At 69.8% G+C, this 45,900-nt stretch carries 30 protein-coding genes and 2 pseudogenes; 9 read left to right on the top strand and 23 right to left on the bottom strand.

Annotated elements, in window-relative coordinates:
* The first annotated feature begins 461 nt into the window (after positions 1-461).
* The gene (locus ACFUN8_RS20080; RefSeq protein ID WP_383639136.1) at positions 462-3,329 is read left to right on the top strand and encodes an XRE family transcriptional regulator; all 2,868 of its coding nucleotides are present in this window, start codon (positions 462-464) and stop codon (positions 3,327-3,329) included.
* 25 nt (positions 3,330-3,354) lie between these two features.
* On the opposite strand, the gene ACFUN8_RS20075 is transcribed toward ACFUN8_RS20080, so the two are convergent.
* The 8 genes from ACFUN8_RS20075 to ACFUN8_RS20040 form a co-directional block, all read right to left on the bottom strand.
* Entirely contained in the window at positions 3,355-5,112 is a 1,758-nt protein-coding gene (locus tag ACFUN8_RS20075) for an amino acid adenylation domain-containing protein (RefSeq protein ID WP_383639133.1), read from the bottom strand.
* Positions 5,109-7,448, bottom strand: a complete 2,340-nt coding sequence (locus tag ACFUN8_RS20070; RefSeq protein WP_383639130.1) for a lantibiotic dehydratase — start codon at positions 7,446-7,448, stop codon at positions 5,109-5,111. Before ACFUN8_RS20070 ends, ACFUN8_RS20075 begins: the two co-directional genes overlap by 4 nt.
* Positions 7,441-8,676, bottom strand: coding sequence for a cytochrome P450 (locus ACFUN8_RS20065; RefSeq protein WP_383639127.1), 1,236 nt, complete (start codon positions 8,674-8,676; stop codon positions 7,441-7,443). Before ACFUN8_RS20065 ends, ACFUN8_RS20070 begins: the two co-directional genes overlap by 8 nt.
* Positions 8,673-10,415 (bottom strand): acyl-CoA dehydrogenase family protein, encoded by a 1,743-nt coding sequence (locus ACFUN8_RS20060; protein WP_383639124.1) that lies wholly within the window; start codon positions 10,413-10,415, stop codon positions 8,673-8,675. The genes ACFUN8_RS20065 and ACFUN8_RS20060 overlap by 4 nt, the downstream gene beginning before the upstream one ends.
* The gene (locus ACFUN8_RS20055) at positions 10,412-14,107 is read right to left on the bottom strand and encodes a type I polyketide synthase (RefSeq protein WP_383639121.1); all 3,696 of its coding nucleotides are present in this window, start codon (positions 14,105-14,107) and stop codon (positions 10,412-10,414) included. The genes ACFUN8_RS20060 and ACFUN8_RS20055 overlap by 4 nt, the downstream gene beginning before the upstream one ends.
* On the bottom strand, positions 14,104-19,059 hold the full coding sequence (locus ACFUN8_RS20050; protein WP_383639118.1) for an amino acid adenylation domain-containing protein: 4,956 nt from the start codon (positions 19,057-19,059) through the stop codon (positions 14,104-14,106). The genes ACFUN8_RS20055 and ACFUN8_RS20050 overlap by 4 nt, the downstream gene beginning before the upstream one ends.
* Positions 19,060-19,093: 34 nt before the next feature.
* Complete coding sequence (locus ACFUN8_RS20045) at positions 19,094-20,365, bottom strand: MFS transporter (protein WP_383639115.1); 1,272 nt, start codon at positions 20,363-20,365, stop codon at positions 19,094-19,096.
* A 795-nt stretch (positions 20,366-21,160) separates the two neighbouring features.
* Entirely contained in the window at positions 21,161-21,619 is a 459-nt protein-coding gene (locus tag ACFUN8_RS20040) for a hypothetical protein (protein WP_383639148.1), read from the bottom strand.
* Between ACFUN8_RS20040 and ACFUN8_RS20035 the strand changes: the two are divergent.
* Positions 21,563-21,754 (top strand): annotated as a pseudogene (locus ACFUN8_RS20035) (IS5/IS1182 family transposase); the annotation flags it as partial. The gene ACFUN8_RS20040 and the pseudogene ACFUN8_RS20035 sit on opposite strands and share 57 nt — an antisense overlap.
* A gap of 92 nt (positions 21,755-21,846) precedes the next feature.
* Here ACFUN8_RS20035 and ACFUN8_RS20030 read toward each other — a convergent pair.
* The 3 genes from ACFUN8_RS20030 to ACFUN8_RS20020 form a co-directional block, all read right to left on the bottom strand.
* Positions 21,847-22,392 carry an acetate--CoA ligase family protein gene (locus ACFUN8_RS20030; protein WP_383639112.1) on the bottom strand — a complete coding sequence of 182 codons (546 nt, stop codon included), beginning with the start codon at positions 22,390-22,392 and terminating at the stop codon, positions 21,847-21,849.
* A gap of 66 nt (positions 22,393-22,458) precedes the next feature.
* The gene (locus ACFUN8_RS20025) at positions 22,459-22,884 is read right to left on the bottom strand and encodes a tail fiber domain-containing protein (protein ID WP_383639109.1); all 426 of its coding nucleotides are present in this window, start codon (positions 22,882-22,884) and stop codon (positions 22,459-22,461) included.
* 23 nt (positions 22,885-22,907) lie between these two features.
* Positions 22,908-23,222, bottom strand: a complete 315-nt coding sequence (locus ACFUN8_RS20020; protein ID WP_383639106.1) for a hypothetical protein — start codon at positions 23,220-23,222, stop codon at positions 22,908-22,910.
* A 305-nt stretch (positions 23,223-23,527) separates the two neighbouring features.
* Between ACFUN8_RS20020 and ACFUN8_RS20015 the strand changes: the two genes are divergently transcribed.
* Complete coding sequence (locus ACFUN8_RS20015; RefSeq protein ID WP_383639145.1) at positions 23,528-24,931, top strand: glycoside hydrolase family 76 protein; 1,404 nt, start codon at positions 23,528-23,530, stop codon at positions 24,929-24,931.
* 128 nt (positions 24,932-25,059) lie between these two features.
* On the opposite strand, the gene ACFUN8_RS20010 is transcribed toward ACFUN8_RS20015, so the two are convergent.
* The 5 genes from ACFUN8_RS20010 to ACFUN8_RS19990 all read right to left on the bottom strand — a co-directional run bounded on the left by ACFUN8_RS20010 (position 25,060) and on the right by ACFUN8_RS19990 (position 33,037).
* Positions 25,060-25,620, bottom strand: a complete 561-nt coding sequence (locus ACFUN8_RS20010; protein WP_383639103.1) for a hypothetical protein — start codon at positions 25,618-25,620, stop codon at positions 25,060-25,062.
* 173 nt (positions 25,621-25,793) lie between these two features.
* Entirely contained in the window at positions 25,794-27,380 is a 1,587-nt protein-coding gene (locus tag ACFUN8_RS20005; protein WP_383639100.1) for a hypothetical protein, read from the bottom strand.
* 210 nt (positions 27,381-27,590) lie between these two features.
* Entirely contained in the window at positions 27,591-30,263 is a 2,673-nt protein-coding gene (locus ACFUN8_RS20000; RefSeq protein ID WP_383639097.1) for a hypothetical protein, read from the bottom strand.
* A gap of 561 nt (positions 30,264-30,824) precedes the next feature.
* A complete protein-coding gene (locus ACFUN8_RS19995) occupies positions 30,825-31,832 on the bottom strand; it encodes a DUF3048 domain-containing protein (RefSeq protein ID WP_383639093.1) in 1,008 nt (335 codons plus the stop codon).
* Between the two features lie 212 nt (positions 31,833-32,044).
* A complete protein-coding gene (locus ACFUN8_RS19990) occupies positions 32,045-33,037 on the bottom strand; it encodes a LacI family DNA-binding transcriptional regulator (protein WP_383639090.1) in 993 nt (330 codons plus the stop codon).
* A 332-nt stretch (positions 33,038-33,369) separates the two neighbouring features.
* Between ACFUN8_RS19990 and ACFUN8_RS19985 the strand changes: the two genes are divergently transcribed.
* Positions 33,370-35,091, top strand: a complete 1,722-nt coding sequence (locus ACFUN8_RS19985; protein ID WP_383639087.1) for a discoidin domain-containing protein — start codon at positions 33,370-33,372, stop codon at positions 35,089-35,091.
* 192 nt (positions 35,092-35,283) lie between these two features.
* Entirely contained in the window at positions 35,284-36,654 is a 1,371-nt protein-coding gene (locus ACFUN8_RS19980) for a DUF1996 domain-containing protein (protein ID WP_383639084.1), read from the top strand.
* 185 nt (positions 36,655-36,839) lie between these two features.
* Here the strand turns inward: ACFUN8_RS19980 and ACFUN8_RS19975 are convergent, their stop codons facing one another.
* Both ACFUN8_RS19975 and ACFUN8_RS19970 read right to left on the bottom strand, forming a co-directional pair.
* Positions 36,840-37,733, bottom strand: a complete 894-nt coding sequence (locus ACFUN8_RS19975) for a methyltransferase domain-containing protein (RefSeq protein ID WP_383639081.1) — start codon at positions 37,731-37,733, stop codon at positions 36,840-36,842.
* A 237-nt stretch (positions 37,734-37,970) separates the two neighbouring features.
* Positions 37,971-38,366 carry a DUF6221 family protein gene (locus tag ACFUN8_RS19970; protein ID WP_383639078.1) on the bottom strand — a complete coding sequence of 132 codons (396 nt, stop codon included), beginning with the start codon at positions 38,364-38,366 and terminating at the stop codon, positions 37,971-37,973.
* 320 nt (positions 38,367-38,686) lie between these two features.
* Between ACFUN8_RS19970 and ACFUN8_RS19965 the strand changes: the two genes are divergently transcribed.
* On the top strand, positions 38,687-39,259 hold the full coding sequence (locus ACFUN8_RS19965; RefSeq protein WP_383639075.1) for a DinB family protein: 573 nt from the start codon (positions 38,687-38,689) through the stop codon (positions 39,257-39,259).
* Between the two features lie 298 nt (positions 39,260-39,557).
* Here the strand turns inward: ACFUN8_RS19965 and ACFUN8_RS19960 are convergent, their stop codons facing one another.
* Both ACFUN8_RS19960 and ACFUN8_RS19955 read right to left on the bottom strand, forming a co-directional pair.
* Entirely contained in the window at positions 39,558-40,421 is an 864-nt protein-coding gene (locus ACFUN8_RS19960; protein ID WP_383639072.1) for a hypothetical protein, read from the bottom strand.
* A gap of 99 nt (positions 40,422-40,520) precedes the next feature.
* Positions 40,521-41,225 carry a GntR family transcriptional regulator gene (locus ACFUN8_RS19955; RefSeq protein ID WP_383639069.1) on the bottom strand — a complete coding sequence of 235 codons (705 nt, stop codon included), beginning with the start codon at positions 41,223-41,225 and terminating at the stop codon, positions 40,521-40,523.
* A gap of 162 nt (positions 41,226-41,387) precedes the next feature.
* On the opposite strand from ACFUN8_RS19955, the gene ACFUN8_RS19950 reads away from it, so the two are divergent.
* The 3 genes and pseudogenes from ACFUN8_RS19950 to ACFUN8_RS19940 all read left to right on the top strand — a co-directional run bounded on the left by ACFUN8_RS19950 (position 41,388) and on the right by ACFUN8_RS19940 (position 43,526).
* Entirely contained in the window at positions 41,388-41,927 is a 540-nt protein-coding gene (locus ACFUN8_RS19950; protein WP_383639066.1) for a YbhB/YbcL family Raf kinase inhibitor-like protein, read from the top strand.
* 708 nt (positions 41,928-42,635) lie between these two features.
* Positions 42,636-43,070 (top strand): annotated as a pseudogene (locus ACFUN8_RS19945) (hypothetical protein); the annotation flags it as partial.
* Positions 43,071-43,136: 66 nt separating this feature from the next.
* Positions 43,137-43,526, top strand: a complete 390-nt coding sequence (locus ACFUN8_RS19940) for a formylglycine-generating enzyme family protein (protein ID WP_383639142.1) — start codon at positions 43,137-43,139, stop codon at positions 43,524-43,526.
* Positions 43,527-43,658: 132 nt separating this feature from the next.
* On the opposite strand, the gene ACFUN8_RS19935 is transcribed toward ACFUN8_RS19940, so the two are convergent.
* The 3 genes from ACFUN8_RS19935 to ACFUN8_RS19925 all read right to left on the bottom strand — a co-directional run.
* Entirely contained in the window at positions 43,659-44,936 is a 1,278-nt protein-coding gene (locus ACFUN8_RS19935) for a vanadium-dependent haloperoxidase (protein WP_383639063.1), read from the bottom strand.
* 200 nt (positions 44,937-45,136) lie between these two features.
* Positions 45,137-45,211: a putative leader peptide gene (locus ACFUN8_RS19930; RefSeq protein WP_383639139.1), complete on the bottom strand. Its 75-nt coding sequence runs from the start codon at positions 45,209-45,211 to the stop codon at positions 45,137-45,139.
* 136 nt (positions 45,212-45,347) lie between these two features.
* A partial coding sequence (locus ACFUN8_RS19925) for a glycerate kinase (RefSeq protein ID WP_383639060.1) occupies positions 45,348-45,900 on the bottom strand: 553 nt, incomplete at its 5' end.

Raw genomic sequence — 45,900 nt, 5'->3', positions numbered from 1 at the left:
TGGCACGGCACCTCGCCGCGTTGTCGGAATCGACCAAGTACGCCCAGTACGAGGCCGATCCTCCGCCTTGCGATGCACCGCACCAACGAGACATCTGCCGCTCCGCGGCGGGCGCAGGCCCGCCCTACGGGCGGACGGCGCTACTTTGAAGACAGGCCCTGGCCCTCATGTGCGTGGAGTCGAGCGGAACAATCCAACTCCACGTACCCCGCCCCATACACAGCAACGAACCAACCCCACACAGCACACCGTCTTGGTGGGGCAACGCGCCGCCGCCTGGGGAGGGCGTGTCGGAGAACGCACGTTTGCCGAGGCGTCCGAGTACTCGGTGGCATGGGCTTCCGTTCTCTTCTGCGAGGTGTCCCATTCGGCTTGGTCGTTACGGGTTGTTCGGGATCAGCTGTTGGGTACTGAGCAATCGGATACTGAACAACTTGGCCAATTCGGGGGGAGCGGCGGCTGTGTCACGTGGTGAGCGCCCACTGGACCCGGGGGACGGGCCCATACTGCAGTTCGCGGCACGTCTACGACTGTTACGCCAGAAGGCGGGCAACCCCGCGTACCGGATACTCGCGGAGCGTGCGCACTACTCGATCGCGACATTGTCCGGCGCTGCTGCGGGGCGGCAACTGCCGACGCTCGCCGTGACCCTCGCATACGTACGGGTGTGCGGCGGTGACGAGGAGGAGTGGGAGAGCATCTGGCGCAAGACGGCCGCGATGATCGCCGTCGCCGCCCCCGTCAAGCAGGACAAGGGAAGACCGCCCTACGCAGGGCTCGCCGCTTTTCAGCCCGACGACGCCGACTCCTTCTTCGGACGCGAACGCCTCGTCGGCGAACTCGCCGCCAGGCTGCCACGGCAGCGCGTTCTCGCCCTCTTCGGGGCTTCCGGTTCCGGCAAGTCGTCGATTCTGCGGGCGGGTTTGCTCCCTCGTGTGCCCGACGCACTGGTGCTCACCCCTGGCCCGCACCCGCTCGAAGAGTGCGCCATCCAACTGTCCACCCTTGCCCGCAACACTCCAGGAGAGCTGCTCACCGAGCTCACCGGCGACCCCCTCGGCCTGCATCGCATCGTCCGTCAGATCATGACCGACCGCCCGTCCGATGCTGAACTCGTCTTCCTCATCGACCAGTTCGAGGAGACCTTCACGCTCTGCTCCGACCCCGGAGAGCGCGCCGCCTTCATCTCCGCCCTCGTCTCGGCCGCCCAGGCCCCCAACAGCCGCTGCCGTGTCGTCCTCGCCGTCCGTGCCGACTTCTACGTCCACTGCACCCACCATCCGGACCTCGTCGACGCCCTCCGGGACGCCCAGATCACCGTCGGCCCCATGACCACCGACGAACTGCGCCGTGCCATCGTCCAACCCGCCCGCCACGCCGGCCTCACGGTTGAAGCCGCCCTCCTCGCCACCCTCACCGCGCAAGCCCACGGCCGGGTCGGCGTTCTCCCTCTCCTGTCCCACGCTCTCCTCGAAACCTGGCGCCGTCGGCGCGGCAACGCCCTCACCCTCGCCGGCTTCGAGGCGGCCGGAGGCTTTGAAGGGTCCCTCGCCCAGACCGCGGAAGTCGCCTACTCCACACTCAACCCTCCACAGCGGCAGCTCGCCCGCCAGATCTTCGTGCGCCTCACCGCGCTCGGTGAGGGAACCGAAGACACCAAGCGCCAGATCTCGCGCGCCGAACTCGACAGCACACCCGACACCACCATCGTTCTCGAACGCGTCGCCGGCTCCCGACTTCTCACCCTTGACCGGGACCGCATCGAGATCGCCCACGAGGCACTGATCCGCTGCTGGCCACGGCTTACCCGCTGGCTGTCGGACGGCCGCGATTCCTTGCGTACGCACCGCCGTGTCACCGAGGCCACGGACCTTTGGGAGTCACTGGACCGCGACCCCGACGCCCTCTACCGGGGCACCCGCCTCGCCGCCGCGCAAGAGCTCCCGGACACCGCGCTGACCGAGCGCGAGCGGGCGTTCCTCGACGCGAGCGTCGCCGCGGAGGCCGCCGAAGCGACGAGGGTACGCCGACGAGTACGCCTGCTCCGCCAATTCGTCGCGCTCCTGGCCGTCCTGTTCGTCTCCGCCAGCGGAGCCACCGTGTACGCCCTGCGGATGGAGGAAGAGGTCACTCAGCAGCGCAATATCGCCCTCGCCCAGAAAGCCGCCGGGGAGGCGGTGGGGCTCCGCCTGCTCAAGCCCTCACTCGCCGTGCAGCTCAGCCTCGCCGGCTACCGGCTCGCGCCCGGGAACGCCACCCGGGACGCCCTCCTCAGCACCATGGCCACCACCGTCAGCGGCCACAGCCAGGTCGTCAGCTCGGTGGCGGTCAGTCCCGACGGCCGTACGCTCGCCACCGCCAGCCACGACCGCACCATCCGCCTGTGGAACGTCACCGACCCGCATCGCCCGGTCGAACTGTCCACGTTCACCGCTCATCCCGACGCCGTCTTCATGGTCGCCTTCAGCCCCGACGGCCGTACGCTGGCCAGTGGTAGCCGTGATCGCACGATCCGCCTGTGGAACGTCACCGATCCCCGCGCCCCGTCCCGTCACGGCACCGCACTCACCGGTCACAGCGACACCGTTTTCTCGGTGACCTTCAGTCCCGACGGCCGCACTCTGGCCTCCGGCAGCTACGACCGTACGATCCGGCTGTGGGACATCACCGAAGTCACCCGGCCCGTAAGCGTGTCCGAGCTGCCCGCTCACACCCTCAACGTCAAACCGGTGGTGTTCAGCCCGGACGGCCGGACCCTGGCCTCCGGCAGCGACGACCGGACCGTACGGCTGTGGAACGTGACCGATCCCCGCCGCCCCGCCCGGCTGGCGACCCTTGCCGGGCACAAGGACTTCGTCGCGGCCCTCGCGTTCAGCCCGGACGGCCGCACTCTGGCCTCCGGCAGCGACGACCGGACCGTACGGCTCTGGGACGTCTCCGACCTCCGAGGCCGCCCGTCGCCCGTCCGTATCCTGCGCGGTCATGGCGACGTCATCAGCGGGCTCGCGTTCAGCCCCGACGGCAAGGCCCTTGCCACCAGCAGTTACGACCGCACGGCCCGCGTATGGGACTTGGCCGGTGCTGAAGCCGCCCCCGCCTTCACCGTTCTCACCGGGCACCTCGGTGCCCTCCAGGCCGTGGTGTTCACGCCGGACGGCAGCAGGATCGTCACGGCGGGCGCCGGTGACAGCACCGCACAGATCTGGGACACCGATACGCCGAGCGCCGTCTCCCGCGCCTGCGCCCAGGACCACCCCCCGATAACCCGAGCCGAATGGGCACACTATTTTCCGGGGCTGGAGTACCAGCCGCCCTGCCCCAAGGAGTAAGGCCGTTCAGCGGCCGTGAAGGCGCTCAGCGCGGCCGGGGCCTGCCCCGGGAGACCGGAGCGGGCAGCGCCTTCCGGTCCAGTTTTCCGTTAGGGGTGAGGGGAAACGCCCTCAACGGGACGAAGGACGTGGGGATCATGAAGTCGGGCAGGAAGGCGCCGAGTTCCTTCCGAGTGAGCGCGGAGTCCAGCATGTCCCCGTCAAGTACCACATAGGCGATGAGACGCTGATCGCCGGGAACGTCTTCCCGCAGGACGGTCGCCGCGTCCCGCACCCACGTCAGGGAGCGGAGCGCGGCATCGATCTCGCCCAGTTCGACGCGCAGCCCGCGCAGTTTGACCTGGTCGTCGATCCGCCCGTGGAACTCCACGACACCCTCGGCGTCCTGACTGGCGAGATCGCCCGTGCGATAGAGACGGCTGCCGGGAAGGCCCAACGGGTCGGGCACGAACTTCTCCGCGGTCAGTCCGGGACGGCCGAGATATCCGCGGGCCAGTCCGACTCCGCCGATATGCAGTTCTCCGCGTGTCCCCGCGGCGACGGCGTCCCCGGTCTCGTCGAGGACGTGCAGGCGCATGTTCTGGATCGCCCGGCCGATCGGCACGGACGTCCGCCCTTCGAGGGCAGCGGGGTGGCAGTGCCACGCGCTCACGTCGATGGCGGCCTCGGTGGGGCCGTAGAGATTGTGCAGCTCCGACCAGGGGAAACGCCGAGTGAACTCCCGTGCGGTGTCGGCCGGCAGAGCCTCGCCCGAGCAGATCACCCGGCGCAGGCTCGTCGCACTCCCGATCCCCGGCTCCTGGAGGAACACCCCCAGCATGGAGGGGACGAAATGGGCGGTCGTCACTGATCTCTCCACGATGAGATCCCGCAGGTACGCCGGATCTCTGTGGCCTCCCGGCCTGGCCAGTACCAGGCGCGCGCCCGTCATGAGCGGCCAGAAGAACTCCCATACCGACACATCGAAACTGGTAGGGGTTTTCTGGAGCACCGCGTCATCCGCCGTGAGGCCGTACGTCCGTTGCATCCAGTCGATCCGGTTACGGACCCCCCGGTGACCGTTGAGCACGGCTTTCGGCTTCCCGGTGGAACCGGAGGTGTAGATGGCGTAGGCGAGGTCGGCCGGGCCCGCCCGCCGGGCGGGTGGCGCCGACGTCGGCGCCTCCCACAGCGACGCGTCGTCCAGGAGCAGCACGCGCGCGCCCGGGACCTTGTCGGCCAGATGACGCTGGGTGAGAACCAGCGGGACCTCGGCATCGTGTGCCACGAAGTCGTTCGCCATGAAGGAGAGTCGATCCGTCGGATACTCCGGGTCCAGGGGAACGTACGCGCCTTGGGCCTTGAGGACACCCAGCAGCCCCACGACCAGCTCGGGTGAACGTTCGGCGCAGACACCCACCAGTACCTCGGGGCCGACACCGTGCTGCCGCAGCACGTGCGCCACCTGGTTGGAGCGGACCTCAAGCTCACCGTACGACAGCGTGCCACCCTCGTACTCCACCGCGATGCGCCGGGGTGTACGTGCGGCTTGTTCCTCGAACGCGTCGTGCAGCGTGGGCCACGTGGCCTCCCCTCCCGCGCTCCCCGTTGAGCCCGCGTCGGTGGCTGTGCCCCCTCTCCGGCCGCGCGGGCGCAGATCCGTCCAGACCGTTTCGACGAACGCCAGGCACCGCTCCCTTTCTCCGTGACAACCGGTGTCCGCCCAGCCGGCGGGCACCTGCCGCTCCAAGGGCCACAGGGCGTACTGACCCTCCTCGTTGACGACGACCCGGTAGCGCCTCACGTTCCCTGTTCTCCCTTCCGGTCCACCGCGACCAGGCGCAGTTCGCAGGTGTAGCGTCCGTCCGTTCCATCGGTCAGCCACGTCTCGTGGAGGTCCGGCAGCATCTCGGTGAGCCCCACACTTCCCCCGGCGTCCGCCGCGCGCTTGAGCCCCCGCGCGAACAGATCGACCAGGACGAGGCTGGTGAAGTCGACGAACTGCGGCTTGGGCTCGGTCGGCAGTGAGTAGAAGCACCGCTCGGGGATGGCGTGGCGGGCACGCCAGCGCCGCGCGCCGAGAAAACGGTCGCCGCCGTCACGCTGTCGCGCCCACTCCAGTTCCGCGGCGTCGAATCGCCAGCTCTCACGCGCGACCACCAGTCTGTCGACGGTGACGCGAGGGTGATGTCGGGCCGGTGTGAGCATGCTGAAGCCGTTCATCGCCGCCCAGCCGAGAGTCTCGCCGAGTACCTCGAACAGATCGAATTCCCTGCCGTCGAGGCGGGACACCACTCGTAGTCGGCCCGCCCGGTCGATGACGTCCAGACAGCCCGCCGGAAGCAGCCCGTCGGGCCTGTCCACCACATCGGAGAACATGGTCCAATACGTGAACTCCGATGTGTACAGCGCCGAAGGATGGGTGCGTGAGTTGACCCCGCTGGAGTTGCGGGACGGCAGGGACACCACACGCCGGCCGGCATGGTCGGCCGCCTCCGCGGCCCGCAGCCAGGCCGGGTCCCGCGCCTGCGCCACGAAGGCCCGTGCTTCGAGCGTGTTCGCGCTCACGTGCAGTTCCCCGAGGACCGCGAGGAACTCGCCACGGGCGATGGCCTCCGGGCTCCCGGCCGCGATCATGAGGTCGGGTGAGTGCCGCAGCGCGCCCGACCAGCGTGCCGCGGGAGAGGCGAACTCCCGCAGCACCGTCTCTCGCAGGGTCGAGGCACTCACCTCGTATCTGCTCAGCCCGGACGGGATGTCGAGAATCGCCGACCACTTGCGCCGCAGCAGGTCGGCGGACCGTTCGACGAGCGGCGGCAACTGTTTGAACGAGAACACCAGGTCGGGTGTGAGCGCCGCCAGCAGACGGGCGAGCGGCACGCTCTGCCGACCGGTGCGCGCACAGATGCGGGAGAAGACCTCCCCGAACCGCTCCTCGTAGGCACGCGCCACCTCCCAGGTGAACCAGCGGGCGCTCTCCAGCAGCAGCTCCAGAGGCGCCGACACCGCGTCCAGCAGCGGCTTGCCCAGGTCGATCCGCACGTCTCTGACGGTGTCCTCGTACACCGGGGTCCGCCCCGCGTACATCGCGCCCGGCCTCCGGTTCGCCGCCACGCCCGAGACCTCGCTGAACGCCGTGTGCAGATCGGCCATCGCCGTGCGCAGCGCCCCGGGGTCGCCCGCGGCCCGCGCGACCCGGCCCCGGGCCTCGTTCAGATCCGCCAGGGCGGCCAGGGCACGGTCCCGGGGCCCGGACGCCGGCAGGCCGGACAGGTGTTCACGTAACTGCTCCTCGGGACGTTCACCCGGGGACACCCGCAGATCGGCGACGAGGATGCCCCGGTCCCGCAGGTCGTCCAGAACGCGCAGGACCTCCGGGGCGGGAGCGCACCCCTCGTGGCGGTCGGCGACATGGTCGGCGACCTCGGCGAAGTCACGGGAGCCGTCGCAGGCCCGCACCACCAGCCGCTCCAACTCGGACAGGGCCACGTGCCTGCCCGAGGCGGTGATGACCGTCCCATGGAGCACGGCGTTCTCCGGAGAGGGGACCGGTCGCAGAAACGGCTTCAGCCCCGGATCTCCGGCGAACGCGTCGGCGACGGCGTCGATGGCCCAGTGCTCGAAGTAGACGGTCCTGCGGGCCAGGAGCGTCGGACCGGTCGTCACCCGCAACGGCGGCGCCTCGTCGGTCAGCCGCGCCCACCCCACCGGACCGAAGAAGCCGATCGAGTCGTTCTTCAGCGCGTATCTCTGGAGATAACTCGTCGCGGTCAGCAGCCTCTTGCGGTGCTTCGAAGGCGGGACGCCCCCGTCGAAGCACGGCGCCAATGCCACGTTCTCCACGGAGTTGACGACGGCGTCGGGGTTCTGCCAAGTGACGGCTTCGCGGAAGCGCGCGTCCCGGCAGACGACGGCCAGTCGGTCCGACACGCGCTGCCAGGCCCGCGCGTAACCCTCCTGGTACGACGGGGAGGGGGGTGCGGTGTCGCCCTCCTTGTCGGCCAGGCGCGCGAACTCGTCGTCGGTCACCGCCAGCACCCGGTCCGCGGTGAATCCGGCGCTCCGCACGGCCGCCCGTCTCCAGAGCGACCAGGACGTGCCGGAGAGCGGCGTCAGATGAGACGTACGGTCATCACTCACCGGACGCCCGCCGCTTCTCGATCCTGACCGGGAGCGTCTCCAGACCGTGGTTGATGGAGGTGTCCGCGATCCACTGGAGCTGCCGCGGCTCCACGGCCAGCTCCATGGACGGCACACGGCGCAGCAGGGTCTCGAAGGCGATCTGTCCTTCGATCCTTGCCAGCGGCGCTCCCAGGCAGAAGTGTGCTCCGTGGCCGAAGCCCATGTGGCGGTTGGGCGAGCGGGTGATGTCCAGTTCGTCGGGGTTCTCGAACTCGGCCGGATCGCGATCGGCGGCACCCACCGACAGCAGGACGAAGCTCCCCTTGGGAATCTCCGTGCCGCCGACGGTCATGTCCTCGGTGGCGAACCTTGGGGTGCCACGCTCGACGGGGCCCTCGAAGCGCAGGAACTCCTCGATGGCGGAGCCCATCAGCGACGGGTCCGACCTGAGCAGGTCCAACTGGCCGGGGTGGCGCAGCAAGGCCAGGATTCCGTTGCCGATGAGGTTGGACGTGGTCTCGTGTCCGGCGATCAGCAGGAAGATCAGCGTGGACACCAGCTCGTCCTCGGTGAAGGATCCATCGGCGTCGGCCTCCCGGACGATGGCGGTGATCAGGTCGTCGCACGGCGCTTGCCGTCGAAGCACCATGAGCCGCGAGAAGTACTCGTGCACCGCCTCGCTCGCCGCACGGCGACGGGTGGCGATCTCGCCCTCGACGAAGGCGGACTGGTTGAGAACGAAGGCCCACTCGCGGAATTGCGGGCGGTCCTCCAGAGGCACGCCGATGAGTTCGCAGATCACCGTGAGAGGGAGGGGAATCGCGAAGTCGGCGCGCATGTCGACCTCACCCGACTCGGGGAAGGCGTCGATGAGGTCGTCGGTGAGTTTCTGGATCTTCGGGCGCAGCGCCTCCATCCGCTGATTGGTGAACGCCCTGCTCACCAGCCGCCGCAGCCGGGTCTGTTCCGGCGGATCGCAGGTGACCATGCTGTACGCGAGGACCGCGCTGTTCTCCAGCATGCGTCGGTGGAACCAGGCGGGCCCGTTGTCGAGCCGCTTCGACAACCGGGGATCGGTGAACCCGGCCCGGACATGCTTGTAGTCGACGACGAGGTACGACTCGGCGGTCGGGGGGAAGTCGATGCGGTGCACCGGGCACTTTCCCCGCAACTCCGCGTTGGGCGTGTAGGGATCGGCGGCGTACTCGGACGAGGTCATGTAGTCGGAGGGCAGGATCTCGTTCATCGTGACTCCTTCGCTTCGTCGGCGGGGCGGCCGGAGGGACCGGCCAGCAGCCCGGCCGCGAGCCTCCGGTGGTCCGGGGCTTCGGTGTCCGTGAGGCATTCGCGCAGACCGGTCACACGGTGGCGTGCGCCGGCGCAGTAGACATCGGCCAGGTCCTGGGCGTCCGCCCGCCCCGCGACGGCGAGCGTCGCGGCACGGGCAAGTGCCAGGCACCCGGTCAGCAGTTCGTTGGCCAGTCTGTTGAGCAGGATGAGAGGTCGCGCCTCGGCGTCCGGGGCGGCCGGATCGGGCCGGCGCCGTACCAGCGCGCGGCACAGAGAGGGGAACTCCTCCACCTCCCGGGTGAGAGCGCGCAGATGGTGCCGGTTGCGGGCGGAGAGCATGGGCGGTCCGCAGTCCGTGGGCTGCCGGCGGCCGCCGTCACGAGGGGGCGAATCCGGTGGCACGGTCGAAGCGAGGTAGTGCGGCATGATGTGCCGGCGGGCCATGACCTGGTCGAAGTGGAAATCCACTCCGCCGGCGATACGGAAGGCCCAGCTGTCCCGCAGGGCACGTTCGACCGGGAACAGACGGTCGGCTCCCCGCCGTTGCTTGCTCCGGGCCGTCTCGTATCCCTCACCCGCCAGCAGTGCCACCGTGCGACTCACGACCCGGTCGGCGATGCCGGTGCCGATGTTCTTGATCGCGCTCTGTTCCAGGGAGGTGTCCGCGCGGGCCGTCCCGGCCGGCGCGAGCAGCACCCATTCCGCCACGGCTTCGAGGGCGAAGACCTCGGAGGCGGTCTCCGCGAGCTGCCGCTGGATCTCGGCGTAGGCGCCGAGCGGGCGGCCGTCGATCACACGCTCCCGGACGAACCGCTGGGACCAGTCCAGACACTGCCTGGCGATGGCCAGCGAAGGGGCCGCGGTGAGATGGACACGACCCCCTCTGGCCATGACCGCCGCCGCCGGGGTGAGCCGCACGGTGTCGTCCTCCGGCCCGGTCACCACGCGTTCGCGGGAAACGACGACCTGGTCGAGGACGACCCGGCCGATGGGGAACCCCCGGATACCGGCGAAGTCCTGCGTGGTGATGCCCATTCCGGTGGTGCGGGTGTCCACGACCAGCAGCCGGCGGCGCTCCGCTCCGCCTTCCCGCACGGACGCCGACACGATGAGATGGTCGGCGATCGGGGCGTTGCCGACGAAGAGCTTCTCACCGTCGAGCAGGTAGCCGGAGCCGTCCCCGGTCGGTGTGGCCGTCGTGAACCGCCGCAGGTTGGAGGCTCCGTCGGGCTCGGTGTCGGCAAGTCCCGAGATGATCCCCGCCCGTACGCGTTCGCGGACGAAGTCGCGCAGTGGCCCCGGCCGCAGGTGAGTGAGCAGAGCCGCGAGTCCCAGGCCGTTCTCGACCGCGAGGATCATCGCGGTCGGTACGGAGCGAGCGGCGGCGGCGGACACCATACGGAAGATGTTGAACGGGGAGAGTTCCAGGCCGCCCATACGGGCATCGAGCCCTGCCCGGAGGAAACCCCCCTCGCGCAGTGCGTCCAGCAGACCGTCCGGCAGCGCTGCCGTCCGGTCCGTGCCATCGGGCTCGGCTCGCTCCTCCAGCAGGGTGCGCAGATCGCCGATCACCAGATCCCCGGCGCTCCTCTCATGCGCGTCCTGGCAGGGGAACGGGTCGAGGAGATCCCAGCGGAGCCGGCCGCGATGGATTGAGCCGAGAAAGGAGACGCCTTGATCGGACGGACCGCTCATGTCACTCCCATCCCGTCGACGTGCTCGGCGGCCCCGGCCACCGGTGCCGCGCTCTCCAGCGACCACCGGATCGTCTCGGCGAGTTGTCCGACGTGCGGCTCGGCGAGCATGCTCCAGTGGCCGCCACCGACCGGACGCACCCGAACACCACGGGGATAGACGGCCCCCAGGCCGACGCGCTGCGACTCCGCGTACGCGGTGCCCCGTGTCGTCAGGAACACCGCCGGGCATCCGAGCGCCCGCGGCCGGTACCTCCACAGGGCGCGGATGTTGGCGTTGAACAGGCGGCGCGACCGGGGCGCTCCACGGACCAGTGCGCCCACGGTCCCGTAGCCGAGGGTTGCCTGAAGCTGGAGGCGCAGGCCACTTCGCAGGAATCCCGGGACGGACGCGATGGGGAGTCCGCCGGTGGCGGGTACATGGCCGTCCAGGAGCAGCAGCGACCCCACTTCCGCACCGGACGCCATCAGCTGGTGTGCCATCTCGTGTGCCACGACGGCGCCGAAGGACCACCCGCCGAGCAGATACGGTCCGTGTGGCCGGACCCGTCTGAGTACCTCGATGTGCCGGGCGGCGATGTCCTCGATCGTGTCCCGCCCCCGGGGGGCGGCCGAGGTCTCCAGACCGTAGACGGGCCGGTCGTCGTCCAGCCGCTTCGCGAGAGCCCGATAACCGGCGGTCGTGCCGAGCCCGTCGGCGGCCAGGAACAGTGCCGGCCTGCTCCCCGCGGCGCGGAGAGTGACGAGGCCGGGCGTCTGCCGTTCCGGTGTGCCGGAGGACATGCCGTCAGGGCCAAGGGACGTGCCGCGCCCGGCCAGTTGGACGAGCCGACCGAAGGTCGCCTTCGCGGAGAACTCGGCGACCGGCACGTGCCGGCCGGTGTGGTGTCCGACCCGGTTCATGAAGTGCACGGCCAGCAGCGATTCGCCGCCCAGGGCGAAGAAGTCGTCGTGGTCGTCGACCGCCGATACGCCCAGCGTCCGGCACCACAGCCGCTCCAGCTCGTGCCGCAGCTGTTCCTCCGGGGCGGCGGATCGCCCGGCGGTCGCTGCGGCCGTCACTTCTCCGGCCGGTGCCCGGGGAGCCTCCGAGGCTTCGGGGTCCCGCGAATTCAGGGGATGAGCCGGCAGGGAGCAGCGGTAGGGATCACCGGCGCTCGTCAGAGTCTCGAGCGGGATGTCCAGACCCCGCTCCCACAGGGTGCCCAGCGCCCGCAGCAGACCGGTGTCCCCGGGAGCCGCGGAGTTGGCCAGGGGGACGACGCCCAGTCTGTCGGCGTCCCAGCCGTCGGCCTGCCGCAGCCCTCCGAGCATCGAGGCGCCGGGTCCCAGCTCGATCAGGACGTCGCAGCCGTCCGCCAGGACACGGTCCATGCCGTCGGCCAGCCGCACGGTGCCGCGCAGATGCCCGGCCCAGTACTCCGGGTCCCCGGTCAGGTCCGGATCCGTCCAGGTGCCCGTCAGATTGGAGATCAGGCGATACCGGGCCGGTTGATGGGGGACGGCGGCGACCGCCGCCCGCAGCCGCGCGGCAGCGGGCTCCATCAGAGCGGAGTGGAAGGCGCGTTCGGTCTCCAGGATCCGTGGTTCCAGGTCCCTGGGCGACGCCGGGTCCGAGAGGAACCCGGTGATGGCTTCCTCGGTGCCGGACAGCACGGTGCTGCCCGGCGCCGTGACGGCGAGAGCTACGCCGGGGTGGCGGGCGAGCAGCGGGGCGAGCCGGTCCGGGGTGGCGTTGACCGTGGCCATCCGCCCGCGCGGCGTGTCCCGCATCGCCTGGGCACGTTCATGGACCAGCCGCACCGCGTCCGGCAGCCTCCATACGCCGGCGAGGGCGGCGGCGGTGTACTCACCGATGCTGTTGCCGAGCAGCGCGGCAGGCTCGATGTCCCAACTCCCGAGCTGGCGGCCGAAGGAGTAGCCGAGGGCCAGCAACCCCAGTTGCTGGTGCACCGTGTCGGTGAACCAGGCGGGATCGGTGCCCGTGGTCACGACCGGTGAGAGATCGAGGGCGTACCGCAGGCGTGCCTCACCGGCGATTTCGTCGAAGTTCTCCCGGAACTCGGGGAGCAGACGGTAGGCATGCGCTCCGACACCGTCGCGCAACAGCCCCTGTCCGGGCAGGAGGAAGGCGACCTTCGGAGTGGTGGACGGCATGGCCGTCCGACTCACGGGGGAGCGGAGCCGCTGTGCGGCCTGCTCCGGGCCTTCCGCCACCACCGCCAGGCGGTGAGGGAAGCGACGACGGCCCGCGGCGAGTGTCCATGCCACGTCCGCCAGGTCGGAGCTGTCCCCCGGAGGCCCGTTCCGCGCGGAGTCAAGCCGGTCCGCCACGGCGTCGCGTGACTGTTCGAGAGCGGGAGCCGATGCGGCGGACACCGCGAGCAGACGGGCTCGCGGGGGTGTGGTGCGCGGCGCCCGCGCCGGTGCTTCGCCGAGCACGGCATGGACATTGGTGCCGCCGACTCCGAAGGAGCTGACACCGGCCAGACGTGCGCCGTGTGTCGCCCAGGGCATGGTGTCCGCGGAGATCAGGAAAGGGGTCTTCTCGATCTCCAGCAGGGGGTTGGGGCTCTGATAGTGGACGGTAGGGACGAACTCCCCGTTCCGCAGCATCAGCGCCGTCTTGATGAGGCCGGCTACACCCGCCGCCGCGCCGGCATGTCCGATGTTGCTCTTCACCGAGCCGAGCCGGCAGTAGCCGGTAGCTTCCGTCGCCGCGCGGAACGCCTCGGTGAGCCCCCGTACCTCCACCGGATCGCCGAGACGCGTGCCGGTGCCGTGCGCCTCGATGTAGCCGATGTCGGCCGGATCGACTCCTGCCAGCCGCTGCGCGAGACGGATGACGTCACGCTGGCCGGTGACCGAGGGAGCGGTGTAGCCGATCTTGTCCGCGCCGTCGTTGTTGATCGCGGAGCCGAGAATGACCGCGCTGATCCGGTCGTGGTCCCGGACGGCGTCGTCGAGCCGTTTGAGTACGACGACCCCGACACCCTCGCTCGGTACCGTACCGTCGGCGTCGGCGTCGAACGGGCGGCAGTGGCCGTCCCGGGAGAGGATTCCTCCCTCCCGGTACAGATAGCCGCACTGCCCGCGGGACGCGACGCTCACCCCGCCGGCGAGCGCCGCGTCGGATTCGAAGCACAGCAGGCTCTGCACCGCGCTGTGTACCGCCGTCAGCGAGGTCGAACAGGCTGTCTGCACGGTGACGGCGGGCCCGCGCAGGCCCAGCTTGTAGGCGACCCGGGTGGCGAGGAAGTCCTTCTCCCGTCCGATCACCCGGATCAGCGGGTCCAGCTCCCGGTCCTCGGCCAGCCCTGTCGCGTCGGCCCCCGCGTACACACCGATCCATCCGGGGAAGCGCAGTGGGTCGATTCCCGCGTCGTCGACGGCCTCGGAGGCGCACTCCAGAAACACGCGCTGCTGGGGGTCGATGGTCGCGGCCTCCGCCCGGCTGTATCCGAAGAAGGACCAGTCGAAGCGGTGCGCACCGGGCAGTGTCCCCTTGGCCGGCACGAACCCCGCCCGCCCGGTCAGTTCCCCGTCGGCTCTCTTCGTCCGCAGTTCGCCGGGCGAGAACCGGCGGATACCCTCCTCGCCGGCGCGCAGGTTCGCCCAGTACGAGGCGAGGTCGCGCGCGCCGGGAAACCGGCAGGCCATACCGACGATCGCGACCATGTTCTGCCCGGTCATCGGTCGCTCCCCGATACGGGACGCGGAGCCCGTGCCCGCCGAGCCTCCAGGGCCAGGTCCGCCCGGTCCCCGCCGGCGTGCGGGACCGGTGGCACGTCGGAGTGCGATATCGGTGGCACGTCGGCGAGGGAGCGGGCCAGAGCACGGACAGTGGGGCTGGCGAACAGCCGGTGCATCGGGATGTCCCGTTCGAGGTCGGCGCAGAGCTTCGCGTGCAGGGTGACGAGCAGCAGCGAATTGCCTCCGGAGTCGAAGAAGTTGGTGTCCATCGAGACCCCGCTCGTTCCGAGGACCGAGCACCACACCCGCGCGATACGCCGCTCCAGTTCGCCGCTCGACCGGGCTCCCGGCTCCGCCGCGCCGGGGCGGGGAGCTGCGGCGGGGCGGGGAGCCGCAGCGGATTCCGGCCGTGACGCGGCGGTACGGGCGGCCGACCGCACCTCGGGGTCGAGCGGGCCCATCTCGTTCATCCGCAGACCGGGCCGCTCGCCCACGACGCCGAGAAGCCGCCCCAGCGAGCCGGCCAGCGCTTCCGCGGTCGCCCGGTCGAACAGCTCGGCGCTGTACTCCAGCGCGCCGTCGATGCCGGCCGGCTCCCCGTCGCGGTCATGTCGCTCGTGGCACACGAAAGTGAGATCGAACCGTGCGGTGCCGGTGTCGACAGGCTCCCGCACGCTGATGAGGCCGTCCAGCTCGACCACCCGCTCCGGAGTGCCGAAGACGGACAGTGCCACTTGAAACAGGGGATGACGGCCGCTCACCCGGGCGGGGTTGAGCTGTTCGACGACAGATTCGAAGGGGAGGTCCTGACGGTCGTAGGCCCCGAGATCGACGGCGCGTACCCGTTCGAGGAGTTCCTCGAAGGAAGGATCCCCCGAGGTGTCGACGCGAAGGAGCAGCGCGTTGAGGAAACAGCCCACCAGATCGTCGAGCCTGCGGTCGGGCCTGCCGACGGCCGGAGTGCCGATGGGGATGTCCGTGCCGGCGCCCCACCGGGTCAGTGACGCGGCGAGCGCGGCCTGCACGACCATGAAGAGCGTGGTCCCCGTGGCGCGGGCCAGGCCCGCCAGCCGCTCGTGTGTTCCGGCGTCCACATGGAAGGGGACGGTGCCGCCGCGGGCGACCGGCCGGGTCGGACGGGGGCGGTCGGCGGGCAGCGGGAGTTCCTCCGGCAGCCCGGCGAGCGTGGTTGCCCAGTAGGCGGACTGTTTGGCCAACGGGGAGCCCGGGGCGGTGGCTTGCTCAAGCGCCGCTCGCTGCCAGAGGGCGAAGTCCGCGTACTGGACCGGCAGCGGAGCCCAGGCCGGGGCGCGACCCGAGCGGCGTGCCCGGTAGGCCGTACGCAGATCGTCGCCGAGGGGCCGCAGTGACGAGGCATCACCGGCGATGTGGTGCAGCACCAGCAGCAGAGTCTGCTCGCGCTCGTCAGTCCGGAAGACAGTCGCCCTGAGCGGAGGCTCGGCGGACAGGACGAAGCAGTGTGCGGCAGCGTCGGACAGCGCCCGGACAAGCTCCGCCGGGCCGGTGCGGTGGATTTCGAGCACCGGAGGGGCGTCCCGCGGGTCGAGAACCAGTTGGAAGGGCGTGCCCTCGTCGTCACGGTAGACCGTCCGTAGGATCTCGTGCCGGGCGATCACATCACCGAGGGCGGCACGCAGTGCCGACGTGTCCAGCGTGCCGGTCAGTCGAACGGCCATCGGGATGTTGTAGGTCGCACTCGGCCCCTCCAGCCGGTGCAGATACCAGAATCGGCGCTGCGCGGGGGAGAGGGGGAGCCGCGCGGGACGCGGGCCCGGGGCCGGCAACGGCCGGCCGGCGGCGTCCGCGCTCGCCAGCCTGTCGACCAGCCCGGCCGGTGTCGGTGCCTTGAACAGGTCGGTGACGGAGACCGTGACGCCGAGGGCCTCCCGGATCCTGGTGGCGACCCGTGCGGCCAACAGGGAGTGGCCGCCGAGTTCGAAGAAGTCCTCGTCCGGGCCGACCACGGACTCACCGAGGGCCTCGGCGAACAGATTGCAGACGATCTCCTCACGTGGCGTGCGCGGCTCGACCGCGACGAATTCCGGGGGTGATTGGGGGACCGGCAGCGCGTCGCGGTCGAGCTTGCCGTTGGCGGTGAGCGGCAGTCCGTCCAGCAGGACACAGCGCGCGGGCACCATGAACGACGGCAGCCGCTCCTTCAGATAGCCGAGCAGCGACTCGGCGGTGACATCGGCCGTCCGGTCCACCGTCACCGCGTACGCGACGAGTTCCGGTTCCGAGCCGGTGTCGTCGCGTACCAGCACCGCGGCCCTGGACACCAGGGGATTCTCTTCGAGTACGTGTCCGACCTCGCCGGGCTCGATGCGGAATCCGTGGAGTTTGACCTGGTCGTCACTTCTCCCGAGGTAGTCCAGGTCGCCGTCGAACCGCCGGCGGACGAGATCGCCGGTGGCGTACATACGGCTGCCAGGCGTACCGAACGGGTCGGGCGGAAAGCGCTCCCGCGTCAGTTCGGGCAGGCCGGCGTACCCGCGTGCCACGCCCGCGCCGGCGAGGTGGAGTCGGCCCACGGCTCCCGGCGGAACCGGACGCAGCCTCTCATCGAGGACATACGCCCGCGTGTTGTCCATCGGCCTCCCGATGGGGACACCGCCGACCGGCGACGCGCCGCCGGGCTGCAGCCGGAAGCATGTGGCGAAGGTGGTGGTCTCCGTCGGGCCGTATCCGTTGACGACGGTCAGCTCCGGGCAGACGTCCCGCACCTTCCTCACCGCGTGGGCCGACACCGCCTCACCGCCGGTCCACACTTCGTGGGCGCCGTTCAGACACCCCGGATCACCTTCGGCGAGGGCGGCGAACAGCCCCGCGGTCAGCCACAGGGAGGTGATCCGGCCCGCGCTCAGAAGACGGCGGAGCCCCGGGGCGTCCACCTCTCCCTGCGCGATCACAACTGTCCCGCCGGACAACAGGGGAACCCACAGCTCGTAGGTCGAGGCGTCGAACGCGTGGGGCGAGTGGAACAGCACCTTCCGGTGGGCTTCGCCCCGCCAGCGGCGGTCGTGGGCGAGGGCCACGATGTTGCGGTGTGTGACCTCCACCCCCTTCGGTACACCGGTCGATCCGGAGGTGTGCATGATGTACGCCAGGAACTCCGGAACGGTGCCGGGATCCGGCGGACCGCCCCGCTCCGCGTCGTCTCCGGGTGCGGAGGTGTCCGAGTCCGGACCGGTGCGCAGCACGGTGCGGCCCACGCCGATCTCGTCCGCCCGGGCCTTGGTGCTCCGATCGGTCACGATCACGGACGCGCCGACGGAGTCCAGGACGGTGAGCATCCGCGCCGGCGGATACCGCGGGTCGAGGGGCACATAGGCTCCGCCTGCCTTCAGTACGGCCAGGAGTGTCACCACGAGATCCGCGGAACGAGCCATCAGGACGGCGACAGGGGTCTCCTTGCCGACACCGGCGGCGACGAGGCGGCGGGCCACGCGGTCCGCGCGCACGTCCAGTTCCGCGTAGGACAGCTGGTCCTGTCCGGAGTCGACGGCGATCGCGTGCGGGGTCTCGGTCACTCGCCGGTGGAACAGTTCGGGGACCGTCACGCGCGGAAGGTCCACCGCGGTGTCGTTCCACTCTTCCAGCACGGTGTGCCGCTCCGTCCCGGTGAGCAGCTCCGCCTCGGCCACCCGCCGGTGGGGGGCCGCGTTCGTGGCGTTTCGCAGAAGCCCCAGCAACCTGTCCCGGTGGGCGTCGAGTTCACGCCCCGGACAGCGCCCGGGGTGCGCGTCCAGGTCGATGCGCAGCCCGCCGTCCGGCGTGGGATAGCAGCAGACCGACAGATCTTCCGTGGGGGTGGTCTCGAAGTGCCGCAGTCGCGCCGCGCGCCCGTCGAACTCGGGGGAGGTCCCCACGGGCACGTAGTTGACCATCGGTCCGAAGAAGGTGCCCTCGCCCGCGATGAACCGACGGCGCGCCTCCTCACCGCGGTAGCGCTGGTGGCTCCGCGTGAGGGCGATCTCGGCGGAGATCTGTGTGCCCAGCTCGGACCAGGTCGTTTCCGCTCCCACACGCAGTCTCAGCGGGAGCACGTTGGTGATACGCGCGGGAATCGCTCGGGCGGTCGAGGTCTCCCGGCCGCTGAGGACGAGACTCAGCAGGACGTCGTCGGTCTCGTGGACGCGTGCGAGGTACGCCGCCGTCGCGGCCGTGACCAGTCCGAGCCAGCGTGTGCCCGCGCGGTCGGCCGCGGCCCGCAGCCGGTCCATCTCGGCGGGGGTCAGTTCGATCGTGCGTCGTACGACATGCCGCGCCATTCCGTCCGGGCCGCCGGAGGACGCGGCGAGGGGAGTGGGCCGGCCGACGAGGCGTTCGGCGAAATACTCCTGGTCGTTGTGGAACTGGGCCGATCCTTCGTACGCGGTCTCTTCCCGGAGGTAGTCGTCGAGCGAGGGGAAGGGGGAGTCACCGAGCGGGTCGCCTCCCCGCAGTGACGCGTACACCTGGGCCACCCGTCCTACCAGGAGGTTGATGCCCGCACCGTCGACGATCAGCTGGTGGTACCCGACGTACCAGAAGAAGCGGTTCGGGGAGAGGCCGATCAGTGCGAAGTCGAAGAGCGGGCCATCTGTCGCGTCGTAGGGACGTGTCCTGCGCGTCCGCATCCAGCTCTCGGCCTCGGCCTCCGGATCCGAGGCGGAACTCAGGTCGACGAAGGGAAGTTCCCAGGAATCCGCGCCGACCACGACCGTCTGCCGCAGTTCCCCGCCGCTCTCTTCGATGCGTACGCGCAGCCCTTCGGCCTCCGCCACCGCGCGGCGTACGGCCCGCGCGAAGAGCGCGCGGTCCAGACGGGGCGGCAGTTCGAGGCAACAGGCCATGTTGAAGGCCCGGTTGTCGGGATCGGTCAGTTGCGCGAACCAGATCCCGCGTTGGGCGGCTGTCAGAGCCAGGGCGACGTTCTGCTTGTTCTCCACGGCCATCCTTAGGTCTTCAGATCCCGGTCGTGCGTTACTTGGCGGCGGCCTGCTCCGGTCTCGGCAAGGTCCGCATGTGGCGAGACAGGGTCGGCAGGGCGGCCACCGCCGCGACCAACGCGACGGTGCCGTAGACCCACGTCGGGCCCCCGAGGTCGAAGATCACGCCCACGCCGAGGATTCCGATGGGCTGAGCCATGAGCCCCAGGAACAGCACGGCACCGATCACCCGGCCCTGGAGTTCGTCGGGCACCAGCGCGGCGACATAGCCGAAGAGCAGCGCGTTCGTCGCCGGGACGAGGGCGAAATGACAGCCGAGGATGATCCCGAGGGGAAGCACGCCGGGAGTGACAGCCAGCAGGATGCCGGCCGTCGGTGCCCACCAGGCGGCGGTGAGGATGATCGTGGACGGCCTCAGGCGCTTGAGCATCGGCGCGGCCAGGAACGCGCTGAGGAGGCCCATGATTCCCGCGAGTGAGAGGGTCAGCCCGATCAGGGACGCCGAGGCCCCACGGCTCTGGGCCGTGGCGATGATGGCCAGGAAGGCGCCGGTGTGCACGAAGGCCATGTTGCAGCCCGTGATCCAGATCATCATCGAGCGGAGAATGGGCTGCCGGGCGATGATCCGGAAGCCTTCGCCCATCCCCTGCCACCGGCGTCCGGAACCGAGCGCCGCCTGCATCGGCTTCTTGATGCACAGCAGCAGGACGAGCGAGACGGTGTGGACCACGGCGTCGGCGATGAACGGCAGCGCGCGGGTCATGGCGAAGAGCGAGCCGCCGATCGGGGGGCCGACCACCGTGGTCGCGAAGAATCTGATCTGGTTGTGAGCGGTGGCGGAGGACAACTGCGAGGGATGAACCAGCTGTTTGATCCCGGCCAGCGCCACCGGCTGCCCGATCCCCAGACATACGGAAGACGCGATCACCAGAGCCAGGATCACCACGATGTTGGTGCGGTCCGTGATCACCAAGGCGGCGAACACAGCCGCCAGCACGGCTCTGGAGGCATCGCACCAGATGAGGATTTTGCGTCGGTCGAACCGGTCGGCGAGCATCCCGCCCGGTACCGACATCAGCATGGCCGCGACGAACTGAGCCGCACCGGCGGTACCCGCGTAAGTGGCCGAACCCGTGATCGCCAGGATCAGCAGCGGATAGGCGACTTCGGTGGACTCCTTGCCCGTGCCTGCCAGGAAGCGGCTGATCCATAATGCCTGGAAGGACCGGTTCCGCGACAGTGGAGTGATCGTGTTCTTCTCTGTGCGCGGAGTCGTACGAGATGTCACATCTTCCTCCGATGCCATGATCCATATGCGCACCCTCGGCGTTGTGCGGGACTTCGAACTGGTGGGGGCTTGGACTCTCCCCACGGAGCAGGTCTAACAGCCGGGCGTTGTTCGGCTTCGGCGTGCTGATGCTGAACAAACGGATGCTGAACAAAGGGATGCCTCCGTCCCGCGGAATGGTGGCCCTGCGTGCCGGGCGGTCCCTGCTGGTGCCATGGATGCGCGCCCCAGGAGCGGCCGTTCCCGGGTGCCACGTGTTCGTCGGCCCGCCCAAGGCGGCAGCCCCGGCACGACCGGGCGGTGGGTTCCTTGATTCCGTTCCTCGACGAATTCGCCGAACAACTGGCCGAGGAGTAGCTCTCCTTGCTGGTCGATGCGCGCCGGGAGCGCACCTGGAGACACGCTCGTGCTCCTGCCGGCGGCGGCACTGTTGCTCTCGGCGCCGCCGGCCTCGCAGCCCAGGCCCTCGGGATGTTCATGCGCTGGACGTGGCTCGGGCAGTGGCGCGGCCCCGTGGGGGCCGGGCCGGCCCCGCCACCGCCGGCGGCGTTATGAGGCGGCCCACCGTAGCCAAGAGTCCGCCGAGCAATTGGCGCTGCCGGCCCAAGCACGGAACCGCATCGCTCTGGCCCCGCCCTCGCGGCCGACCTGGATGGGCGACGGAATCGCGGCGCTCACCGAACGGGTCCGCGTCGAGTATGGGCTGGACCTCGAATTCGGCTGGTCGAGGCTTTGGCCGGTGCTTTCTGAAGAGGCCCGAAGCGTTGTCGAGGCAGTCCGCGACTCTTCGTGACGGCCGTGATCCAGGGCCGCTCAGCGGCCGCCAACCTGGCGCAGCTTATGGAATCGCCAGTGGACGTCCACGGTGCCGAACTGGCTTCCTCCCTCGGACCCGAGGTTCCCGACGGACGCCTCGTACACCGGCAGCGCCGCGAAGCCGACCGTGTACGCGGCGGCGGAGGCCATCACCGACACCCCGCACCCCCGGTTCACCCGCTCGTGCAGGATCTCCCCGACGCGCTGGGTGTGCCGGCGGCCCAGGGCGTACGACGGGCTGCCGAGACCGGAGAACACCCAGTCGGCGCGCCGCAGTTGATCGCGTACGCCGTCCGAGTCCGCTTCCGTGTCGGGCGCGACCACCATGGCCAGTCCGACGCTGCGGCGGAAGTACTCCCGCCCGCCGGCGGAGATGGCGTCCCGGTTGACCTGGAAGCGCTCGTGCGCGGCATCCCGCCCATCCGCTCCCGCCGCGGACGGCCGGCCAAACCGCACGCGGACAAGGGCTACGACTACAAGCACCTGCGCCGATGGCTCCGCGGGCGAGGCATACGCCATCGCATCGCACGCAAGCCCATCGAGTCCTCGCGACGTCTGGGGCGCCATCACTGGGGCGTCGAACCCACGGTGTATCTCACCCTGACCGACAGGCCCTAGGAACGACAGGCCCTATGAGTGGACGACCAGCTCGGTCGACTCGTCGAATCCTGCGCCGTGAGTGCTCATCCGCTGAACAGTGGGTCAGCCGGTGAGTTCCCGGCGAAGGCCGAGATCGGACGCTTCGGCCGGCCGGAGGAGATCGCGACCCGCCGGCGCGCGTCAGTTGCCACCGCTTGGACCGCCTGAGCGGGGGCACCCAGGTCTGTGGCGGGGCGCCGCGCCGGCGGGGCAGCAGTCGCTTCGGGTGGTCGTGGGTGAGGGGTGCCGGCGCCACCGTGGTGTCCGGCGGTGACGCCTCCGGTGCCGACCATCACGACGGGTCTGAAGGAAGCGTCCCGGCGTACTCCGACGATGAGTTCGCGGGAGCACGGGGGTCGGGGCCGTGTCGGGGTACGGACCATCGCTTCGACGGCGTACGACACGGAGCCGTTGGTGGCGGACATGCGGGCGAACGCCGATCGCAGTGCCGCTTCGTCGCGCAGGTCGAGCGCGATGCCGCCCGCTTCGGTTCTGTGCGCCGACCCCCTGACCTTGAGCGCGAGCGGATAACCGGTGTGCCGTGCGCCGGTGACCGCCGTGGGGAACATCAGCCCGTACGAGGAGTACATCGGTGCCGGTGTCGCTCAGCAGCCTGGCGGTCACCCGCGCGACGCGGCGGTTATTCGTACATCAACTCACGTTCCGGGCGGGCCCTTCAGGGGCGGCTGCTCCGGCACCGCCGGGGGCTGAGCCGGTGAAGTCCGGGCTCGTAGGGCCGCGACTTCGTTGCGTAGTTCGGTCAGTTCCCGGTGCAGCGCCTGGATGGCGACGATGGCCACTCCGTTGGCATCGGTGCAGCAGATCGTCCGGTCGTTCTCACCGACCCCGAACGCCTTCCACCAGTCCTGCGCCATCGGGCCCAGGTGGCGTACATGTGGCGGGTCCCAGTGGTACCGCCATGTGCTGACGGGCAGTCGCACCACCTGCTCCAGCACCTGGTAACCGTTGACCGGATCGCTGCCGCGCACCGCGCTCGACTCGGCGTCGGACGCCAGACCGGCCGCGGAAGCACCCTGCCGCAGGCGCGTCCTGGCCAGGGCCGGCATCCATATTCTGGCCAAGAGCCCTTTTGGCCGCCGGTACCTCATCGCTCCCAGACCACCGCGGTGACGTCAGTCTTCAGCCCGCGGTCCGAGAAGAGCAGGCTGCCCCCGCCTCCGCGGTTCTCAGGGCTGTCCACCGGCAGTTGGACCAGACCGCCGGCCACCCCGCTGCTGTAAGCCGTGGCGCCGACCGCCGTGACCCCACGATCCTTGTTGATCATCGTGGTGTCGTACGCGGCGTTGCCGGCCGCCAGGATGTTCGTGCTCGCGACGGCCGGAACGCTCAACGCACCTGTGCCGGTGGCCGCCGTGGCTGTCAGCACCAGCAGACGGCGGGCAACGCGTTTCGTGGGCATCAAGCGTCCTTCCGGTCGGGACGCCGAGTGCGTCCGCGACACCTCTAACGGCCTAATGGCCCGAAAGACACGTAGGGCCGCGGCCCTTCCGGCCCCACGGCAGCGGTCCCGCCCGCCGGTTCCCGCGTACGGGAAGCCGGGGGACACCTGATACATCCATTGACGCGGTCATGCCCCACGGTTAGCTTCGGAAAGCGCTCTCCCTACTGGCGGTACCCCCCTCCCTCGCCTTGACCGTTTGAGGAGCCCCGCGCATGAAGTCACCGAGATCCTTCTCCATCACATCCCTCGCCGCCCTGATAACGATGTCGTGCGGCTTGGTCGGCGCGCTGCCGACTGCCGCCGCCGCGGCGCCCGCAGTCGTGTGCAACACGCACTGCGATGCCCGGGACCCTTCGCTGAGCCCTCAGGACCGGTTGTCCGTGACGACCGTGGTCTCCTCCCGCTCGATCGCCTTGCACTTCAACGACGCGGAAGCGATGGGCTGGGCGTCCATCGACAACGGCGGCTCCGGCGATCACGTGTGGCTGGACCGGTCCATGGACGGCGGCAGGACCTGGTCGTCCGGGAGCCGGCTGGGTGACACCGCGGTGCCGGCCGGGGGACGGGGCTGGCGTACCCAGATGTACAACGTCGACGACTGGAACAGCCGAGGCGTGGGAGCTCTCCGGGCCTGCGGGCAGCCGGCCGGTGGTGGCGCCATCGCGTGTACGTCCTGGGCCCGTACCACGTGGAACGCGGGCGCCAGGAGCACCGCGGCCGCCACCGCCCTGATGATGTCGTTCGACCGCGACAGCAAGCTCTTCGGAGGCAACGGCTGGTGGACCGCGGCCAACGCGCTGACCGCGATCACCGACAACATCCGCATCAGCGGCATGCGCAGCTACCTGTACGCCGTCGCCGAGACGTACGACAGGAACATCAACGCCCAGGGTGGTCAGTTCCGCAACGAGTACCTGGACGACACCGGGTGGTGGGGTCTCGCCTGGATCAACGCGTACGACCTGACCGGCGACAGACGCTATCTCGACACCGCGAGAGCCGACGCGGACCACATGAACGCCAACTGGAACGACACGTGCGGCGGCGGCGTCCGGTGGAACACGAACGGCAACTACAAGAACGCCATCACCAACGAGTTGTTCCTGCAGCTCAACGCGGCTCTGCACAACCGTATGCCCGGTGACACCACGTACCTGGACCGCGCGAAGCGTGAGTGGACCTGGTTCCGGAACAGCGGCATGATCAACAACGAGCAGCTGATCAACGACGGTCTCAACGACGCGTGTGGCAACAACGGACAGCCGACCTGGACCTACAACCAGGGTGTCATTCTGGGCGGGTTGACCGAGCTGTACCGGGCCACCGGCGATACGAGCCTGCTCTCGACCGCGCGCACACTGGCCGACGCCTCCAGCGTCAAGCTCCAGACCGACGGCGTACTCCGCGAACCCGGTGAAGGCGACAACTGCACCGGCGACGGGCCCTCGTTCAAGGGCGCCTACGTCCGCGGGCTCGGGAAGCTCAACCGTCAACTGCCCGACCACCCCTACGCCGCGGCGATCAGCCGCTGGGCGAACAGCGCCTACGACCGCAACCGCAATTCGCTCGACCAGTACGGCCCGCACTGGAGCGGCGGCAGCGGCGCGACCGACTACGGCTGTCAACAGAGCGCCCTCGACCTCCTCAACGCCGCCGACGGCAGCTGACGGCTCTCACGGCGCAGGGGGCAGCCGACGGCGCTGACCGTTCGAGGCGGCCGGATCGGCACACCCCGCTCGTATCGCCGCGGTTGCCACCGTTGGCCGACGACGCCGGTCGCCGGCCGACGGTCCGGCTACTTGATGAGGGCGTTGGCGATGATGATGACCAGGCCGAGGAGCATGTCGAGGGCGCCGGCGCGGTATGCGGAGGGCCATCGGTGGCCGGCGGTGCGGGCGGCCTGGGTGCCCCAGGTGAACAGGGCGAGGGTGTTGAACAGGAGGGCTGTGTCCACGGCTGTGGTTTCCGCCCACCATCCGGCTTGCGCGGTGAGGAGTATTGCGACCGTGGGCAGTGTGGCGGCGACCAGTGGCCATTCGGCGAGCACCAGCCGGAGTCTGGTCGCGCCGGTCGCCCCGTTGGCTGTCCCGTCGGCTGTCTCCTCGGTGGTCGCGCGCTGGGCGATGACGTGGGCGTATCCGTGGGCTGCGGCCGACGTGAGTGCGGTGAGCAGGATCCACAGTGCGTCCGGGCCGGGGTCGGCCTTTTCGCCCGTGGTGTCGAGCGCGGCTGCCAGGGCGCTGGCCAGGACCAGGCCGTAGATGCCGCTGAACAGGGACCGTTCCTGCGGCCGGTGACGCGAGGTCACCTTGGGTGCGACGGCCCTTCGGCGGTCATGGTGGGCGCGCTCGGGCATCGCATCGCCTCGGTGCGGGAAGAGGGGTGGGGTCCGCACATACTCACCCCCGCGACGCCGGAGAACCCGACGCCACGCGCAGAGGGAGTCAGGACGCGGGTGTCCGGTGCCGTACCGGCGAGGAGGGAGGTACGCCGGGAGGCAGACGATCTCAGCCCCGACCGGTGATGCCCTCAGCGGCCTTTGAACGTCACTTCCTTCGAGCCGTCGGCGTGGTCGTAGGTGCCGGTGAATCCCCAGTTCTGCCAGCCCCCGTCACCGTTGTTGACGATGGTTCCCTCGTCGACGGCGAACACGTCGACACCGTCCACCACCGCGAGGTGTTCGACGCCGGACACCCCGGAGAAGGACAGGTCGTTGAAGGACTTCACCGCGATGATGTTCGTGTCGGGGAAGCTGCGGCCGTACTCCTCGATCAGCGACTGCGTCAGCTCGCCGTCGTCGCCCGGCACATCGCCGGAGTAGTCCGTGCCGGGGTACGGTCCGCCGTCCGTGTACTTCGGCGTCTCGTCGTTGAGGTTGACCGTGCCCGAGCCGGTGGGGGTGGAGTCGGCGTCCAGGTCGGCGGGTTCGGGCTGCTCGAAGGCGGCTTCCTTGCCGTCGCGCGTGAAGTCGCCGTAGTAGGCCCAGTTGGTGTAGCCGCCGTCGCCGTCGTTGCTGAACGTGCCCTTGTCGAAGACGTACACGTCGAACACGGCCCGGCCCGAGGCGATGTCGTCCCCCTGCTCGTCGTCGTGGTACTCGGTCGAGTTGAGCCGGTACCTGCCCTCGTGGACGAACGAGTCCGGCTCGTCCACCCAGTGCGACGACTGCTCCGAGTGCATCGCGACCACGTTGTAGTCGGGGAAACAGCGGCGCATGTCGTTCACCAGCATCCGCACCGCCTGGGCCGACGCCTCGTTGTCGAGCGGGGAGTACGTGTTGTAGTACCGGTTCCGGTCGGGGAGTTCCTGCCCCTCGATCTGGCACCCCTCGTCGCCCGGCTTCCAGTCCTTCTTCCGCTGGGGACGCGGCGGCTCCTGGAAGGTGACGGTGCGGCGGTCCTCGCTGACGTCGAAGACTCCGTGGAAGGCGCGGTTCTTCCAGCCGAGGTCGGCGTCGTCGGCCCAGGTGAACTTGCCGGTCTTGAAGGCGTAGACGCGGTAGGTCGTACCGCTGATCTCGACGGTCTCGATCAGGGCCGCGCCGTCCATCTGCTGGAGGTTTCCCTCGTGCGGCTGTGCGATGACGATGTTGTAGTCGGGCAGGCAGTAGGCGAGGTCGTCGAGCGCCAGCTTGACCCGCTTCTCCTTGTTCTTCTCGTTGTCGATCTTGTCGATGACAAAGTTGACCAGGTAGGAGTAGCCCCAGGCGGCCGCCTTGCTGGCGGGGCCGTTGCCCGGCACGGAGATCTTCGAGTTCGACGACCGCTCCCGTGGCTCGAAGCAGAGACTGGGCAGGGAGTTCCCCTCACTGTCCTCGGATTCGCCGCCGGGTTCGCCGTTGAGTTCTTGACCGGACGCGTCGTCGAGTCCGTGCGGTGCTTCACCGGGAGCGGTGGCGGGCTCGACGGGGTCGTCGGGATGGGGCCTCGGCTTGTCGAGGGCGCTGTTGTCAGTGCCGCAGTCGCCGCCGCTCCCCATCTGGACGATGCGGCAGACGTGTTCGTACGCGTAACCGGCGATGTTCCTGTCGACGCCGGTGGCGACGATCGCACCTGCCACGAGGGCGACGACGCCGAGCGTTCCGAGGTATTCGACCGCCGCCTGCCCCGTGTTCATGCGTATGTCTCTGCCTGTCCGGTCACTGCGTTTCACGTGTCACCTCGTCGTGGTCTGCTCCCGTCACCGGTGACATGCACCCGTCGGAGATCGCACTGTAACGACGAGACCTGGACCCATGGGCAGGGTCCAGAGACCCATGCCCAGGCCCTAAAACAGCAGGCGGGACCCAACCCAACCCGTACGGTCACTTGACCGGTCCGTTCGGCGTCACACGGTGAATCCGTCGAGGGTGCTGTACTGACCGGACAGTTTGGTCACCACGATGGTGTGTCTGCCCGAGGAGAGCGGACCGGACGTGTACACCGCGACGTTCGCGTGCCGTACGCCGTCGCTCGGAACCGTGCTGACGATCTGCTGCGGTCCGCCGTCGATGCTGATGCCGATGTTTCCCTGGTCGGTGTTCTGCTCGCCGTACACCGTGACTTTGCTGCCGGTGAAGGTGAGTGACGCGGTCGATCCGTTCGACGTCGCGTAGTGGACGTCGTTCTGGTGGTCGCCGTACGAGCGGCCGTCCGCGTAGGCGTATCCGCTGTAGCTGATGCCGCTGTCGTCGTCGTTGAGCCGGATGGATCCAGGGACCTGCGGAGTGACGGAGATCTGCCCGGCCGAGGTGCCCGCCGGGATCGGGACGATCATGAATCCGCTGGACAGGTGGGTCACATTCGCGACCGGGGTGGTGCCGATGTACACCGGTGTCGCCGGGCCGAAGCCCTCGCCGGCGACGAGGACCTCCGTCGCGTTGGCCGTGGGCGACACGTAGAAGATCCTCGGGGGGACGGAGAGGGCCGGTGTGAAGGAACCGGAGCCCGTGCCCGCGGCGCGCAGCAGGGCGTTGGGAAGGTCGCTCGGCCTGGGCGTTGCCGGGATGGTCGTGTTCCCGCTCGCGTGGGTGTCGACCGGCTGGGCGCACGGGTACGACTGGATTCCGGCGGAGAAGTAGTTGCCGGTGATCCAGAAGTGGCCCGTCGGGCTGCAGCCGCCGTGTGCTTTGTCACCGGCGCGGAAAGCGATGTTTCCCTGCCAGTTGATCCATTCCGAGCCGGCGTCGTTGTAGTAGGTGAAGTTGGTCGTGGGGCCGTTGTAGGCGATGTTGCCGGTGACCTGCAGCCCCTTGGCCAGAGTCTTCACCGGGTCGATCGTCGTCCCGTCCGCCTGGTACACGTACTGCGCCTGGTGCCCCTCGACGTAGACGGCGCCGCCGTCGCTGCGGACGGACAGATAGTCATGGAGGATGTTGTTGCTGATGGTGTTCGAGCTGTTGATGTTCGTGGTGTTCTGCGGGGTGCTCGCCTGGTTGACGTGACCCTGGATGACTCCGGCGGTGATGCCGGTGTACGGCAGGTCGTACAGGTTGTTGCGGGTGATGGTCGTGTGCTGTGAGAACAGCAGGGTGATGCCGCTGGCCGAGGAGTAGTCGGTACCGATGTGATGGATGACGTTGTCCGCCACGGTGGTACCGGTCAGGATTTCGTTGGTGCCGATCGCGGCGGTCTCGTTCGCTCCGTTGGGGGTGCAGTTCCGCTTGATCCCGGCGGCGTCGGACGGGTTGGTCGGCAGCGGGTCGTAGGTGCAGCCGAGGAGGATCGCGGTCGAGGCGATGTCGGTGAACTCGTTGCCCTGGATGAGGGTGTCGGCCGCTCCGTACATCACGCCCAGTCCGGCTCCGCCGAGTCCGGTGAACCGGTTGCCGGTGAGCGTGATGTTCTTGGCAGCGGTGAACGAGACGTTGGCCAGGGGCTGGGTCAGTGACCCCCAGGGGCAGCTTCCCGCCGGGTTGGAGAACCCGCACATGCCCTGGTTGTTCGCGCCGGTCATCCGCAGATTGCTCTGTACGTCGGCGAATCCCGAGCTGGTGGAGGGAGCGTTCCAGGTCGCGTACGAGAACTGAAGACCGCTGAAGGTGATGTCGTGGACGGGCGCGGCGAGCGTACCGGCGCCTTGGACCAGGGTTTCGAGGCGCGGCAGTTCCACGTCGAGGGCGGACATCTGCTGACCCGCCGACGGCTTGTAGTACAACGTGCCGCCGGCGCCGTCCAGGAACCACTGCCCGGAACCGAGCAGGGCCTGCGCGTTCTCGATCCGCGCGGGCATCGTGTGGGGCGACATGGACGGCAGGCCACCGCTGGCCTGCGCGTAGGACGCCCGGGCGGTCACATTGGTCCAGCACGGCTGGCTCATCGTCAGCGTTCCGGCCGCCGCGGAGAAGCCGGCCACGCGGCACCTCGAATCGGTCCAGGGCCCGTTGCCACCGGGGTAGCCGAACTCGACCCCCGCCACCTGGCTCGCCGTCAGCGAGCCGAACCACGCCATCGCCGCCTGGTCGCCGGAGATCGTGTAGCCCGTCGACGTCCCGGTCCATGAGCCCCGGAAGCCCAGGCTCGCCGGGGTCGCACGCGCTGTCGGGGCCTTGTGGCCGTCGACGTACAGCTGGCGGCTGTTGCTGGAATTCGGTACCGGAGCGGACCACACCCCGCTCGATCCGCGCTGCGTCCAGCCGGTGACCTGTGAGGCCCCGGAGATCACCGGACGCGCCCCCGGCGCGGCCCGCCACACCACCGGGTGCCCCGGAGTGCCCGAGTCCGCCGGGCCGAGGGCCCAGGTCTTGGACAGGCGATACACGCCGTCGGCCAGCAGTACGGTGACGTCCGCGGAAGCCTCCGCGGCGAGCCGAGCCCGAACCGCCTCCTGGGCACCGGACAGGGAACACGGAGCCGAGGGGGAACAGGCCGAACCCGTCCCGGACGGCGACGCGTAGAGCGTCACGGAGGGCGCGGCCGCGGCGGATTGGACCACGGGTGTCGTCAGGATCAGACCGAGGGCCGCCACGATCGGGCCGACGCGGCGCAGCAGTCTCCGACTGATCGAACCTTGAGATGACACGGCGGGTCCTTCCCCTGTACGAAGACGAGTCGGGTCCGAGCGACCGGAGGGCCGGCGTGAAGGGCCGGGCAGCGCGCATTTCCATGAAGGGCGTGCCGGGGTCGGGAGCGGGGGCCCGGCTGCTGAAGGACGAACGGGTACCGCGTCCGCTGGAGCACTCGCGCATGTCTGAGAGGTGCTTCCGGCGTAACTGACGTGCTGGGCCGTGCACTTACATCCCATGTTTGGTGCATAGTCGAGCTGCCCACCCCATCCTGTCAAGGGTCTGCGCGAGCCTGCCGTACCAACGCTTCTGTCCGGCAGGGGTGTTGAGTGCGCGGTCGCCATCCCACACTGACAATGCCACCTGAACTGCCCACGGGAGTGCATTCATCGGGTGTCTGGTTCGTCGACGACACGCCTGCGGACAGCCTCCACCGCGGCGGGTGCGTTGTCCCGTTGACGTTCGGTGGAGGTGGAGGTGGAGATGGAGTTGCGGTGGGGGCGGGGGTGGGGGCGGCGCGGGAGGGCCCTGCCGCCATCGCTGTGGTGACAGGGCCCTCGGTCGGGTCGGTCGTGTGGTTACTTGGCCTCTTCGTAGACGACCCAGACCTGGCCGCGGTCGAAGGCCATCGGCTCGCCGTTCGCGTGGGTGAAGGTGGTGCCCGCCTCGGCGGTGGGCCGGTCCCAGGTGGTCTCGTACGCCTGGCCGTCGCGCAGCACGGTGGCCGAGCCGGTGCCGACCGTCTCCTCGTACGGGGTCTCGCCGCTGGAGTCCGGCGGCATGGCGACCTTCTGGACCACGATGGTCTTTGCGCCGAGCCGGTCGCCGTCACCGCTCGTCGCGGGGGCGTCGTCGAAGGACGTGAGCCAGCGGTCCTCCTCCGCCGACCAGGTGAAGGAGGTGGTGGCGGCGCCGTAGTTCACGGCGCGCTCCGTGGTCGGCGTGCCGCCCGCAGGCGCGTCGTCGGCGAAGCGGAAGCCGATGTCGTGGCTCGTGCCGGCCTCGGGAGCCTCTTCGAGGATCTTGTCGGGATACCCGTAGAGGTTGTGGGGAGCCTCGTGGTCGGTGCCCCGGTAGTAGCTGTCGGGGAAGTCCTCGTGGGACACGCCGTAGAGCGTGGACGCGTTGATCATGTCCACGACCTCGGCCCGTGCGCCGGAGTACGCCAGCGCGGGACGGCCGAACATGCGGAGCTGCTCGATGTTGTACTCGCGAGCGCTGCGTACGGGCCCTACGGCGGCGGGCAGTTTGCTGGAGTAGAGGCCGAGCAGTCGGCTCAGGCCGCCCTCGACCTTCTCGACGAAGACGATGTCCGCGTCCTCCAGGGCGGTTTGCGGTCGGGCGCCCTTGTGGTTGTCGATCTTCACCGCCAGCACGGGGGCCGGCTCGGCGGGCAGTCCCGTGAAGGGTGAGGTGGCTTCGGCAGGCGCGGAATTCTCGTGCGGGGCGGTCTCTCCCGCCCAGGAGACCGTGGCCTGCCCCGCTGACAACGCGCCCACCACGGCCAGGGAGGCCAGCAGGCGTGGGGTCCTGCGCGCACCTCGGGACTTTCCGGTGGGGGTCGGTGAGGTGGTGTTGCCCAGCATGAACAGCCCTCCGTCGTGGGGGAGTCGGATGGACAGCCCACCTCATCTTCTCGGCGCCGCGTCGTCAATACCGTTGTATGACTTGTTCTCACTTCGCGAACGCGACTGCCGGCGAACGCCGTCGGCCCGTACGGCCGAGAGGACATCCACCGACATCCCCTTCACCACTGCGCGCCGCGCAGCGGCACGGGGTGAGCCATGGCGCCGGGAGATCAGGTCGATTCGCGCACGACGAGTTCATTCGGCATGATCACCGGCCCCGTGGGGCCGCCGTCTATCAGGCCCAGAAGCAGATGGACGGTGGCGGTCGCCTGGTCGGCCATCGGGCTGCGCACCGAGGTGAGCGCGGGACTGGTGTAGGACGCGGCTTCTATGTCGTCGAAGCCGATGACCGCCACGTCTTCGGGGACACGCCGGCCCGACTGATGGAGGGTGCGCAGGGCTCCGATCGCCATCAGATCGTTGGCCGCGAACACCGCGTCGAGATCGGGATCGTCCTCCAGGAGCTGCCGCATGGCTTCGGCGCCGGAGGCTCTGGTGAAATCGCCCAGTGCAACGATGGAGCGACGGCCGGTGTCACGCAGCGTCCGGCGGTAGCCGTCGAGACGCTCACGTGACTCGTACAGTTCGAGCGGCCCGGTGATGGTGGCGATCCGGCGCCGACCGCGCTCCAGAAGATGACGCACCGCCAGAGCCGCTCCGCCGGTGTTGTCCAGCGCCACATACGGGACGTCCTGTGCGGAGGTGCGGTTGAACGACACGACGGGCAGGCCCTGCCGGGCCAGGGCGCCCGGCAGGGGATCCGTACCGTGCAGGGCGACCAGGAGCACGCCGTCCACATGCCCGCCGGCGATGTACTCCACCACTCTGGTCCGGCTCTGGTCCGATTCCGCGAGCATGAGAACGAGCCGTTTGCCCGCCGTCTCGAGTTCTCTGCTGACGGCGCGGACCACGGCGGAGAAGAGGGGGTCGTCGGAGACGACTCCTTGAGGCGGGTCGGAGACCACCACGGCGACCGTGTCTGTGCGCCGGGTGACGAGATTGCGTGCCGCCCCGTTGGGTACGTAGCCCAACTCCTGCACGGCGCGCATGACGACGTCCCGGATCTGCGGGGCGACCGTCGTCTCGCCGTTGATGACACGGGAGACGCTCGATTTGGACACGCCCGCGCGGGCGGCGACCACTTCAAGGGTGGGGCGTTTCATACCTGTCCGTCCCCTGTGCCGCCGCCCGGATTCATACGCGGAGCGGGTTTTCTCATCGGGGCGACCTCCGGCTCTGCGTCATGACGATATGAGCAGCGTATCCGCAGGCCGGGGCGGAATGACCATGCTCGGGAGCACGTCTCCCTCCGTGCCGCCCCCGTGGCTCCCGACGCGCCACCCCGGCCTGCGAGATACCGCTCCCTCCATGTGCCGTCGGTGTTACGTCGCTGTTTTTTCAAGGTGAAAGAGCCCTTGACAGCCTTTGCTGCCGTCTCCATCCTCCCTCTCAGGGAGCGCTCCCTGACCTCCCCCCGCCGTTTGAGGAGTCGCCCGTGCCATCCCTGCTGCGCCGCTTCAACTTATTCCTGGCCCTCGCGGCCTCACTGCTCGCTTTTGTCGCTCTCCCCGCCCCTACCGCCCAGGCGGCGGAGGTCCTGCTCTCCCAGGGAAAGACCGCCACCGCGTCGAGTACCGAGGGAGCCTTCAGCGCCCCGAGCGCCGTCGACGGCGACCCCGGGACGCGCTGGTCCAGTGCCTTCGCCGACCCGCAGTGGATTCAGATCGACCTCGGCGCGCGTGCCGAGATCAGCCGCGTCGTCCTCAACTGGGAAGCCGCGTACGGCACGGCGTTCCGGATCGAGGTATCGAGCGACGCGCAGAGCTGGACAACCGTCCACCAGACGGCCACGAGCACGGGCGGCACCCAGAACCTGTCCGTTTCCGGCGCCGGCCGCTATGTGCGCATGTACGGGACGCAGCGTGCCACCCCGTACGGCTTCTCGCTGTGGGAGTTCCAGGTGTACGGCTCCGCCGGCACCGGTGGTCCCGGCGCCGCCGGCACCCTGCTCTCGTACGGCAGGCCGGGCGCGGCGTCCTCCTCCCAGGCCGACGGGAACTGCTGGGAGTGCACGCCGGCCAGGGCCTTCGACCGGGACGCGGCCTCCCGCTGGGCCACCAGCGCCACCACGGGATGGACCGATCCCGGCTGGATCTCAGTCGACCTCGGCGCGACGGCGCAGATCGACAAGGTCGTCCTGCAGTGGGATCCCGCCTATGCCAAGTCCTTCCAGATCCAGGTCTCGCCGAACGGGACCGACTGGACGCCGATCTACTCGACGACCGCCGGCACGGGCTTCAAACAGACCCTTGCCGTCTCCGGCACCGGCCGCTACGTGCGCATGTACGGGACGCAGCGCGCCACCCCGTACGGCTACTCGCTCTGGGAGTTCCAGGTGTACGGCACGGGCGGCGCCCCGATCCAGCCTCCGCCGCTGCCGAGCGACCCCGCGAACCCGCCGCGGCTGGTGTGGGGCGACGAGTTCGACGGCGCCGCCGGTGGCAGGCCCGACCCCGCGAAGTGGCGGGCGGATCCGGGCACCGGGCCGAACAACGAGCTGGAGTACTACACCGACAACCGCAACGCCGCACTGGACGGGGCGGGACACCTGGTGATGGAAGCACGCAAGGAGGTCACCGCCGGATCGTCGTGCCCGCGCGACCCGTTGAGCGGCAGCACCACCTGTCAGTACACCTCGGCGCGGATGAACACCGGCGCGACGTTCCAGTTCACCTACGGACGCGTCGAAGCACGCATCAAGGTGCCCAAGGGCAACGGCCTGTGGCCCGCGTTCTGGATGATGGGCGGCGACTTCCTGACGGGCCGGCCGTGGCCGTACAACGGCGAGATCGACATCGTGGAGGTCCTCGGCAAGGACGTGAAGACCGCCTACTCGACCGTCCACGCACCCGCCTACAACGGCGGAGGCGGAATCGGCGCGCCGTACACACTGCCCGGGAACGCCGACTTCTCCGACGACTTCCACACCTGGACCGCCGACTGGAACAGCAAAGGCATCACCTACAGCCTGGACGGCCGGACGGTCTTCTCCCTCGACAAGGACCAGGTCGAGCAGACACGCGGGCCGTGGATCTTCGACCACCCCCACTACATGATCCTCAACCTGGCGGTCGGAGGTGACTGGCCGGGCCCGACGGACGCCAGCACCCCCTTCCCGTCCAAGATGCTCGTCGACTACGTGCGGGTCTATCAGTAACCCCCTCGCAACGCCCCGGCGTTCGCGAAGTTCCCGGGCCGCTCCACCCGCTCCCTCGGGGCGGCCCGGGACACCCGCATCACGCGCCGCGCACACATCGCCGTCCGGCTCCCGCTCGACCTGTCGTTCTCCCCTCGCTCTACTCCGGCAAGAAGAAGAACCTTCACCCCCCGATGTCCGTGAGGACGTGAGATGCGTAGACATCCCGCACATCTGTACACACTGTTGGTCAACGCCCTGGTGGTCGTGCTGGCCGCCGCCCTGAGCCTGACCGTCTCGACCCAGCAGGCGCGGGCCGCGACAGTCACCGTCCAGGCCGAGTCCTACGCGGCCCAGTCAGGTGTCACGCTGGAGGCGACCTCGGACACCGGAGGCGGGCAGAACGCCTCGTATCTCGCCGACGGCGACTGGATGCGCTTCGACAACGTCGACCTCGGCGCGGCCGGCCGGCTGACGGTGTCGGCCCGGATCGCTTCCGCCGTCGGCTCCGGAACGTTGGAGCTACGCACCGCGAGCCTGGCCGGACCGCTGCTCGCCGTCATGCCCATCGCCCCGACCGGCGGTTGGCAGAACTGGGCGACCAGGACCACCCAGGTCACGACGCATCCCACCGGTTCCCAGACGGTGTTCGCCGTGCTGCGCGGCTCGGCACCCGGTGACTTCGTCAACATCAACTGGTTCTCCTTCGCCGGCGAGGGAGACAGCGCGGCGGCCGGATGGATTCCCGTCGACCAGGCCAAGTGGAACGCCCAGTTGGCGCAGTACCGTGCGATGACGCCGGCCGCGGTGCCCGCCGGTGTGGTCCGCGTTCCGGAGTTCAACGCCACCTGCACCTACAGCCACTCCAAGCCGGACGACCCCATCGTCTTTCCTGGCCTTCCCGGCGCGTCCCACATGCACAGCTTCTTCGGCAACAAGAGCACCGACGCGTTCTCCACGACCGAGTCGCTGCTGGGCAACGCGCCGACCAGCTGCACCCCCGCCAACGACCTCTCCGCGTACTGGATCCCCACCCTCTACGAGAACGACAAGGCCGTCGAGCCCGAAGGCATGATCGTTTACTACGGTTCCCGGCTCCCCGACCCCTCGGTGACCGTGCCCTTCCCGCAGGGTTTCCGCATGATCGCGGGCGACGCCCGGGCGCAGACGCCCACCCCGGCAGGATCACCGGGCCAGTTCTGGTGCGCCGGCGAGGGCGGCGAGACCGGCAGAAGCGCCGACGGCAACTGGCCGGTCTGCGCCCCGAAGGCCCACCTCACCCACCAACTCGTCTTCCCCGACTGCTGGGACGGCAAGAACCTCGACAGTCCCGACCACAAGTCGCACGTGGCGTTCACCTACGACGGCAAGTGCAGCGGCGCCTACCCCGTCGCCATCCCCAACCTCTCATTCGTCACCAGCTACCCGACCAGCGGCAGCACCCAGGGCTTCCGGCTGGCGTCGGGCATGCCGTCGTCCATCCACGGTGACTTCTTCAACGCCTGGGACAACGCCGCTCTCGGACATCGCGTGAAGGACTGCATCACCCAGAAGGCCAAGTGCAACTCCGCGGGCACGTTCTGACCCTGTGTTCGGCATGCGCCGGGGCCATGGCGCTGTCGGTTGTCGGCCGCACCGCGCGGCCGACAGCCGGCACACCAGCGACGCCGCCCGGGCGCTCGACAGGTCCGAGCGCGGTGTCGTCAGTGCTCCCCGCGTCTGCGGGGAGCACCCCCACGAGACGGCGCTGACAACGCCTGGATCCGTATCTAACCGCGTGCCGGAGGGTGCTCGGCCGGACGGCGCCCCCAGGCCGAGATCAGCGGCGCGAGTGTCAGGTCGAGTTCGCCCGCGTCGACGGCGGCCAGGTGCGCGTCGATCTCGGCGTCGTCGGCCAGGCCGGCCGCGAGCAGTTCGCCGCGCACGTGTCGGACGGTCGCCGCCTCCAGCCGGTCGCACGCCGGTCCGCCGACCGGGAAGGAGCCCGCCGCGGCGACATCCACCAAGCCGGCCTCTCGCAACGCCCGCGGCAGTGTCCGGCCGTAGCGCAGGTCCGCGCCGCGGCGCGTCAGCAGTTCCCGGACCGCGTCGCGCAGCCGGTTGGCCCGCCGCTGCGCGGGGCCGCTGTCGTCCAGGCACGCCAGTGGCTGCAGAGCGGTATCGGCGTCCTCGATCAGCAGCCGGCCGCCGGGCCGCAGCGCTGCCGCCATCGTGGCCAACACGCGAGCCCGGTCGGGTACATGGACCAGCACGAGCCGGGCGTGCACCAGATCGAAGTTTCCCGGCTCCGGAGGCGGATCAGCGGCGACGTCGTGCCGGCGCACCTCGTACCCGTCGCCCTCCTTCAGCCACGACGGATCGATGTCCGTGGCCAGTACGTACCCGGTCGGACCGACGGCCGCCGCGAGCGCCTCCGGGATACCGGGTCCACCGGCCCCCACTTCCCAGCAGCGCGAGCCGGCCCCGACCCCCAGCCGATCGAAGTGCCCGCGCGTCACACCGTCGAACAGCTCGGCCAGCCAAACGAACCGCTCGCCCGCCTCGGCGCGCGCGTTGTCCAGCAGGTACCCACGGGCGGGGGCGGACGCTCCACCGAGCGCGGTGGTCCCCCCTGTCGGATCCGGTCGGCCACCGACATGCGGCGGGCGGGGCGAGGAGGTCATGACTCCATGGTCGACCTTTCCGGGCCACCGGCGCCACGACGACGGGAGAGGGATGCCTCACACGGCCGGTGAACTCCGCACGTCCCACAGCCCAGTTCCGCACCAAGGCCGTGCCACGTCAGTCGCTCCAAGCCGTCGCCCATCAGTCGCCACGGATTCCTGAGCCGACCGCAGGCGCCAAGCAGACGGGTCGCCCGCCACCGCACGCATAAGTGACGGGCCCCGGCCCCGTGCCCGTCAAACAGCAGGGCTCTGAGTTGAGGTGCGGAGTCTGTCCCCGCCGGACTCGTCCTCGATCGGCAGCCACTCGGGGTGGAAATCGGGGTGGTCGACGTACGCCGTAACGAGTTCGTCGATCACAGGGCTACGGAACCTGACTTGTTGACGGGCGATCAAGTCCAGGCCGAAGTCCTGCAAGGAGGTACGCCCCCTGTTGTCGTCCACCGCGACCCACGGGGCCTCCTCCACCCAGTACATGAGCCTGCGCTTCGCCTCGACATCAGCGAGGACCTGGTCCCGCAACCGTGCCACGTCCTGGTTCTTGCCGGGCTTCAATGCGCGAGCCGCAGTCTCGTCCTCACGAAGACGAGCCCGCAGAAACTCCATCATGATCGCGACGTCGACTTGTCTCATCACGGTCCCCCTTGCCGGTATGCGCTGAGGGGTCATCATTCACCACTCAGTCGCTCAACCCAGGACGCTGGAGGGCCTCCTGGCGCGCTTCCGGGGCCCGCAGACGCTCGTACGGACCATGATCCTGGCCGGCCGGCGGCGGACGCCCCCACCGCCGCTTCGAACGCAAACCCGAGCACTTCCTCGCCTTCGCAGTAACACTCTTCCGCTGCTTGTAGCAAGTGAGGGTGTGGCCATGGCCAAGACTGCGCTCTATCAGTCGTCGCGGACCACGTACGGGATCTTGAGACCACGAGCAGCCCATGGCAGGCTCACGCCGCATGATCGATGAGTTCGCGAAAGACAACCTGCACGGGAGACTGCGGCGGGACCGCGAGGCGCTGCTCTGGAAGCTCGACGGCCTGTCCGAATACGACACCCGTCGGCCTTTGACGGCGACCGGGACCAACCTTCTCGGCCTGGTCAAACACGTGGCCGGCGTCGAGGCCAGATACTTCGGCGAGGTCTTCGACCGACCGTCTCCGGAACCGCTGCCCCGGTGGCAGGACTCCGACGGCAGCGATCTGTGGGCGGCTGAGGACGAGACCCGCGATCAGATCATCGAGTCCTACCGACGTACGTGGGAACACTCGGACGCGACGATCAACGAGCTTCCCCTCGACGCCCCCGGCCACGTGCCGTGGTGGCCGGAGCCTTGTCCCAACACGAACCTGTTCGCCATCCTGGTCCACGTCCTCGGCGAGACCAACCGGCACGCAGGGCACGCCGACATCCTGCGCGAAGGCATCGACGGCCGAACCGGGATGCGCCCCGAACACGAGACGCAGATCGATGAGGACGCCCGCACCGCCTACCGCGCGAAGATCGAGCAGGCCGCCAGATCGGCCGCATGAGTCAAGGCATGGAAGGTTGTCCCACGTGACGTGATGCCCGTGCGGCACGCTGCCGGTCGTGGGCGCTGATCCGTGCTGGGCGAAGTTTCCCCATACGGCAGTCAGATTGCTCTCGGTGATCTCCGCGCGGTGCGGGTCCCCGTCCGGGGCCGGATGCACCTGCCCCATCAAGTCACCCTTGATGACCGCGTGAGAAAGCGCCACGGCGCGCAGCCCCACCCCACCAACAGCCCCAGGGAGCGATCGAGGCGCACCGAGCGTTCATCGCCCGCCGACGCACGCTCAGGCCCCCCGGCCCTCAGCCCTTGCCGAAGTGCACCGCGGGGAAGGCGCCCGCTGCCCTGAGGGTTTCTGAGAAGCTGCCGGCCAGTTCGGTGAGGCGTGCGGTGGCGGCCGGGCCGAGGTGGTCGTACGGGGCGGCATCAAGGCGGTCGGTGAGTACCTCGGCCTCCCCGCGCAGGGCCGTGCCCGCCTGAGTGAGGTCGCCTGCCTCGTCCAGCAGGCCGCGCTCGCGCAACTGGTTCCGGGCGGTGTCCCATTGCTGCGCGGACCATCCGCGGGTCCGCATGAACAGTGCCGATGTCGGGCCCGTACCGGTGGCGTTGTGCAGGACCAGCGCCTCGATGCCGGACAGGCCGGCGATCGCCAGGGCGGCGAGGTGACCGTCACCCCGGTGTTCGCGCAGCAGTGTCGCGGCGTGCCACAGAGCCAGGTGCGGTTCCTCGGGTACGGGGAGGTCGGCGTTGGCGGCGTACAGCGGCCGTGCCTCCCGGCGGCAGGCTTCGGTGGCGTGCAGGGCGAGTTCGGCCGCCTCGGTCATCTTTGTGGAGGTGAGGGCCTCCTTCCCGAGCAGCCGCCGCAGCGTTCGGTCCGCGCCGCGCAGGCGTGCCGTGAGCACCCTCTCCGGCGTGGTGCGGGTCCATGCGGCGGGGATGTACCGCTGCACGTGCTGGTGGTTGAAGTTGTAGAACGTCGCTGTGACGGTGCCCGCGTCGACGGCCCCGAGCGGTGCTGCGCGGCTCGCGAGGTAGACCATGGCTCCGCGCTCCAGCCCGAGTGCCGCGAGTTCGTCCTTCGGCTCTGGCGCGAAGTACACGGATGCGTGCAGAGGGCTGACGGCGTTGTGGCAGTGGCGGCCTGTGCTCGCCTTGAGGATGGTCATGCTGTGGCTCCGGTCTCGATGATCAGGTGCGGTCTTGCGGTCTTGCGGTCTTGCGGTCTTGCGGCCAGGCGGCGGGCGGTGCGCGGTGCGCGTTGCGCGTCAGGCTTCGTCCGTGGGCTCGTGGTGGGGGCGGTCGGTCAGTCCGGCCGCGGTCTGGGTGAGGTGCTCGGTCAGGACCTCGGCTGCGGTGTCGGCGTCGCGGGCGAGGGCTGCCTCCTCCAGCCGGCGATGCTCCAGGGCGCCGTCCCGGTCGGGGTTGCGGTGCGCCGACCAGCGGCGGGCCAGCTCGCTCGCGGTCCACATACGGTCGAAGGTCTCCAGCAGGACGAGGTTGCCGCATCCCTCCAGCAGGGTGCGGTGGAAGACCCGGTGGGCTTCGGCCCATGTGCCGCTGTAGTGCTCGCCCTCCTCCGCCACGTACGCCGGGGTGCGGGCCAGACGGTGGTGGGCGGCTCGTACGCGAGCTTCCCAGTCGATGTCGCCGCGTTCGATGGACATGCGCAGCATGACCGGTTCGATGCTCCGGCGGGCCTCCGCGATCTCCTGCCAGCGACGGTCGGAGAAGGCCGGGACGGCGAAGCCGCGGTTGGGCAGCCGGTCGGCGAGCCCCTCGCCGACCACCCGCACGAGAGCTTCGCGCACGACGGCCAGGCTCACGCCCTGCTCTTTCGCGAGGTCTTGGGGTTTGAGGGGGTCACCGGGGGCGTGGTCCCCGCGCATGATCGCCTCGCGCAGGTGTGTGTAGACCTGCTCGGAGAGCATCTGCTTCCCCGCCGAGGCTGAGGAGTGGGTCGTCTGGGTCATGACTACACAATAGACGATCAGGAGAATAATCGATTATCGGTGTTATGGTCGATCGTGTGGTGAGCAGAAGCGTGACCGCAACGCCTCCTGGCGCCGCCACGGCGGGACCCGCCGTCGGCCGCCTCATCACCACTCCACGGCACACCCGAGAGGTACGACATCATGAGCTCCAACGACCCCTTCGCCCGTCTCCCCGAGGCGGTCTCTTTCACCGTTGTCAGCACCACCGTCACCGACGGCGCCGCATGGTCGATCGAGCAGTTCTCCGGTCTCTCCGGCGTTCCCGGCGGGAAGGACATCTCTCCGCAGCTTTCCTGGCGCGGCGCCCCGAAAGGCACCAGGAGCTACGCGGTCACGGTCTACGACCCCGACGCCCCCACCGGGTCCGGTTTCTGGCACTGGGCGGTCGCCGACATCCCCGCCACCGTCACCGAACTGCCCGAAGGCGCCGGCGACGACACCGGCTCGGGCCTGCCCGGGGGCGCGTTCCAGCTGCCCAACGACGCCCGCGCGGCCCGCTTCATCGGCGCCGCCCCGCCGGCCGGACACGGCCCGCACCGCTACTTCACCGTGGTGCACGCCCTCGACGTCGACACCATCGGCGTCCCCGCCGACGCCACTCCGGCCGCCCTCGGCTTCACCATGGCCGGCCACATCCTCGGCCGCGCGATCCTGACCGCCACCGCTGAGGTTCTCGTCTGAGGAACAGCCATTGGCCCCGCGCCGAGCGCGACCAAGCCACCCACCTGGTCAACGTCCGGTGGGACGCGTGAGGGATCAGGCAAACCGCGTCCGTGCGGCGCTGGGAGGAGGAGCCCACAGACTACGAGGAGGGCACTTGACCGGCATCCGCCCCGGTCAAGTGCCCTTCCCTGGCGCCTAGAAGAAGCCCAGTTTCTTCGGCGAGTACGACACCAGCAAGTTCTTCGTCTGCTGGTGGTACAGCCGCCGCACCGTCGCTGACCAGGAGAGATAGAGGTTGACGGTGCGATCGGGGCGACGTCGGCCCGAGTATGGTCCGGATCTTGCTTCCTGCGTGAACGTAGAGGGACCTTGTGCCCCGGGGTGGACTACACGTCTTATGGCGATCGGTCTCTGCCCTGAGTGGAGGGCGAGGCGTCTGAAAGAAAGCGCATGGTCGCGTGAGGAGGCAGAACATGGCGGGGTCGACCTTGCGCGCCAGGCGCTGGTCGCCGCCCAGAAGGCCGCGCAGAAGAACGATGCTGGCCGGGCGAGGAAACCCAGGCGGCGGACCGGGCCGGTGGTGCGGCGAGGCGGCTCGGGCGCGGTGCCGCGATCAGCATGATGATGACCGAGCGCGGCCTGACTGCCCCGGCAGCCGGCGGCAGCGTCCTCGCCCACCAGGAACCGTCCTTGTCGCCGTCGCGCCCGAACTCACCGGACACCCGGGCCCTGACGTACGACGCGGACATCATCGTTGCCCGGAAGATTGCCGCCGTCGCCGAACTGGCTGATCTGTGCGCCACGGTCGGTATCGCGCTGGCCGCCGCGCCGTTCACGATGGGGCTGACGGCGCTGCTGGCGGGCGGGAAGATCGTGGCCACCCGTATCGCGTTCAAGCGGACCTCAAGGAGATGGCGGAGGCGGCGGTCTCGGAGATCACCGCCATCCTCACCCAGCCCAAGGTGGCGGCGCTGGAGAGCATCGTGACGGATCTGGTGATCCAGACCGCGATGAACGTGACCGGTCAGCAGGACGGCATCGACGCCGGCCAGACAGCCCGGGCCGGCAAGGACAGCCTCCAGCTGAACTCGGCCGGCCGGCGGAGGCGGGGGCCTGGGCATCGACCACGACGCCCACGGCAACACCGGTGGCGAACTCGCGACCGCGGGCCGGTGTCCCCCCCCGACCCTGGCTGACCGCCCCGTGGTGTGGGTGACATGGCACGACGTGCCACGGCCTACGCCAGCTGGGCCCGGCAAGACCCTGCCCACATCCAGGCAGTGGGAGAAGGCGGCCCGTGGCCCGCGGGGGCGCAGCTACCCGTGGGGCGCGGAGCCGACCGCCGCGAAGGCGAACACAGTCGAGGTCGGCGTCGATGCGACGACCTCCGTGGCCCGGTACCAGTCCGGCATCAGCCCGTTCGGCGCCTTCGACATGTGCGGCAACGTGTGGGAGTGGTGTTCGACCGAGAAGGAGCCGGGCAACGGGCGGTACGAGCTGAAGGGGAGTGCCTTCACCTCCCCGTTCGAACGCGCCGCCCCGTCGCAGCGGAACGCAGCCAACGCGGCCATGAAGGACAACGACACGGGGTTCCGCTGCGTGGCTGCTCAGTCCTAGGCCGTCCGACGCGGACATCGGCCGACGGTCACGGCGTACGCCCCTGACCGGGACCGGCAGACGGCGAACGCCCCCGCCGTGCGAGGTATGTGGGCGCCTCGCACGGCCGGGGAGGCCGGCGCCTCGCGTCGTTCAGAGCGCGCCGAACAACCGTCCCGCGTCGCGCAGCGCGTGCTTCGCGACCCGTTCGCCGAGGTCGAGGCCGGCCAGGTCGGCCGAGCGGGTGTGGATGCCGGAGAAGACGCGGGCTTGCACGTTCTCCTGGGACAGTTGGTTCCAGGCGGTGTAGGTGCGGGTCACTCCGGGCGCGGTGGGGCTGGTCAGCTCGAACGGCGCCGTGCGCGGCCCGGTGAGCGCGGTGAGAATCGCTTCCGCCGCGCCGGAGTACGTGTTGTGGCCGCTGGGGTAGTCGGGATGGGCCGGTGTGACGTGCAGCGGCGTCCACGCGGGGTCGGGGTCGATGGTGCCGGTGCGGACGGCCGTGACCGGGCGCCAGCGCAGATGCGCGTATTTGCTGTCGGAGGTGGCGATCTGCGTGTCCACCTCCGCCACGTGGAACAGCGCCACCAGCCGGGCCTGTTGGGCAGTGGACCCCGGTGACCGGGACAGAGCGACCCGCAGCGGCTCGGTGTACAGCGTCAGTGAGGAGCCGAACCAGAAGTTGGCGGTCTCGGTCTGCCGCGCCGTACGGACGCCGCTGTTCACGGCTCCGTACGCACGTACTTCGGCCAGGTCGGCACGGTAGCGGGCGGAGTCCAGGGCGGGTGGCGCGGGCAGCCGGTACTGGTCGGGACTGTTCAGGAGGAAGGGCTTGGCGAGCCGGTTGCCGTACTGCGTGGCGGGGGCGTGGCCGGGCGGGGTCGGCTGCCACACGCCCGGCGCCGCCGGCGGGACGGTGAACGGGGCGTTCACCGAGGTCGGGTCCAGGCCGTCGCCCGCACGGGATGCCAGCGACAGTCGTGCCTGGCGGGCACCGGCCGACAGGCCCCGCGACTCGGCCGGTCCGTCCGGAACACGCTCCAGCGTCGCGGCCAGCGCGGCGTTCAACTCATCCGTACGGGTCGGAACCAGGGCGACAAGGGAGTCGTGCACGGCGGACGCGAGTGCGGCGTCCTGGAAGTCGTCCCGGTCGAGGCCCGCCGGCACATTGCCGGTGGCTCGCGCCGCCGCGAGCCAACTGATGGCCCAGGTGCGGTTGTTGGTCACCTGGGTGGCCGCACCGCCTGCCGCGATGGTCTCGGCCGTCGTGTCGTACCAGTCGAGTGTCACGGACGGCTGCGCCGGCTGTTCCCGCGCCGTGGCCGCGGCGGGTGGGACGGCGGCGGAGACGGCCAGCAGGGCGGCCGAGCCCAGTGCCACCAGGGCGGTTCGGGTGGCATGGGCAGTAGGGCGAGTGCTGAGCTGGTGCATGAGTACTCCTTCATGGTCTGACCGGACGAGAGCTGGTGAGGACGGGCGCATCCGCACACGAAGGACATCCGCCCCCGACGGCGGTCGATGTGCGGACGGCCGAGGCATGCCGTGGACGTGCCGTGGAGGGGGCTGTCGTCGAAGTGCCGCCTGTCCCGCGGCCGGAGGGGGACGGCGCTGCTTCGAAGACACGCCCCGGGTCAGCTACACAGGGCTGTGGCGACACGCATCAGGTCGACGGCGCGCCGCCGGGTGAAGCGCGGGGAGATCCGCATGCGAGCGAAGCTAGCCACGCCCCGACCGCGGGTCAACGGCCGACGGCCGCCCGGACCCACTTCGCAACGGTGACTTCGTCTCACCGCCATACGCCCGTGATTCGGCGGCCGTCGGGAAGCCTGCCGGACCGGCCTGTCAGGCCGCCCGGACTGCCGGCCGGGTGCCCAACTCCAGGATTCGCAGGGCGCGTTCCGTGGCATCGGCCAGGATCTCGCGGCTCCCCTCGATCGCTTCGGGCAGAATCGCGCTGTACGCGTCGACGCCGATCGCCCGCACCAGATGCGCGCCCGGCCCGATGGTGCCCGCGAGCACGAACACCGGCACTCCGGCCGCGTGGGCCCGGCTCGCGACTTCGGCGGGGATCTTGCCGCGTACGGTCTGGTGGTCGAGCGCCCCCTCGGCGGTGATCACCAGATCGGCACGGGCCAGCCTGGCGTCCAGGTCGAGCCGGTCGAGCAGGACCTCGAAGCGGGGCAGGAGCCGCGCCCCCAGCGCGGCCAGTCCGGCACCGAGACCGCCGGAGGCCCCGGTGCCGGGGGCGGTCCGCAGATCGATCGCGGACGGCAGATCCCGGGTGAGGACCACCGCCCACTGTGCAGCGGTTCGCTGCACCAGAGCACGACCACCGTTCCCAGCAGCAGGAGGCAGCGTGCCTCCGGCGGGGTGAGCGGCCCTTGCACCGGTGCGT

Source organism: Streptomyces sp. NPDC057307 (genome assembly GCF_042667665.1).
Classification (GTDB): domain Bacteria; phylum Actinomycetota; class Actinomycetes; order Streptomycetales; family Streptomycetaceae; genus Streptomyces.
This window is presented reverse-complemented; position numbering and strand designations above follow the sequence as displayed.

What these genes read in the sequence shown, in the direction of transcription:
- ACFUN8_RS19995 (WP_383639093.1), bottom strand. Translation starts at nt 31,832, where the DNA reads ATGCTGGGCAACACCACCTCACCGACCCCCACCGGAAAGTCCCGAGGT.
- ACFUN8_RS20020 (WP_383639106.1), bottom strand. Translation starts at nt 23,222, where the DNA reads ATGCCCACGAAACGCGTTGCCCGCCGTCTGCTGGTGCTGACAGCCACG.
- ACFUN8_RS20055 (WP_383639121.1), bottom strand. Translation starts at nt 14,107, where the DNA reads ATGACCGGGCAGAACATGGTCGCGATCGTCGGTATGGCCTGCCGGTTT.
- ACFUN8_RS19935 (WP_383639063.1), bottom strand. Translation starts at nt 44,936, where the DNA reads ATGCACCAGCTCAGCACTCGCCCTACTGCCCATGCCACCCGAACCGCC.
- ACFUN8_RS19975 (WP_383639081.1), bottom strand. Translation starts at nt 37,733, where the DNA reads ATGACCTCCTCGCCCCGCCCGCCGCATGTCGGTGGCCGACCGGATCCG.
- ACFUN8_RS20065 (WP_383639127.1), bottom strand. Translation starts at nt 8,676, where the DNA reads ATGAACGAGATCCTGCCCTCCGACTACATGACCTCGTCCGAGTACGCC.
- ACFUN8_RS20015 (WP_383639145.1), top strand. Translation starts at nt 23,528, where the DNA reads ATGTCGTGCGGCTTGGTCGGCGCGCTGCCGACTGCCGCCGCCGCGGCG.
- ACFUN8_RS19955 (WP_383639069.1), bottom strand. Translation starts at nt 41,225, where the DNA reads ATGACCCAGACGACCCACTCCTCAGCCTCGGCGGGGAAGCAGATGCTC.
- ACFUN8_RS19990 (WP_383639090.1), bottom strand. Translation starts at nt 33,037, where the DNA reads ATGAAACGCCCCACCCTTGAAGTGGTCGCCGCCCGCGCGGGCGTGTCC.
- ACFUN8_RS19965 (WP_383639075.1), top strand. Translation starts at nt 38,687, where the DNA reads ATGATCGATGAGTTCGCGAAAGACAACCTGCACGGGAGACTGCGGCGG.
- ACFUN8_RS19950 (WP_383639066.1), top strand. Translation starts at nt 41,388, where the DNA reads ATGAGCTCCAACGACCCCTTCGCCCGTCTCCCCGAGGCGGTCTCTTTC.
- ACFUN8_RS20060 (WP_383639124.1), bottom strand. Translation starts at nt 10,415, where the DNA reads ATGAGCGGTCCGTCCGATCAAGGCGTCTCCTTTCTCGGCTCAATCCAT.
- ACFUN8_RS19960 (WP_383639072.1), bottom strand. Translation starts at nt 40,421, where the DNA reads ATGACCATCCTCAAGGCGAGCACAGGCCGCCACTGCCACAACGCCGTC.
- ACFUN8_RS19980 (WP_383639084.1), top strand. Translation starts at nt 35,284, where the DNA reads ATGCGTAGACATCCCGCACATCTGTACACACTGTTGGTCAACGCCCTG.
- ACFUN8_RS20005 (WP_383639100.1), bottom strand. Translation starts at nt 27,380, where the DNA reads ATGAACACGGGGCAGGCGGCGGTCGAATACCTCGGAACGCTCGGCGTC.
- ACFUN8_RS20010 (WP_383639103.1), bottom strand. Translation starts at nt 25,620, where the DNA reads ATGCCCGAGCGCGCCCACCATGACCGCCGAAGGGCCGTCGCACCCAAG.
- ACFUN8_RS20030 (WP_383639112.1), bottom strand. Translation starts at nt 22,392, where the DNA reads ATGTACTCCTCGTACGGGCTGATGTTCCCCACGGCGGTCACCGGCGCA.
- ACFUN8_RS20045 (WP_383639115.1), bottom strand. Translation starts at nt 20,365, where the DNA reads ATGGCATCGGAGGAAGATGTGACATCTCGTACGACTCCGCGCACAGAG.
- ACFUN8_RS19970 (WP_383639078.1), bottom strand. Translation starts at nt 38,366, where the DNA reads ATGAGACAAGTCGACGTCGCGATCATGATGGAGTTTCTGCGGGCTCGT.